Below are 55,809 nucleotides of genomic sequence, written 5' to 3' on the forward strand. Positions count from 1 at the left end.
AGACTGCTCGGCGTGATCGCGCCCTCGGGCCGGACCAGGCCGTCGCCGAACACGTCGTCGTTGATCTCGCAGTCCGCCGCGATGTTCATCCTCAGCCGTTCCGCCGGGCCGGTGAGGTGGTGCGCCCGCGCGTACCGGTCGGAGCGCCCGTGGTGGTCGCGCAGCAGGTGCGACACCTCGTGCACCCAGACACCGGCGAGTTCCTCCTCGGGGGTGCGGTCCACGAAGTTCGGCGACACGTAGCACCGCCAGTGCCGGTCGACGGCCATCGTGGGCACCCGCGCCGACGCGACGGGGTGCAGGGCGAACAGGGCCGTCGCCAGGTAGGGCCGGGCGCGGGCGGCGTGCAGACGGGCGGCGAGGAGTTTGTCGACGTCGAGGGCGGGGGCGGGCGGTGGCGTCGTGGGGCGGGTGTACCTGCTGCCGGTGCGCGGGGCGTGGATGTCCGTGGTGCCGCTGGCCGTGGTGCCACTGCTCGTGGTGTCACCGGCCGTGGGACCACTGTCCGTGGCGTGGGTGCGTGTGGTCATCGGCCCGCCCTTGCCGGGGTGACGGAGCGGGCCGCCACCCGGTCGGCCCGGCGGGACAGGGCGACCACTCCGGCGAGGCGTTCGATCGCCTCCGGTACGTCCCAGTCCTCGCGGCGCAGGGTGGCGAGGGTGGTGGCGGGGACGACCACGAGGTCGGGGGCGCCGGTCTCCACGGCCCGGACGAGCAGCGCCCACGCGGCGTCCCAGCGGGGCTTCTCCGGGCGTGCGCGTACCGCGGCCACCACCCCGTCGAGCACGGCCTGGCGCAGGTCTCCCCGTTCGGGCAGTTCGGCGCCCGTCGGGTCGGCGAGCAGCGTCTCGGGGTCGGGGAGGTCCATCCGGTCCAGGCTCGCCAGCAGCTCCAGGCCGGGGCCGTCGCCGACGGTGCCCCTGACCAGCAGGGAGAGTACGTCGCGGGCGGAGCCGGCCGCGGTGGCGAAGGCGATCAGGCGCAGGGTCATGTCCCAGCTGCGCGGTGAGGGCCAGGGCCCGCTCCGGCGTGTCTCGTTGTCGGGCAGCCGGTGCACCAGCGGAGGGCGGGCGGTGAGGAACCCGCACACCGCGCGGCGGGCGAAGTCCACGGCCTCGGGCAGCTTCTCCGGGTCGAGACGGGGCAGGGTCGCCCGGGGCCAGGTCCCGCCGAGGCCGCGGACGACGACCCCGTGGTCGTGGGTCCACTGAAGGTGCACGAACCGGTTGGCCAGGGGCGGGCTGAGTTCCCAGCCGTCCGCTGCCGAGGCGCGGGGGTTGGCGGCGGCCACGATCCGTACTCCGGAAGGGAGTTGAAGGGTTCCGATGCGCCGTTCCAGCACCAGGCGCAGCAGGGCGGCCTGCACGGCCGGAGGAGCGGTGGACAGCTCGTCCAGGAACAGCAGCCCGCGACCCGCCCGTACCAGGCGCACGGCCCAGTCCGGCGGAGCCATCGGCACTCCCTGTTCGGCCGGGTCGTCCCCGACGACGGGCAGCCCCGAGAAGTCGGACGGTTCGTGCACGCTGGCGATCACGGTGGTCAGCGGCAGGTCCAGTGCGGTGGCGAGCTGGGTGAGGGCCGCGGTCTTGCCGATCCCCGGCTCGCCCCACAGCAGGACGGGCAGGTCGGCGGCCACGGCCAGCGTGAGGGCCTCCAGTTGGGTGTCGGGGCGGGGCTCGGTGGTGGTGTCGCCCAGGAGGGCGAGCAGTTCACCGGCGACGTCGAGCCGGGAGGCGTGGGGCGGGTCGAAAGATGTCGTGGTGGCGTCGGAAACGGGAGGGGGAACGGGACGGAAAGCAGCAGGGCTGTATGTGGGCATAGGTCATCACCTGTGGGTGTGAGGAGCGAGCAGGGGCGGGGTGTGCGGGCGAGGTGGCAGGGCGCCGTGAGAAGCGGCCCCGGTGGTGTCACCGGTGCGTCACATGGCGAGGTGGGGGCGGGGGCGGTGGTCCTGAGGGCGACGGCTGCCGGGCGGGAGCCGGCCCGGCGCGGGCTCGGCGAGCCCCGCCCGGTACAGGCCGTAGGCGATCCGCCGCTCGGCGGCCGCCTCGAGTTCGTCCCGCAACGGGCCGTCACGCAGGCGCGCGCCGGGACCCAGCAGTCCCTCGACCACGGCCAGCGCGCCGGTGATGTCGCCGTGGTCCAGGCGTTCGCGTACGCCGGTGAGGCAGTCCGGGCGCCGGTGTGCCCGGTCGATGGCCTGGAGGCAGGGCAGCGGCGTACCGGTCAGCGCGGCCAGCAGTTCCTCCCGCCCGATCTCGGCCGGGTCGTGGTCCAGCGCGGCCAGCACCCCGTCGACCGGCCCGATCCGGTGCCGCTCTCCCCGGCATTCCACGAGACGCGGCTCGTCCGCCGGATCCGGTGCGCGCCGGGAACCGGTCGGCGCCGGTCCGGGCATCGGCTCCGGTACGGAACCCGGTGCGAGCGCCGAGGCGACCAGCGGGTGCAGCTGACCGGGGTCGAGCGCACCGGTGCGGAGCAACTCCAGGTCGGGGAGCACGTGGGTGGCCGCGTAGGGCAGGAGGGGCAGGGTGGAGGCGCTGCCGTCGGCGGGCGCGGAGGAGATCCGGAGGGCGGGCGGTCCCGGGGCGTCGTCCCCGCCGCCGGCCAGGTGCAGGAGCAGTCGGCGCCCGTCGCCGATCCGCGCGACGACCGTGCCGGTCGTGTGCCCCGCGTCGCGCAGGACGAGCGCGGCCTCGTCGCGCCACCGGTCGACGGCGCAGCGATGACCGGGCGGGAGCAGTTCCGGTGCATCCGGTGGTAGCGCCCGGCCGTTGGCGTCGGCCGGCCGGTCCGCCCCGGAGCGTGACCGCAGTTCGCCGCTCCGGCGGGCGTCCCACAGGTGGCGGTGCAGATCGAGGCGGAAGCGCGGGCTCGGGCGCGGGTGCGGATGGTGACGGGCGTCGGTCCGGAGCCGGCGGCCGTCCCACAGTTCCAGACCGAACCGCTGGCCACCGTCCGCCCAGGCGGGCGGAGTCCGGACCACGAGGTACACCGGACCGGTCCCGGTGGCGGTGTCGGCCCGGAGTCCGTCACCGCCACCACCGGTGCCCCTGCCGTACCGGGCCAGAGCGACGGTCAGGCCGGGACGCAACAGCCCGTCGGGGGCGATCCGCGGCAACTGCCAGCGCAGCAGGTCGGGTGCCAAGTGGCGGAGGTCGGACCGGACTTCGCCCGCGAGGGCCCGGCCATGGGTGCGGGCCAGGGACCGCAGGTCCAGGTCGACGTCGATGCCCGCGGCGGCACAGGCCCCCGCCCAGTCGCCGACGCGTCGGCGGGCGGTCGCGGTCTCGATCATGGAGGGCGGCACGGCGAACTTCCGCACGCGCAGCCAGAGAAGAAGACGGGTGTCCCCGTTCGCGGTCGGTGTGAGCATCAGCGCTCACCTTGCGCGGACGGAACCCCCGTTCTCGGAACGAAGTGAGTGATCATCACCAGGAGCATAACTCCCCCGCCCCCACGGGCCCAGTGATTATTCTCCGCCCCACCCGTCGGCGCCGCGAGTCCGGACTCCGTTCGTCGGCATCGGAGTTGGCCCATGGACGCGATCACGACACCTGACGGGCCCGAACGTTGACAGCCTGTTGAGTCGACCGTGGTGTGAAGGCAGGGACGACGCGGGCATCTTTCTGTCATGAACCTGCGGCCCGGTGGTCGGGCCGCAGTCCCGTGGAGGTGTGGGATGCACCGCAAGTTCGCCACCGCCCTGGCCACGTCGGCTCTCGCCGCCGTAGGTGTCCTGGGTACCGCCACAGCCGCCGAGGCCGCTCCCGCCGACAAGGCGCAGGTCCTCGCCGGCTGGACGCAGACCAGCGCGTCGAGCTACAACCAGTGGGTCGCCGCGCGCTCCAACCAGGCCGCCTGGTCCGCCTACGGCTTCGACTGGAGCACCGACTACTGCTCCACGTCCCCCGACAACCCGTTCGGCTTCCCCTTCGCGACGTCCTGCGCGCGCCACGACTTCGGTTACCGCAACTACAAGGCGGCCGGCTCCTTCGACGCCAACAAGGCACGCCTCGACAACGCCTTCCACGAAGACCTCAAGCGTGTCTGCGCCGGCTACACCGGGGCCACGAAGACCGCCTGCAACAGCACCGCGTGGACGTACTACCAGGCGGTCAGGGCCTTCGGCTGACCGTTCCCTCCCGGACCGGCCGGATGCCGCCGAGTGCCCCGAGGGCCCGGCGGCATCCGGCTTCCCCCGTTACCGCCGGCTGCGCACGAGCACGTACAGGAAGTACGGCGTGCCGATGACGGCCGTCATGAGGCCGGCGCCCAGTTGGGCCGGTGCGATCACGGTGCGGCCCAACAGGTCGGCGGCGCACACCAGTACGGCGCCGAGCAGCACCGCGACCGGGAGGACCCGGGTGTGCCGGCGCCCGACGAGGGCCCGGGCCGCGTGCGGGGCGACCAGGCCCACGAAGCCGATGGTGCCCGCGGCGGCCACCGCGGTGGCGGTGAGCAGCACGCTGACGGCGAGGAAGCCCAGCCGGCCGCGCGCCAGGCGGAGCCCGAGCAGCCGCGGGGTGTCCTCGTCGAGGGACACCAGATCGAGTTCCCGGTGCCGTACCGCCGCCACCGCGATGCCGACGACGAGGACGGCGGCCAGCGGCAGGACGTCGGGCATGGTCCGGCCGTAGGTGGAGCCCGACAGCCAGGTGAGGGCCTTCGTGGCGTTGAACGGGTCGGTGAGCACGATCAGCAGGCTGATCAGGGCTGTGGTCCCGGCCGCCACGCCGACGCCGACGAGCACCAGCCGGTTCTGCTGGAAGCCTCCGCGCGCCGCGAGCCCGAAGACGACGACCGCGGTGACGGCGGCCCCAGCGAACGCCGCTCCTGCGACGCCCCACGCCCCGGCGACGGGCACGGTCGTCACGAGGATCACCGCACCGAGCGCGCTGCCGCCCGAGACGCCCAGGACCGAGGGCTCCGCGAGCGGGTTGCGGGTGACGGCCTGCACCAGCGTGCCGGCGAGCGCCAGGGCCGCCCCCGCGAGGAGCGCGGCCAGGACGCGGGGAACGCGGGTGTCGAGGACGAAGGAGACGGTCCGTCCGGCCCGCCCCTGCGCCCAGTTGAGCACGTCGCCCAGCAGGAGCATGCTGTCGCCGACGAGGGTCGCGGCGATCGTCAGGCCGATCAGGGCGACGGCCAGCACGGCGAGCGTGGCCACGAAGACGGCGCGGCTGCGGATCCGCAGCTTGTCCGGCGCGGGCGAACCCGCGGTGTCGCGGAGCCGGGCCGCCATGACGACCAGGAACACCGCGCCGACGAGGCTGGTGACGACGCCGGTGGGCACCGCCACGGAGACGTCCGCACTCACGAACGTACGCAGCAGCACGTCCGCCCCGAGGACCAGCGCCGCGCCGACCAGTCCGGCGACGGGCACACCCGCCCGCAGCCGGTGCATGCCGCGGAACCGGCGTGCGAGGGGCCGGACCAGGGCGGGGGCGCACAGGCCGACGAACCCGATGGGGCCGGCGAGGGTGACGGCCGCCGCGGAGAGCAGCGTCGCCAGCACCACGGCGGTGACCCTGGTCGCCCGCACCGGGACGCCCAGTCCGCGCGCCGTGTCGTCGCCGAGGGCGAGGGCGTCGACGCGGCGGGCGACGAGCAGCAGGCCGGCCAGGCCGACGACCGCGACGGGCAGCATCTGGAGCACGCCGTCGAAGCCGTTCTGGGCAATGCTGCCCTGGTTCCACTGGTACAGACCCTCGGTCTGCTGCGGGAACAGCAGCAACAGGCCCTGGGTGACGGCCGTGAGGCCGAGGGCGAGGGCGGTGCCGGCGAGCACCAGTCGTACCGTTCCGGACCCGAGCCCGGACAGCCCCAGGACGACGGCCGCCGCCGCGAGTCCGCCGGCGAAGGCGACGCCGGAAGAGGCGAGCAGGGGCAGGGAGACCCCGGTGACGGCCACGAGGCCGAGGGCGAGGTAGGAGCCCGCGTTGACGGCGAGGGTGTCCGGGGAGGCCAGGACATTGCGGCTGACGGCCTGCAGGGCGAGGCCCGCCATGCCGAGTGCGGCGCCCACCAGCAGTCCGGCGGCCATCCGGGGCAGCCGTGAGGCGATGACGACGGACGCGTCGGCCGGGTCGGCGCGGCCGGTGAGTGCCTTGAGGACCTCGGCCGGGCCGACGGCCGCGGTGCCCTGGGTGATGTCGACGACTGCGAGGGCGGCGACCAGGAGCACGAAGGCCCCGGTCACCACGGCCGCGCCCGTCCGGGACGCGGCCGGGGCCGGCGCCGTCTCCGGACGGACGGGGCCGGGGGTGGCGGTGACGGCCATCGGGCTACTTCGTCAGCGCCTCGACGACGGCGTCGGCGTACGCCCCCATCGAGCCGGGACCGCCGAACATCCAGATGCCGTCGGACAGCCGGTGGACGTCGCCGGCCTTCACGAACGGCAGGGACTTCCACACGGAGTTCTTGGCGAGCTGGTTGCCGAAGGGGTCGCTGTTGGGGTCGTCGTCGCTGCCGATGTAGGCGAACCGGACGTCCTTGCCCAGGTCCGTCAGTCCCTCGACGTCGGTGGCGGCCAGGCCGTAGGCCTCGTCGCCCTTCATCTTCCAGGCGTTCTTCAGCCCGAGCCGCTCGTTGACCTCGCCGATGAGGGAGTCGGAGGTGTAGGGGCGGACGGAGACCTGGTTGGAGGTGACGTAGCCGTCGGCGAAGGCGATCTCGGCGCCGTCCAGGCCGGCGTCGGCGAGGGCCTTCTCCCCTTCGGCGAGCTTCGCGTCGAAGTCCTTCTTCAGCGTGGCCGCCTGCTCGGTGGTGCCGGTGGCCTCGGCGATGAGGTCGACGTTCTCGAGCATCTGCTCCATCTGGCCGGAGGCGTCGGCGGACGTGACCGTGAGGACGGGGGCGACCTTGCGCAGCTGCTTGACGGCATTGGGCTGCAGGTCGCTGGTGGCGACGATGAGGTCGGGCTTCAGCGAGGCGATGGTGTCCATGCTGGGCTCGCCGCGGGTGCCGATGTCCTTGGGCTCGTTGGTGAGCGGAACGGCGGTGTTCCAGGTCTTGTAGCCCTTGACGTCGGCGACGCCGGCGGGGTCGACACCGAGCGAGATCAGGGTCTCGACGACGTTCCACTCGGTGCCGACGACCTTCTTGGCGGGGCCGTCGAGTTCGACCTCGGTGCCGGAGGCGTCGGTGAGTGTGATGGTTTCGGCGGACTCCTTCGCCTCGGTGGCGGCGGGTTCGGTGGTTCCGCAGGCGGTGAGCAGGAGGGCCGCGGCGGCCACGGGGGTGGTGAGCAGAAGGCGTCTCATGAGGAGGTGCCGGGCCTTTCGGTGCGGGTGTGGTGACGGCCGATCGCGCGGGTGCGCAGCCGGCCGGTGAGCGAATCGGTGCCGACCTCGATCCGGATGCCGTAGACCTCGGTCAGGCGTTCCGGGGTCAGGACTTCTTCGGGCGTGCCCCCGGCGACGATGTGCCCTTCGGCGAGCAGCACGATCCGGTCGGCAACGGCCGCCGCCTGGTCGAGGTCGTGCAGGACGACGCCGACGGCGATGCCGTGGTCGTCCGCCAGATCGCGGACCAGGTCGAGGAGTTCGACCTGGTAGCGCAGGTCGAGGTAGGTGGTGGGTTCGTCGAGGAGGAGGACTCCGGTCTCCTGGGCCAGGCAGCCGGCCAGCCAGACGCGCTGGAGCTGTCCGCCGGAGAGGTGTTCGGCGCCGCGGTCGGCGAGTTCGGCGACGCCCGTCATGGTGAGGGCGCGGTCGACCGCGGCTCGCCCGCCGGGGTCGGCGCCGCCCCAGCGGCCCCGGTGGGGGTAGCGGCCGAACTCGACGACGTCGCGCACGCTCAGACCGCTGGGCGTGGGCCGTCCCTGCAGCAGCAGGGCCACACTGCGGGAGAACTCTCGAGGGCTGAGGGCCAGGCCGTCGGTGTCGGCGTCGATCGTGAGCGTGGCCCGGCGGGGCGACTGGAGCCGCGCGACGGTGCGCAACAGGGTCGACTTGCCACTGCCGTTGGGACCGACCAGTGCCGTCACTTCGCCCGGACGCAGGGTCAGCGCCGCGGCGTGGACGACGTCCACGCCGTCGTACGCCACGATCACATCGGTCGCCGCCAGTTCATGGCCACGCGGGCCGGAGAACGCCTCTTCACCAGATTTCACGTTGCAAGGTTAGCCTAACCTTAGTTCGTGTTATTCGGCGGTGACCTGCGGCAAGCCGGTTGCGGCCACCGGACCGCAGCGGAGTCCGCGGCCGCGCCCGTACTCGTGATCCGTCATGTCGTCATGTCGTCACGTCCGGAGTACCCCCGGCCCGCCGGGCTTAGCGTTCCGGAACCCCGAACACGGCCGCCCTGTAGGGCTGTTCATCCCTCGTACGTGTGAAAAGCAGCCACGGGCATCGCCCGGACGGGTGACGGCCGACCGGATGAGGACCGCCGCGCCGATACGGTTCCGCGGTGTCCACGACCTCCACCGCAGCGCAGCCATGGAACTCCGCCGACCTGGGTTCCGTCGTCGTGATGGCCTGGCGCGGGGAAACACCCGACGGCGGCATCCCCTTCCTCCTCGCCTGCTCCCTGGGGAACGGGGCGAGCGGCCCGGACGCCACCGCGGACGCCGTGCGGCACCTGCTGCGCGGTGCGGGCCTGTCTCCCGCGGGCCGCCTCGTCGACGCCTCCGAGGAGACCGGCCCGTCCGGTGTCGTCGTCGTGCCGGGCGCGGCGTCGCTCACTTTGCCGGGCTTCGACGCCCAGTTCGTCCCCCCCACCGAAGTGGGCCGACGCCGTCGGTGAACGCGGGCACGTGTACCTCGTCTTCACGACCCGGCCCTGGCCGTCCGGTGCCGAGCCCGGCGACCTCGCGACCCTGGACGCGTTCACCTCGGACCAGGACACCCTGCGGTCCGCCGCCCACGTCCTGCTGCCCGCCCGCACCCTGCCCACCGGCTGACCGCCGACGGCGGCGCCCCGGGCCGGATCAGAACAGGTGCTCCTGCTCGGCGGGCGTGCCGCCGCGCGAGGGCCGGCGCGGGCCGGGGCGTCGGGCCGGCGCCTCCTCGCCGAACAGGGGCACCGTGCCGTACTCGTCGGGTTCCGCCGGGACCACGACGGGTCCGGTGCCCACGTTCAGGCACAGGGGAGCGTCCCGGTCGAAATCTCCTGGCGTCATGTCCGCCCAGTCGTATTCCCGACGCTCGCTCACCGACGCTCCGCTCCCCCGTCCGGGCTTCCAGTCCCCTCATTGTTCCCGTACCCGGGCCGGGTGTCAGTTCTCGTCACGGACCTCGGGGGCATCTCCGGCGACGGCCGTCGAAAGCGGTGCGGACCGCACCCCCGGGAACCCGGCGCCGGAGAGCACCCGGACGGCGCCGGGCCGCACCGGGCCGCCGAGCGCGCCCAGGGCATGCGGCGGGGCGGTGCCGCTCCCGGCGGGTGAGGAGGCGTGATCCTGCATGCGGCCAGGCTATCGCTCGTGCACCGCTTCCCCGACGACACCTCCGCGGCCCCGCCGCACCCCCGCCGGCCCCCTCCTCGCGGGCCTCCTCCGACAGGGAGACGTACGTCACACCCCACGTCCTGTCACACCTCGGCGGGCCGTCCCGTCAGGAGTACGTAACCGCAATCGCGACCCAGGAGATCACCATGGATGCCCGTCTCGACTTCTTCGGCAACGCACTCGGCGCCAAGGTACTGAGGCACATCAACTCGGCGGGCAAGGCGGCGTCCGAGTCGGGTCTGCCGCACGCCACCCAGGAACTGGTGAAGATCCGTGCCAGCCAGATCAACGGCTGCGGCTTCTGCACCGACATGCACACCAAGGACGCCGCCCACGCCGGCGAGACCGCCCAGCGCCTCCACCTCGTCGCCGCCTGGCGCGAGGCCACCGTCTTCACCGAGGCCGAACGCGCCGCACTCGAACTCACCGAACAGGGCACCCGTATCGCCGACGCCGCCGGCGGCGTCACCGACGAGGCGTGGGCCGACGCAGCCAAGCACTACGACGAGGACCAGCTCGTCGCGCTCGTTTCCCTCATCGCAGTCATCAACACCTACAACCGCATCAACGTCATCAACCAGCAGCCCGCCGGCGACTACCGGCCCGGCCAGTTCGGCTGACGGGTGTCCGCCCGCTCCGGCCCGCCCGGGACCGGAGCGGGTGGCGCCCCTCCCGGCAGCGAGGACGGCTCCGGGCCGGGGCCGGCCCGGAGCCCCGGTGTCCCACACCCAGGGGGCGCGCCGCCTCGCGTGCGCGCCCCCTGGGGTGAGACATGGTGTGGGTGGCCACCCGGCCCGACGTGCCGGGACCTCAGCGGCTCAGGACTCCGCGCGCCGGGGCAGGCGCCAGCCGGGACGGACGAAGTGGCAGGTGTAGCCGTCCGGGTACCGCTGGAGGTAGTCCTGGTGCTCGGGCTCGGCCAGCCAGAACGGGCCGGCCGGTGCGACCTCGGTGACCACGGGCCCCGGCCACAGACCCGACGCGTCGACGTCGGCGATCGTCTCCTCGGCGACGCGCTTCTGCTCGTCGTCGAAGTAGAAGATGGCGGAGCGGTAGCTCAGCCCGATGTCGTTGCCCTGCCGGTTCTTCGTGCTCGGGTCGTGGATCTGGAAGAAGTACTCCAGGATCGTGCGGTAGTCGGTGACCGCCGGGTCGTAGGTGATCTCGATCGACTCGGCGTGGGTGCCGTGGTTGCGGTAGGTGGCGTGGGGGACGTCACCGCCGCTGTAGCCGACGCGTGTGCTCAGGACGCCCGGAAACGTGCGGATCAGCTCCTCCATGCCCCAGAAGCAACCGCCCGCCAGCAGCGCCTTCTCCTCGGTCCTCGTCATCTCGTCTCGCCCTTCTCCCGCGTCCTTCGACGGACCCGTCCGCCTCGCACTCATGATTCCGTACGGCCGCGGCCGTACGCGCACCGTTCACAACCATGCCGGGAGCCCTGTTGTTCCGTCCACGGCCGTCCGGCCAGGGCGGATCCGCCCTGGCCGGACGGCGGACGTGTGTACGATTTCGCGTATGACCGGCTCCCCCTCCTCGGCACAGCGGCTGCGCGCTCTCGCACGGCTGCGCCGGGTCCGCGACCGGATCGACCGGGAGTACGCGCAGCCGCTGGACGTCGAGGCGCTCGCCCGGGGCGCGCACATGTCGGCCGGGCATCTGAGCCGGGAGTTCCGGGCCGCGTACGGCGAGTCGCCGTACAGCTATCTGATGACGCGGCGCATCGAGCGGGCGATGACGTTGCTGCGCCGCGGCGACCTGAGTGTGACCGAGGTCTGCTTCGCGGTCGGCAGCTCATCACTGGGCACGTTCAGCACGCGCTTCACCGAGCTCGTCGGCATGCCGCCCAGCGCCTACCGGCGCCTGGCGGCCGACGCGACGGAGGGGATGCCGGCGTGTGTGGCGAAGCAGGTGACCAGACCGGTCAGGAATCAAGAAGCGCCCGGGGCGCGGACAGCTCTAGCGTGACATCCATGGACATCAGCATTCACGCGAGTTTCCTCCCGCACGACGACCCCGAGGCTTCCCTGGCCTTCTACCGCGACACCCTCGGCTTCGAGGTGCGCAAGGACGTCGGATACGGCGGCATGCGCTGGATCACCGTCGGTCCCGTCGGCCGGCCCGGCACGTCCATCGTGCTGACCCCGCCGGCCGCCGATCCCGGTGTCACCGACGACGAACGCCGCGTGATCACCGAGATGATGGCCAAGGGCACCTACGCGGGCCTGCTCCTGGCCACCGACGATCTCGACGGCACGTTCGCGAAACTGCAGGCAGCCGACAGCGCCGAGGTCGTCCAGGAACCGACCGAGCAACCGTACGGTGTGCGCGACTGCGCCTTCCGCGACCCTTCGGGCAACCTGATCCGCATTCAGGAACTGCGTTGAGCCGGACCCCGGCCGCGCTGCCGGCCGGGGGCTCCGGGAATCCCCCGGCCGACACCAGGACCACGGACCGTATACGAGAGGACGGCACCACCGGCATGACCACGAGGACGAGGACGCAGTCGCCCGCATCGCACGGCGCCGACAGGCACGAACTGATCAGTGTGCACGGCGCTCACGTGAACAACCTCAAGGACGTCAGCGTCGAGATCCCCAAGCGCCGGCTGACGGTGTTCACCGGCGTCTCCGGTTCGGGCAAGAGCTCGCTGGTGTTCGACACCATCGCGGCGGAGTCGCAGCGGCTGATCAACGAGACGTACAGCGCCTTCGTGCAGGGCTTCATGCCGACCCCGGCGCGGCCCGATGTCGACGTCCTCGAAGGGCTGACCACCGCGATCGTCGTCGACCAGCAGCGGATGGGTTCCGACCCGCGGTCCACCGTCGGCACCGTCACCGACGTCCACGCGATGCTGCGCATCCTCTTCAGCCGGCTCGGCACTCCGCACATCGGCCCGCCCGGCGCGTTCTCCTTCAACACCGCCTCGGTCCGGGCGAGCGGGGCGATCACCGTCGAGCGCGGCAGCAAGAAGACGGTGAAGGCGACCTACGAGCGCACCGGCGGGATGTGCACGCGCTGCGAGGGCCGGGGCGCCGTCTCCGACATCGACCTCAGCCAGCTCTACGACGACTCCAAGTCACTGTCCGAGGGCGCGTTCACCATCCCGGGCTGGAAGTCGGACAGCTTCTGGACCGTCCGGGTCTACGCCGAGTCGGGCTTGGTCGACCCGGACAAGCCGATCCGGGAGTTCACCGAGCAGGAGATGCGGGACTTCCTGTACCGGGAGCCGGTCAAGGTGAAGGTCGACGGCGTCAGTCTCACCTACGAGGGGCTGATCCCCAAGATCCAGAAGTCCTTCCTGTCGAAGGACAAGGAGTCGATGCAGCCGCACATCCGGGCCTTCGTGGAACGGGCTGTCACCTTCACCACCTGCCCCGAGTGCGACGGCACCCGGCTGAGCGAGGGGGCCCGGTCGTCGAAGATCAAGGGCATCAGCATCGCCGACGCCTGCGCGATGGAGATCCGGGACCTGGCCGAGTGGGTCCGCGGCCTCTCCGAGCCCTCGGTGGCGCCGCTGCTCACCTCGCTGGGCGGCACCCTCGACTCGTTCGTGGAGATCGGGCTCGGCTACCTCGCGCTGGAGCGGCCGTCGGGCACGCTGTCGGGCGGTGAGGCGCAGCGCGTCAAGATGATCCGCCATCTCGGCTCCCCACTCACCGACATCACGTACGTCTTCGACGAGCCCACCATCGGCCTGCACCCCCATGACATCCAGCGGATGAACGACCTGCTGCTGCGGCTGCGGGACAAGGGCAACACGGTGCTGGTCGTGGAGCACAAGCCGGAGACGATCGCGATCGCCGACCACGTCGTCGACCTCGGCCCCGGTGCCGGCACGGCGGGCGGCACCGTCTGCTTCGAGGGAACCGTCGAGGGGCTGCGGCGCGGCGACACCGTCACCGGCCGTCATTTCGATGACCGGGCGACGCTCAAGGAGTCGGTGCGCAAGTCCTCCGAGGCGCTGGAGATCCGCGGGGCGACGACGCACAACCTGCGCAACGTCGACGTCGACATCCCGCTCGGCGTGCTCACGGTCGTCACCGGTGTCGCCGGTTCCGGCAAGAGTTCGCTGGTGCACGGGTCGCTGGTCAAGCGGTCGGGGGCCGGTGGCGAGGGCGTGGTGTCGGTGGACCAGAGCCCGATCCGCGGCTCGCGGCGGAGCAACCCGGCGACGTACACCGGACTGCTGGACCCGATCCGCAAGGCGTTCGCCAAGGCCAACGGCGTCAAGCCGGCGCTGTTCAGCGCCAATTCCGAGGGTGCCTGCCCCACCTGCAACGGCGTCGGCGTCGTCTTCACCGATCTGGCGATGATGGCCGGGGTGGCCGGCACCTGCGAGGAGTGCGAGGGCAAGCGGTTCCAGGCGTCGGTGCTGGAGTACCGCTTCGGCGGCCGGGACATCAGCGAGGTGCTCGCGATGTCGGTGGCCGAGGCGGAGGAGTTCTTCGGCGCCGGTGAGGCGCGCACTCCGGCGGCGCACCGTGTCCTCGGCCGGCTCGCCGACGTGGGCCTCGGCTACCTCACTCTCGGCCAGCCCCTGAACACGCTGTCCGGCGGCGAGCGGCAGCGGCTCAAGCTGGCTGTGCACATGGCGGAGAAGGGCGGCGTCTACGTCCTCGACGAGCCGACCACCGGTCTGCACCTCGCCGACGTCGAGCAGCTGCTGGGTCTGCTCGACCGGCTGGTCGACTCCGGCAAGTCGGTGATCGTCGTCGAGCATCACCAGGCGGTCATGGCGCACGCCGACTGGATCATCGACCTCGGGCCGGGCGCCGGGCACGACGGCGGTCACATCGTCTTCGAGGGCACCCCCGCCGACCTGGTCGCCGCCCGCTCCACCCTCACCGCCGAGCACCTCGCGTCCTACGTCGGCGCCTGAGATCCCGCCCGGGGCGCAGGGCTCCTGTCCGGCGCCCCGGGCCGGGAAGCCGCCGTGCGCCGTCCGGTCGCCGGGGTTTCCGGGCACCCGCCGGGCCCTGACGCAGGGGCGTGAAGAACGGGGACCCGGAAGCGGGAACGCGGAAGCCGGGGTGTGTGATGCGGAGCCGTACGGCGCGACCGGCCGTCACCGGCCGCCGGTCTCCGTGAGGGAGATCAGGGCCGTGATGCGTTTGCCGGTCGGCTCGGGCTGCACGTCCACCCCGCGGGCGACGGCCAGCACGATCTCCAGGCCGTGCCGGCCCACGCGGTCCGGGTTCGCGGCCCCGGCCACGGGCAGCGCGGTGCTGCCGTCCCGGACCATCACCTCGAGGGCGTCTCCGGCGATGCGCAGGTCCAGCCGGACGGGACCGGGCGCGTACTTGCGGGCGTTGGTGACCAGCTCGCTCACCACGAGCTGGGTGACCTCCATCGCGCGGGCCGACACGGGCAGCGCGTCATCCGCCTGAGCCCGCGTCAGGAAAGCGGCGGCCAGCCGCCGGGCCTCTGCTATCCACGCGCCGTCACCGTCCAGGACATAGGACGCCCGCCGTGGTATGCCGGGCACCGGATCCCCTTCGCCGGCAGGAACTGCTTCCATCCAATCCGCCCTCACTCACCGATCACACTGCGCGCCTACCCGTGATCTCCGGCCGCATTCCCCGGCCCACGACGGCGCCCGGAGCGGGTGCCTGCCTTCCATGCCGGGAAACACGCCAGGTGCGACGAATTGTGTCAGGCGCCTCCGACAGAGCGGTGGGCGCCCGGCACCGGGGCGCCCACCGGTTCTGCCGCTTTCAGGGCGCGGGCCCCGGCGCGCAGACGGCGGCCCCTGCGGGTCAAGCCCCAGGGTTTGAGGATCGAGATCGCCGTCATGAAGACGTAGGCGGACAGGGACACGACCGGACCGAAGAGGACATCGCCCGCGTCGGGCAGGGGGCTCCCCCCGGCCACGGCGGTCACCGCCGCGTTCACTCCCGGCCGCAGCGCGAAGACCGTCGCCGTGGTCGTCGCCAGGGTCAGCCAGAACTTCGTGTACACCCACCGGTGCCTCGCCAGTCCCCACGGGGTGCCCAGGGACAGCACCAGTCCGCTGGTCAGGGTGAGCAGGGCGAGCGGAACCATGAGCCGGTCGGCGAAGAGCTTCATGGCACGGACGGACGCCTCCACGGCGGCCCCGGAATCGGTGGTGGCGGCGGTGACACCGAGCGCGAGCAGCCCGAGGGTGAGCCCGAGCCAGCTCGCGGAGGAGACGACATGGACGACGAGGAGGGCCCGGCGTGCGGGGCGGCTGAGTTTCACCTGCCCCACGGTGCCGGGCCCGGACGTCCGGGGCGTCCCACAGCGGGAGTAACCCCGGGTACTGGCCTCGGCGTACGGGGGAAGCCCCTCACCGGTCGCGCAGCCGGCCCACCTCCTCCAGCGCGCGCCTCGCCTCACCGGTCGCGCAGCCGGCCCACCTCCTCCAGCGCGCGCCTCGCCGCACCGGCCAGCCGGGGGCGGTCGCGAACGAAGCGGCGGGCGGCCCGCGCCGGTTCGCGACTCAGGCGGTACGCGGCCCCGCCCGGCCCCGGGCGTACCACGGCGCCTTCGTAGACGGGCAGTTCACGGGTCTTCAGCGAGTCCTTGTAGCGGGCCGGCCCGCTGCCCAGGTCGACCATGCGGATCCCGTCGGCCGCCGCGGCCTCCAGCATCCGCAGGTGCAGCACCAGCCCGGGTGAGTACTTGCCGTAGTCGCGGTCGTACGCCGGGAACCACCAGGAGAGGACCGTGGGCGAGCGCAGCCCGAAGTGGGCGGCCACGGGGCGGCCGGCGGCGTACAGCACGGAGAGCAGTCCACGGCATTCGGGGTCGTCGCCACTCGCGAGCCGCTCCACCAGAGCGGTGATCCACGGCTGCGCGAACCGGTCCCGGCGCCCGGTGCGCCGGTACTGCGCGGACTTCCAGCGCATCAGCGCCCGTAACGCGTCCGGGTCCCGCGCGTCGTACACGAACCGCACCTCTCCGACCTGACGGGCGAGTCTGCGTTCCTTGGCGAGGGTCTGCTTGAGGAAGCCCGGCGCGTTCGCCCGCAGAAGTCCGGTGTAGGACGCGAAGCCCTCGCCGATGTCGACGACCGGGCTGACGAGTCGCTCGGTGGCGTGCGGTACGAAGAGGTGCTGACCGGCCTCCAGGTTGTCGAACTCCCACGAGGAGAGCCCGCAGGCGGCCAGGAGCCGGCGTGGGTCGACCCGGATGCCCGGGTGCAGGACGGCCCCCTGGCTGTCCGACACCCCGAGCCCGATGGCCCGGCCCTGCCCCAGCAGCCCCTTCTCGTACGGGAAGAAGCCGACGGCGGTGCCGTCCTCGTGGAGTACGGCGACCCTGGCACCAGGCCTGTCGTGCCCGACGGCCGTGGCGAATGCCGGGTCGAGGAAAGGGTTCTCCGGCGCACCGGACTCGCCGCGCAGGTGTCTCCATGTCTTGTGCTCGCCGGGGCCGAGTTCGTCCGGCCGCAGAACGAGAAGGTTCTTTCGGGGCATGCGGGTCTCCTGTGTCGTCACGGGTGCCGGGACGCACGAGGGCCTGTCTGCTGCGGTGCCGTGCGGGGCGTGGGGCCGCCGGGCAGTGCTCGGGCCGCGTGGTGCAGGCCTCGGGCGGTACTGCCGTGGTTCAGCAGCGGAACGTCTGCAGGGCGCTGGCGTCGTGGGCCGGGAGCGCCGGCTCCGCGCCTTGTGGGATGCCTGACGGGTACGCGCGGCGGGCGGCCCGCTCCGGGGGAACCGCGTTCGCCTGGGCGTCCGTCGCCGTGTGCGGTGCCGCCCCGGCCGCTCCGGCGGTCCTCGGTGAGCGGGCGAGGCGGAGGTGCAGTGCGGAGTCCGGGATACCGGGAGAGGGCTTTCCCGCGCGCTGGGGGTCGGGGGCGTCCGGGGTGAGGGCCGGGGCGACTGCCGGGAGGGGCGCCGCGGGGACTGAGTGGTGACCCGACGCCGGGTGAACCGGGCTCGTGGGGTGTGCGGCCATGTGCCGGCCCACGAGGGGGTGGGTCGTCGCCCTGGGCGATTTCGCCATGGAGGGTGCGCACATGGGGCGTTCCGCCATGTGCCGGTCCGGCTGCGTGTGCCGTTCCGCCCCGAGAGCGGGCGAGCACAGGTGCAGGAGCAGAACCGACGTCAGCAGGAGCATCGCCGCCGCCCATCGAGGCCGCACCGGTCACCTCCCGACGTGCATCCCGGCGGGGGTGGGCGTACCGGGCCGGTACCGGGCGAGCCCCCCACAGAACGTACGCCCGGAACGCCTTCCAGTAGCGCCGAGCGCCTCCCGCGTCGTCAAGGCCTGGGCGTCGTCACTGGGCACGCATCGGAACGCGTCGACCCCGTTGCTCTGCCGCCGCACCACTGGTCACGCTCCCCCTGCCCCGGAGCAAGGGCCGTTCACCCCGCCGTCCGGCTTCGTCCCCGGCGCCAAGGTCCGGCCGACGCCGAGCGGGAGGCGGCCGGAAAGGCACGGTGGGCGGAACGGCCGACGGCGCGGCCGGCGCCCGTGCCCGCTGACCGCCCGGCGAGGCCGGGCCGGTACCCGGCACAACCGGACGAGCGAGCGAGCGAAGCAGCGGATTCCGTCATTGGCATGGACCTGATAGCCCGCGCCCGCTAGGCTCTGCCCGACTCACTTGAGAGCGCTCTCAGATTGCGTTTGTTCCACCCCCACCTCGTTGGAACGACGAAGGGCATCTTCCATGAGACGCATCGGACTCACGCATGCCTGCGTGGCCGCACTCCTCATGATCGGCAGCTGGACCGCGGCCGGCACTCCGCCCGCCTCGGCGAGCGACACCCCGGGTTCCGGCTCCCCCACCGCCTCCGCCGCATCGACACGCTCCGCGCCGGCCTCCGCCGCCCTGCTGCAGGCCATGCAGCGGGACTTCGGCCTCTCCCCCGCCGAGGCCGAGGAACGGCTCGCCGCCGAACAGCGGGCCACCGCGCTCGAGCCCAAGGCCCGCAAGACCGCCGGACCGGCGTACGGCGGCGCCTGGTTCGACGAGAAGAGCGAGAAGCTGACCGTCGCCGTCACCCCGGACGCCGACGCCGCCACCGTCCGCAGCCTCCGGTCCTCCGGCGCGGCCGTCCGTACCGTCGAGCACAGCGCTCGCCGGCTCGACGCGACCGTGTCACGCCTGGACCGCCTCGACGCGCCGTCGGGCGTGAGCAGTTGGTCCGTGGACCCGGCCGCCAACACGGTGGTCGTGAACGTCGTCAAGGGCGAGCCGGCCGACAACGATGTCCGGCGGTTCCTCTCCGAGGCCCGCGAGGCAGGACCGGTCACCGTGCGGACCGTGCGGGCGGCCGCCGAGACCTTCGCCGCCGGAACGGTGGGTGGCGACCCCTACTACACGGGCAACGTCCGTTGCTCCATCGGCTTCTCGGTCCACGGCGGCTTCGTGACCGCCGGTCACTGCGGCGGCGTGGGCGGCCAGGTGCGGGGCTGGGACGGCTCCTACATCGGCAACTTCCAGGGCTCCTCGTTCCCGGGCAACGACTACGCGTGGGTCAACGTGGGCAGCGGCTGGTGGACGGTTCCGGTCGTACTCGGCTGGGGAACGGTCTCCGACCAGTTGGTGCGCGGCTCCAACGAGGCCCCGGTCGGCGCCTCGATCTGCCGGTCGGGTTCCACGACCCGCTGGCACTGCGGCAGGCTCCTGGCCAAGAACGAGACCGTCAACTACAGCCAGGGCGCGGTGCATCAGATGACGAAGACGAGCGTCTGCGCCGAAGGCGGCGACTCGGGCGGTTCGTTCATCAGCGGTGACCAGGCGCAGGGCGTCACCTCCGGCGGCTGGGGCAACTGCTCCTCCGGGGGCGAGACCTGGTTCCAGCCGATCAACGAGATCCTGGGCCGCTACGGGCTGACCCTGCACACGGCATGACCGGCCCTCAACGCACGTAGCGCCAACGACACAAGCCCCGCCCCCGAACAGCCGTTCGGGGGCGGGGCTTGCGATGGAGCGCTGGGCAGGCCTTGCACCTGCATCTCCCCGCAGGAAGCGGGGCGTCTTTCCTTGGACCACCAACGCACGGGCTGACTCCGGGAGTTCCGGCGCCTTGACCTGGGTCAACCATAGCCGCATTCGCCTCGGTAGTCACATCGGACGGGTGAGCGGCGTGCGAGGTGGTCCGGTGTACGCGGCGGGGCCTCCGGTCAGTCCCTGATCAGCACGGCTTGGGGTACCGGTCCCGGCGCCTCTGTCTGCTCCGTCCGTTGCGGCGTGCCGGAACGGGCACCGGCGAAGTTGTCCTCGACCTCCGCCCTCTCCGCCGCGTTCGGGTAACGGTTGGTGCACGCGGTCCCCGCGCTGGAGCCGGACATCAGACTGGAGCAGGGGCCCGGCTTGCGGTCCGGCAGGCCCAGGATGTGACCGAGTTCGTGGGCCGAGATGCGGACCGTGTCGTACCCCTGGTTCACGGCCTGGCGCCCGATGTAGACGGTGCCGTTGCCCAGGCTGGTGGGCAGGGCGCGCGGCCAGCCGTTGTCCGCCAGGACCCGGATGTCGGCGCGCTGCCCGGACGAGGCCGGGCGGAGTTCCACGGCGTCGACGCTCTCGTTCCAGATCGCCGCACCCCGGTCGACGGCGGACCTGAACTCCGCGGAGCCGCTCGCGTCGTAGGTGAGCAGGCGGGCGGCCGAAGTCTGCTCGGGGGCGCCGGACGGGGCGGCCACGGCCTGGCCGCCCCACAGCAGGGGAGAGGAAAGCGCCAGAACCGCGGCCAGGCTTCCGGTCAGCGTACGGATGCGCATGATCGACCTCCTCGTGGGGGCAGGCTAGTCGTGCTCATGACACTCACCGCCTGCCTGCCCATCCGGCGGGGGCGGCAATCCGTCAATCGACCCGCGCCGGTCCCGTACGCCGGTCCGCTGCCCCCACCGAGCCCCCCGCCTGGTCGCACGGTTCAGAAGCGGCATCGCTGAATTCCATGAAAGGCATCGGTTGGACTTCCGGATCGCACGGGGGCACTGTGGGCAGGGTTCCAGAGTCCCTCGGACACCCCTGAACCGCACCCGGAGACCACTCGATGAACCACGTGATCAATCCCGAGCGCTACGACGGCACCATGCGCTACCGGCGCACCGGGCGTTCGGGGCTCGACCTCCCCCTGCTGTCCCTGGGCTACTGGCACAACTTCGGTGACGACCGGGCCTTCGGGACCCAGCGCGAGATCGCGCTGCGCGCCTTCGACCTCGGCATCACCCACCACGACCTCGCGAACAACTACGGACCGCCCTACGGCGCCGCGGAGGTCAACTTCGGCCGGCTGATGAAGCAGGACCTCGCCCCGTACCGGGACGAACTGGTGATCTCCACCAAGGCCGGCTGGGACATGTGGCCGGGTCCCTACGGTCAGGGCGGCGGATCGCGCAAGTACATGCTCGCCTCGCTGGACCAGTCGCTGAAGCGGATGGGCCTGGACTACGTTGACATCTTCTACTCCCACCGGCTCGACGCCACCACTCCCCTCGAGGAGACCATGGGCGCGCTCGACACCGCGGTCCGCCAGGGCAAGGCGCTCTACGTCGGCATCTCCTCCTACGACGCCGAGCGCACCCGTGAGGCGGTCGCCATCCTCCGGGACCTCGGGACTCCGCTGCTGATCCACCAGCCCTCGTACAGCATGCTGAACCGCTGGATCGAGACCGAGGGTCTGCTGGACGTGGCCCAGGAGGAGGGCTTCGGGATCATCGGGTTCACGGCGCTGGCGCAGGGGCTGCTGACCGGGCGCTACCTGGACGGTGTGCCGCAGGGGTCGCGGGCGACGCAGGACAAGTCGTTCGACACCGCGTGGCTGACGGACGACATGCTGCACCGGCTGCGCGCCCTCAACGACATCGCGGCCCGCCGTGGGCAGACGCTGGCGCAGATGGCGCTGGCCTGGGCCCTGCGGGACCGTCGGGTCACCTCGCTGGTCATCGGCGCGTCCCGCACCGAGCAACTGGAGCAGAACGTCGCCGCGCTGGACAACCTCGGCTTCAGCGGCGAGGAGCTGACCGAGATCGACAAGTACGCCACCGACGGCGGCGTCGACCTGTGGCGCGAGGCCCGCCTCGGCAACCTGGGCTGAGCAGAGCTGAGCAGAGCTGAGCAGAGGGGTGTGCACCGCGGCGGAAGGGGAACTGCGACGGGGTGGGCCGCGTTCCGCGGCCCCGGTGGCCCCAGCCCTCGGGACGGCCCGATGCAGACGTTCCTGCCCTACCCCGGCTTCCACGAGTCGGCGTCGGTACTCGACCGGCGCCGGCTCGGCAAGCAGCGGGTGGAGGCGCTCCAGGTCCTGCGCGGCCTCATCGTGCCCGGCTACGGGTGGCGCCGGCACCCGGCGGTTCGCATGTGGACCGGCTACGAGGAGGCGCTGGTGCGCTACGGCCTCGAGATCTGCCGGGTCTGGCGCGACCGGGGGCACCAGGACGGCTGCGCCGCCACGCTCGTCGCCGATCTGGCCACCGTCCGGCCTGGCGCACCGGTGCGCGGTCAGCGGGAACTGACCGAGGCGGGTGAACTGCCGCCCTGGCTCGGCGACGACACCCTGCACCGCAGCCACCGTTCGGCCCTGATGCGCAAGGACCCGGTCTTCTACGCGGAGTACTTCCCCGGGGAGCCGGACGACCTGCCGTACGTCTGGCCGGCCTCGGACCGTTCCCCCCGGTTCCTCCCCGGCTGAGGCCGCCGTTCCGCCACCCTCGCACCGCCCGTGACCTGCCCGGCTCCGCCCCGGGCGCACGGACATGCCCCGGCGGTCCCCTCCGCGGGGTCCGCCGGGGCGGGCCGGACGGTGCGGTGCGCCTACCGCCCGGACAGGTACTCCTCGACACCCGGAGCCGTGTGCGCGTCCTCGGCGTTCACGATGCTGCCGACCGCCTTCGCGTCGGGCTTCAGCACATACGTCTCGACGCTCGCCGGACGGTCGGCGTCGGAGAAGTTCTGCGCGGTGCCCAGGCCGGTGTCGGCGTTCTTCTGTGCGCGGTGCGCCTCGAGGACGTCCTCGCGGCTGAGACCGCCCGCCTCGCAGGCCGCCTTCAGGTCGGCGCCCATGAGCTGCGCCGCGTTGTAGCCGGACAGCACCCCGGAGTCGACGGGCGAGTCCGGGAACTTCTTCTTGTACGACGCCACCATGCGCTGGACGCCCGGCAGTTCGGAGCTGACCGCGGGCGCGGCGCTCACGACGTGCAGCATGGCCGCCAGGGCCGGCGCGGCGGGGGTCTCCATGAGCTGCGGTGCGTAACCCGGCGCGCTGCTGACCACGGGCACGCGCAGGCCGCGGGAGGCGGCGACGCCGACGAGGGAGGCGGTCTGGGCGGGGCCCGCGCTGATCAGGACTGCTTTGACGCCCTCCTTGCTCAGGGCGGACACCTGTGCGGACAGGTCGGTGTCCGTGGCCTGGATCTTCTGCCCGACCACCTTCAGGCCGGCCTGCTCGGCCGCCCACGTGGAGCCTTCCAGGGCGTTGCTGCCGTAGTCGCCCTCGAAGTAGACGTGGCCGATCGTGTCGCCCTTCTTCAGTCCCTTGGTGCGGGTGAGGAAGTCGACCGCGGCGATCATGTCGATGTCGTAGGTGGTGCCGAGAACCTGGATGGCCTCCTTGCCGAGCAGGGAGGCCGCCCAGGCCTGCGGGAAGGTGAGCATCTTGTCCCGCTCGATGTCGTCGAGCAGGGCGGCGACGACGGGCGAGCCGATGACCTGGGGCATGGCGACGACGTCCGGGGCGAGGTCGGCGTAGGCGGTGACGGCCTTCTGCACGTCGTACCCGTGGTCCTTGACGACGATCTCGATCCGGCGCTCGCAGATGCCGCCGTCGGCGTTGACCTCGTCGGCCCACATCTGCTGGGCCTGCACGATGCTCTTGCCGAGCGTGGCGTAGGGGCCGGTCAGGTCGGTGAGGGCGCCCAGCCTGATGCTTTCGGCGCCGATGCCGGGGCCGGTGCGGACGCCGTCGGCTGCGCCGGCGCTCTTGTCGCCTCCGCCGTCGCCGTCGGCCGCCTTGGAACTGCATCCGGTGGCCGCGAGCAGCAGGACGAGGGCTCCGGCGAGGGCGGCGCCGGTGGTACGGCGCCGGTGATGCGTGGTGTTCACGGGGTGTGCTCCTTGGATCGTGCGGTTGCGGCCGGTTGCGGTGGTGAGAGGGCCGGGTCCGTGGCGGAGGGCCGGGGGCGCCGGCGCCGTATGCGGTCGCGGGCCCGGCGGGCCAGTCCGTGCAGGCCGTCGGGCGCGTACAGCAGGACGAGGACGATCGCGGCGCCGTAGAGATAGCGGGCGGCCTCGGTGGGGCCGACGGAGCCGTCGGCCGAGCCGGGGGCGGCCACCAGCGGGAGCTGGTCGGCGTAGCGGGTCATGAGCAGCGGGAGCGCGGTGACGAAGACGGCGCCCGCGGTGGCTCCGGCGACGGAGCCGAGCCCGCCGATGACGATCATGGCGAGGTAGTCGACGGAGAGGACGAGGGAGAAGTAGTCCGGGACGACCCGGCGGAAGGAGAGGGCGAGGAGCACGCCCGCGAGCCCGGCGTACATGGACGACACCACGAAGGCCGCCGAGCGGTGGCGGGCGACGTCGACGCCCATCACGGCGGCCGCGGTCTCGCTGTCGCGCAGGGCGGCCAGGGCGCGGCCGGGGCGTCCGCGCAGCAGGCCGCGGGCGGTGAACCAGGTGAACGCGAACAGGGCCAGGCCCAGGAACCACAGCCGCTCCTCCGCACCGAACGGCACGCCGAGCACGGTCAGTTCGGGGTCGCCGGCCCCGAAGGTGAAGCCGCCGAGGGTGAGCGGTGGCACGGAGCGGCCGTTGAATCCGCCGGTGACGGAGTCGGCGGTCAGCAGCACATGGTGGCCGAGGAAGACCAGGGCGAGGGTGGCGATGCCCAGGTAGATGCCGCGCACCCGGGCGGCGACGGGACTGAACAGTCCGCCCGCCGCGCCGGCCAGCAGTACGGCGAGAAGGGCAGCGAGGGCGGGCGGCAGCCCCGGTCCGGGCTCACCCGCCAGCCAGGTGTAGCCGTAGGCGCCGGTGGCGAGGAAGAAGGCGTGGCCGAGGGAGAGTTGTCCGGCGGTGCCGGTCAGCAGGGCGAGGCCGACGGCGCCGATGGCGGCCGCCATGGAGAACAGGCCGATGCGCAGCCAGAAGGCGTCCAGGTAGAACGGCGGGAGGCACAGGACGACGGCGAGGCACACGATCCGTGCTCCTCGGCCGGTCAGGGCTCCGGGGATGCGGTCAGACACGGGCCGCTCCCTTCGCGCCGAACAGCCCCGTGGGCCGTACCAGGAGCACCAGCAGCATCACGGCGTACGGGGCGACGTCGCCGAAGCCCTCACCGAGGACGTGCAGCTCGGACTGGTAACCGACGACCAGCGCCTCGGTCAGGCCGATGAGCAGGCTGCCCGCGAGGGCCCCGGCCGGGGAGGCGAGCCCGCCGAGGATCGCCGCGGGGAACGCGTTGAGTGCGATCAGGCCGGTGCTGCGCTCCAGGCCCGGTGCCGGGAAGGCGGCGAGGAACACGGCGGCGAGGGCGGCGAGCGCGCCCGCCAGGCACCAGGCGCCGGCGCGTACCCGGCTGAGCCGTATGCCCATCAGGGAGGCGGCCTCGAGATCCTCCGCCGCCGCCCGCAGGGAAAGTCCCCAGGAGGTGAACCGGAAGAGCGCGAACACGCCGCCGATGACCACGGAGGACACCACGATGGCCGCGAGCCGGCTGTCGGCGACGGTCACCGGGCCGAGGTCGGTCACGGCGTCGCCCCACGGGTCGCCGAGGGACAGCAGGTCGCCGCCGATGCGCCGGGACAGGTCGGTCAGCAGGACGATGTCGATGCCGATGGTGACGATGGTCTGCACGTGGGCGGAGTGCGCGTCCTGTCCTCCGCGTTGCAGCAGGAACCGGTCGAGGGCGCCCGCGAGGGCGGCGGTGGTCAGGACCGCCAGCGCCAGCGCGCCGGCGAAGCCGAGATCGTCGTGGAGGACGGCGGTCAGGTAGCCGCCGAACAGGAGCAGGGAGCCGTGGGCGAAGTTGAGGACGCCGGACGCCTTGAAGATGACGACGAAGCCGAGGGCGACCAGTGCGTAGACCGCGCCGAGGGCGATGCCGCCGAGGACGTTGTCCAGGAATACGGTCATGCCGCGTCCTCCCCCTGAGTGTCGGTGCCGAGGTAGGCGCGCAGCACCTCGGGGTCGCGGCGGACCTCGTCGGGGGTGCCGTGGGCGATGGACCGGCCGAAGTCGAGCACGGTGACGTCGTCGGCGAGGCGCATGACCAGGCCCATGTCGTGCTCCACGAGGACGATGGACAGGCCGAGTTCGGTCCGCAGTTCGCCCACGACCACGGCCGTGCGGGCGCGTTCGGCGGCGTTCATGCCGGCCACCGGTTCGTCGAGCAGCAGCACACGTGGCTCCAGGCAGAGGGCGCGGGCGAGTTCCACGCGTTTGCGGTCGCCGTACGACAGGAGGGCGACAGGGCTGTCGAAGTGGGCGCCGAGGCCGGTCAGTTCGGCGATCTCGCGGGCTCGTGCGAGATGCCTGCGCTGTTCGCGGACGGCGCCCGGCAGGCGCAGCGCGGTGGCGGCGAAGCCGGCGCGGGTCAGGGCGTGGCGGCCGAGCATCAGGTTGTCGGCGACCGTTCCGTGGGTGGTGACGATGTTCTGGAAGGTGCGGGCCACGCCGAGCGCGGCGATGCGGTGCGGGGCGAGCCGGGTCAGTTCGGTGTCGCCGAGGGTCACCGTGCCCGCGGCCGGGCGGCACAGGCCGGACAGCACGTTGAAGCAGGTCGACTTGCCGGCGCCGTTGGGTCCGATGATCGCGTGCACCGTCCCGGGTTCGACGGTGAGGGAGACGGCGTCGAGGGCGGTGAGTCCGGCGAAGCGCACGGTGACGTCCCGTACGTCGAGCACGGGCGGCGCGGTGGTGGTGCGGTCGTTCACGCCGCCCCCTGGTCCTCGGCCGCCTCGCCCAGGTAGAGGCGGCGTACGGCGTCGGTGCGGGCGAGTTCGTCGGCGGGGCCGGACAGACGGGTCTCGCCGACCTCGAGGACGTGGGCGTGATCGGCGAGGGAGAGTGCCATGCCCGCGTTCTGCTCGACCAGGAGCACGGCGGTTCCCTGGGTGTTGATCTCGCGGATCACCTCGGCGATCCGGTGCACCATCCGGGGCGCGAGGCCGAGGGACGGCTCGTCGAGGAGCAGCAGCCGGGGGGCGGCCATCAGGGCGCGGCCGATGGCGAGCATCTGCTGCTCGCCCCCGGAGAGCAGGCCCGCGGCCTGGTGGGTGCGTTCGGCGAGCCGGGGGAAGAGCGTGAACACGCGCTCCCGTGCCTCGTGGACCTGGGCCCGGCCGCGACGGCTGAGTCCGAGTCCGCCGCTGCGCAGGTTCTCGTCGACCGTGAGTCCGGCGAACACCCGCCGCCCCTCCGGGACCTGGACGACTCCGGCGCGTACCGCCGTCACGGGGTCCTTGCCGTCGAGCACGGTGTCTCCGTAGCGGATGCGGCCTGCCGTGATGGCGCCGCGGTGCAGGCGCAGTGTGCCGGACACGGCCCGCAGCAGGGTCGTCTTGCCCGCGCCGTTGGCGCCGAGCAGGGTGACGACGCCGCCGTGCGGCACGGTGAGGGACACGGAGCGGAGGGCGGACAGGGCGCGCCCGTACGTCACGTCGATGTTCTCGACGTGCAGCGCGGGCGGGTCGTCCGGTGGTGCTTCGGGCATCACGGCTCCTCGGGGCCGTTACCGCACGGCGGCGACGGCTTCGACGGGAAGGGGAGCTCACGACAGCACGGGCGCGGGCGCGCCGAACAGACTTCCGGCCCCGCTCGCTGCGATGTCCCAACGGGGGCGGGCGGGGGTTGTGCGGGTGCCCAGGAGAACCCCCGGAGGGGCGTGCGACCGGATCCCGCGAGCAGCCGGTTCGGGCACGGCGGCCGGCCGCGCGCTCCTGGTGTTCGCCGCACGCCGCGGTCGAGACCTGCTGCCGGGGGGTGTGGTGGCCCGTCACGGTGCCGTCGCCGGGGCCGCGGCCGGAACACCGCGGCGGATCCGCACTCTCAAGGCACGCCCGACGCATCCGGCGCGCCGGGGCGGCGAGGGTCCGATTCCGGGTCCGGGGCCGGGTCCGATTCCGGGGCCGGGGCCGGGAGAGGGCCTTCGGGCACCGGGGGCCGGGGGCCGGGGGTCAGCCGCGTGTGCGGAGGTACGCGTCCAGTTCGGCGGCCCCGGTCAGCATCGCGCGCCCGCGGGCGGACAGCCGGGCGTGCCAGTCGTGGAGTGCGGCTTCCAGGGGCTCGAGGCCGCCTGCCGACCGTACCTGGGCGATGAGCGGGGCGATCTGCTCCAGCAGGTGGCCGCCGCGCCGGAGTTGGTGGGCCAGCCGGGCGTCGCGCTCGTCGGCCTCGTCGTAGACGCGGTAGCCGGTCAGCGGGTCGCGGCGCGGGCTCACCAGACCGGCGCGCTCCCACTTGCGCAGCGTCGCGGGACGGATTCCGAGCTCGCGTGCCAGCGGCCCGATGAACGTGCCGCCGGGCCCGGACGAGGGGCGGGGCTCCGTGCCGGGCGCCAGGTCGTCGAGGGCGTTCTCCACGGCCCGGAGTGTGCGCCGGTCGTCGAGCAGTCGGGCGTGGCTCTCGTCGACGATCCGCAACGCCTCGTCGACCGCGGCCCGGTTCACGGCCCGCATGATCGCCGTCGCCGTCGCATGGCCGTGGCCGGGCACCAGGGCGAGGAACGCGTCCAGGGCACGTGCGTGCAGCGGGGTGTAGGTGCGGTGGCCGTGGGGGGTGCGGTCGGCGGGCGGGAGGATGCCGGCCTGTTCGTAGTTCCTGACGGCCTGGGTGGACAGACCGTGGCGGCGTGCCAGGTCGATCGGCCGTAGCCGTTCATCGCTTTGAGGGTTTCGCCCCATGGAGCGGACCGTATCGCGGGAAAGTCTCCACCGAAAGTTCAACGATAGCGTTGAGGGTATGGCTACTCAGTTGAAGGACGCCGTGCGAGCCGTCGACGCCACGGCCGCCATGGACCTGCTCCCCGGCCGGCCACGACTGCTCGCCCTCGGGGAGCCCACCCACGGCGAGGACACTCTGCTGGACCTGCGCAACGAGTTGTTCCGGCAGCTCGTCGAAGAGGAGGGCTACCGGACGATCGCGGTCGAGAGCGACTGCCTGATGGGCCTGGTCGTGGACGACTACGTCGCCTCGGGCAGGGGCACCCTCGACGAGGTGATGGAGCGCGGATTCAGCCACGGGTGGGGCGCCTTCGCGGGCAACCGCGAACTCGTGCGCTGGATGCGGGAGTACAACACGGGCCGGCCCGCCTCCGAGCGGCTCCGCTTCGCCGGTGTCGACGGCCCGCTGGAGATCACCGGCGCCGCGAGCCCCCGGCAGGCCCTGACCGCACTCCACGCCTGCCTTGCGGCCGCTGTGGACACGGACCTGCTCCCCTGCACCGCGGAGACGCTCGACCGCCTCATCGGAGCGGACGGCCGTTGGACCGAACCCGCCGCGATGAGGGACCCCTCCCGGTCCGTGGGGCGCTCGGCCGAGGCCGGGGAGCTGCGGCTGCTCGCCGACGACCTGGTGGCGCTGCTCGACGCGCGGGGCCCTCAGCTGCTCGGGACGGCCTCGCGGGACGCCTGGGAGCGGGCCCGCCTGTACGGGCGTACCGCCACCGGCCTGCTGCGGTACCACCACGCGATGGCCGACCCGTCCCCGGTCCGGATGGCGCTGCTGATGGGTCTGCGGGACCTGATCATGGCCGACAACCTTCTCGCCGTCGCCGAGCGGGGCCCGGCGCTTGTCCATGCCCACAACGTCCATCTCCAGCGGAACCGGAGCGAGATGCGGGTGGGCGGCCTGCCGGTGGAGTGGTGGAGCGCGGGCGCGCTGGTCGACGCCCGCCTGGGCGCGGAGTACGCGTTCCTCGCCACGGCGATCGGCACGCTCCGGCACCGGGACGTGGGCACTCCGCCCGCGGACACCGTCGAGGGACTGCTGTACGCGCTCCCGCAGGACCGCTGTCTGGCCGGCGGTCCCCGGCTGGCCGGGCTGCTCGGCTCCGGCCCGCCCGCTCCCCGGGTGTCCCCCTGGTTCGGGTACATCCCCTTCGACCCGGCCCAGGTGGAGAAGGCCGACGGGATCGTGTTCGTCAAGGACGTCCCGGAGCGCTGACCGTACAGCCCTTGGCGCTCGGGTCAGCGCGGAAGGAGCCTGCGGGCGGTCAGGGCGAGGGTGACCTCGACGAGGTCGAAGGGGCGGGAGAGGGAACGTCCGGTCAACTGCTCGTAGCGGCGCAGTCGGTTGAGGACGGTGTTGCGGTGGCAGTACAGGCGTCTGCTCGCCCGCTGGGCGGATCCGTCGCAGGCCAGCCAGGTGGCCAGGGTGTCCAGCAGGACCTCCGCGTCGGCGGGCTCCAGCCGTGCCAGCGGGCCGAACAGCCGGTCGGCCAGGGCCGCGCCGAGGTCGGGGGACGACACCACCAGGGCCGCCGGCAGGTGTTCCGTCAGGCGGACCGTGCCACCGGTCTCCGGGCACAGGCTCAGCGCGGTGTCCGCCAGCCTGCGTGCCTCCCCCACCGCGGCGAGGCCTTCGACGGCGCTGCTGACACCCACCCGTACGCCCGGCGGCTGTTCATCCGCCACCACCGGCTCCGTGTCGTCGGAGACCCGGACGATGCCGTGGTCGGTGTCCACGCCCGTGTGCCAGTGCACGCGCACACCCGGAGCGAGCACCGCCTGTGCACCGGGACAGGCGGCGAATCCGCCGGCGACCGCGACGACCACGTACCGGCCGTGCTCCGGCAGGTCCAGCGCCAGCGCGGCCTCGGGCAGGTCGGCGATCCTGCTGGTCCCGTCGAGCAGCGCCGCGGCCAGCAGCCGCACCCTGTTCTCCCGCCGCCAGGCCAGTTGCCGCTCGGTCTGCCGGTAGGAGTCCGCCACGACGGTGCAGTGCTCGTCGACGAAGTTCCACACGTCGGACGCCACGTGCACCAGCAGCCGCACGTCCTCGGGAGCCGCCCGGGAGGTCTCCTCCACCAGGCTCTGCCACACCAGGGAGCCGCCCAGCCTGAAGGCGTGCAGCAGCGCGTCCAGCGGGAGCCCCTGCTCGGCGCGGGTGACGCCGATCTTCCAGGAACAGCGGCGTGCCGCGTCCCTGACACCGCGCGGATCCAGCAGCGAGGCGATGCTGTGCCGCAGTGAGCGGTGGACCTCCTGCCAGATCTCGGTGGCGTCGTTCTCGATCGCCGACCGGTAGGCGGGCTCCTGGTCCTGGAGCAGGGCGACCAGTTGGTCGGAGAGCCTGGGCAGGTCGTCCAGCAGTATCCGGGCGGCCCGGTGCAGTACGCTCAGCGCGTCGGCGTCGATCAACGACCGCACACGCGGTGCCCGCGCCCGTGGTGCGGGCACGGGCCCCGGGCGCGGCAGGCTCCGTGGCCGTACGGCGTGTGGCATCGCGCATCTCCCCCAGGCTCGGCTTCCCGGCGGCACCCGCGTGACGGTCCCGGTACCGGCTTCGGGCCGGTCGCGAGGTCCGTGGGCGGGCCGCCACCCGACTCGTCCTGCCCCGAAGGATGGCATACCGTCCGGTCGGTCCCTAGAGCTGTGCACCGGTCTTTTCCTCCCGTTCGACCAGTCGGACCAGTTCGACCCGGGAGCGGACGCCGAGCGTCGCGAAAACGTTCCGCAGGTGGTAGTCGACGGTACGGGTGCTGACGGACAGGCTCAGGGCCACCTCCCGGTTGGTGGCCCCCTCGGCGACACACCGCGCGATACGCAGTTGCTGCGGGGTCAGCAGGGACAGGTCCCGCGCTCCGTGCCGGCGAGCCGCGCCGGCCTCCGGCCCGCTCGGCGCCGCCCCGCCTGCGCGGAGTTCCGCGGCCGCCTGGCGCGCCCAGAGCTGCGCGCCGCAGCGTTCGAAGTCGACCAGCGCCTCCCCGAGCCGTGCGCGGGCCTCGCGCAGTCTGCGCCGGCGGCGCAGCCACTTTCCGTGCAGCAGTTCGGTACGGGCCCGTTCGAAGTCTCCGGACGTCTCGTCGTGCCGGTCCAGGGCACGCAGGTACAGCTCGTCGGCTGCCTCCGGTGCGGCCAGCAGAGCGCGGCAGCGCAGGAGTTGGGCGGGAGCCTGCGGGTCGGCGCCGCAGCCGGCCCACAGCGCGAAGTCCTCGACCACCGCACGGGCGTCCTCGGGCCGGCCGGCCCGTGCGGCGGCCTCCACGAAGCAGGGGACGGCGAGCATCCACACCGCGAAGTGCCCGCGCCGCGCGCCGGGACGGACCAGCGGGCCGAGCCGGTCGGCGGCCTCCTCGGGACGGCCCTCGCCCAGGTCGGCGCGGGCCGCCGCCCACTGGGCGAGCAGCGCCGCCTGGGCCAGGCCGTGCCGCCGGGCCGTGGTGAGCGCCGCGGTCGCGTGCTCGGTGACGCGCGCCCGGGCGCCCTCGATCGATGCCGCCAGCGCCAGTACCGCGTGATGGTGTGCGGCCGTGTTCCGCTGCCCGGCCCGGCGCGCGGCGCGCAGCCCCTCCTCGGCATGAGTCCGGGCCAACTGGTGCCTTCCGGCGCGCAGTTCGGCGTAGGCCAAGTACTCCAGGGCTCTCGGTTCGAGGGCGGCGGTGCCCAGGGTGCGTGCCGATGCCAGGGCCCGCGCCCCGGCCCGGCGGGCGGCGCCGACGTCGCCGAGCATGAGGGCGGCCGCGGCCGAACGCAGCAGCCGTTCGGGCTCGGTGGCGGGACGGCCCCAATCCACCACCCGGTTCAGCGGGGCGGCGGCGAGGTCGAACCGCCCCAGCAGCACGGCGCGCATGCCGTCCCGGTGGTCGCGGAGCAGGGCGGACGGGGTAACGGAGGGCTGCGCCGGGGTGGCCCCCCGGTGGACCGAGGGACCCTCGGGCGACTCCCGTTCCCCCGCCTCCTGCGGACCCGCCGGGTTCGCACCCGCGGCGCGGAGGTCGAACTCCCCCGCGACGGCGGCCTGGACGGAGGCACCATGAGTGTCGTGGGCGTCATGGGCGTCATGGGTGAGAGCGCGGAGGCAGCCCTGCCGGTCGCCGGCGGCCCAGGCCGCGTCCGCCGCACCGAGGACCGCCGTGTCGGCCTGGGCCGGTCCCGGTCCCGCCAGGAGGCCGGCGGCCAGCAGAAAGGACTCCCGGGCGTCGTCCACCGGACCGTCGGCCAGGAGCACTCTGCCCCGCAGGAGTTCGGCGCGGCCGCGTACCGGCGCCGGCACCGGCCGACTCCCTGCGGCGTCGAGCAGCCGCAGGGCCTCGGGCGGCTGCCCGGCGAGGAGGGCCTGTTCCGCGGCGGCCGTGTAACGCCGCGCCCGCAGCACGTCGTCCGGCGTCAGCTCGGCGGCACGCACCCGGGCCGTGCGGCGCAGGGCGGGCGGTGTGCCGGAGGCCGAGTCGGCGGCCGCGGCCTCCAGTTCGGCGGCCAGCACCGCGTCGGGTCCGGGAGCGGTCCACGAGTGGTGCAGCAGTGCGGGCACGCCGTGCGGTGCGGGGTGTGCCGCGGCCAGCGAGCGGTGCGCGGCACGGCGGCGTTCGGACGGGGCACCGGCGTACACCGCCCTGCCGACCAGCGGGCTGCGGAACCGGAGCCGGCCCCCGGGGACCGCGAGCAGCTCGGACGCCTGCGGTAGCTCGGACGGTTCGGGAGGTACGTCCTCGTCCCGACCGCCGAGGCCGTTCGTCGCCCGCCCTACGAGTGCGGCCTCGGCGTCCTGCTCCCCCGTGGCACGCATCGCCGCCGCGACGACGAGCAACAGGTCGGCCCGGTCCGGCCGTTGCCCGCTCAGACATCCGCCCGCGACGGCGGTCAGCGTCCCGGCGTCGGCCAGGGGGCGGGGCAGCGCGTGGTCGCCGTGAAGCTGGGCGGGCGAGAGCCGGTGGGCCAGGGCCAGCAGCAGCGCGGGGTTGCCCTGCGCCTCGGTCACCAGCTCCTCGCGGACGCCCGGGTCGACGGCACCGTCCGTCAGATCGTGCAGCAGTCCCGCCGCGTCCCCGGGCGTGAGCGGGGTGAGTTCCAGCACCGGCAGTGTCGCCCATTCCCTTTCCACGGGCCGGTGTCCGGGCACGGTGACGAGCAGGCCCACCCGGTGAACGCCGTCCGCCGTGTGCACCCGTGCGGCCACCCGGCCCAGCGCGGCGCGCGAGGCGGTGTCCCACAGGTGCACGTCGTCCACGCACACCAGCAGGGGTGAACGCGCGGACGCCGCCCGCAGGATGTCCAGGAGCACCTCCCCCGCCGTGCCGTCGCCGGGGACGCGCCCGGCGTGGCGGGCGGCGCGCCACAGGGTGCGCAGACCGCTGTGGGGCTGCGGGGAACAGGCCGGTTCGGCACGGACGTGCCACACCGGTCCGGCGCGGAAGGTGCGTGCCGCGAACTCCAGGAAGGCCGTACGGCCGCCACCGGGTTCGCCGGTCACGACATGGGCGCCGCCGTCGGTGCGCAGTCCGTCCAGCAGCGTGGCAAATGTCTGCCGTCGGGGTCCCGCGCGGTACCGGAGCGGAGCGGATCCACGGGTCGTCTGTCCGGTCATTTCCGCGACGTTACTTACGCGTAAGAAGCGGTGGAAGGTGTCCGTCCGGGTGCCGGAGGCAGCCCGTCCGCCGTTCCACCAGGGGCTTTTCACAATGTGTGCGGCGGGCGGCGTGTGTCGCCGCCCAAGCGGACGATCCTTCGGTGGTGCACGCGCACAACGCCGGTGGCGGCCCGCATCGTGCACGGGCCGCCACCGGAGCCTGCCGGTGTCCGACGGGATGTCAGGAAGTGTGTGGGCAGTTGCCCCGCGACTCCGCGATCGTGAGGCTCCGCTGCGGCAGCGGGCACAGGAACTGCTCGTAGCGGGTGTCGTTGTCGATGAACCGCTTCAGCCAGGAAATGCTGTACTTCGCGATCGTCGTGTTGCTGGAGTTGGGCGTGAAGTGGGTGGCGTTGTTCAGTTCCAGGTAGGCCCGGTCGAGGGAGGACGGCAGACCGGTGTAGAGGGGCTCGGCGTGGGTGGAGACCGGGGCGACCGTGTCGCCGTCGGCCCCGAAGATCAGGGTGGGGGTCCTGACCTCGGGCCACGTCTTGTCGAGGTTCCAGGGGGTCAGCGGGATCGCCGCTTGGAGCGAGGGACGGTCCTTCGCCGCTTCGAGGCTGCCGCCGCCGCCCATCGAGTGACCCATGACGCCGAGGCGGCTGCTGTCGATACGGCTGCGGACCGCGCTGCGTCCGGTGAGGTAGTCCAGCGCGGCGAGCAGCTGGTCGCCGCGGGAGTCGGGCTGGTCGAGGGTGGTGTTGGTGTCGATGGTGAACACGACGAAGCCCTGGGAGGCCAGGCGCGGGCCCAGCCAGGCGATGGAGGACTCGTAGGCGGTGAAGCCGGGTGAGATGGCGATCGCGCCGAACGTGCCGTCGGCGGTGCTGCTCGGGTAGTAGATGGTGCCCCCGCCGAAGCCGGTGACGGAGAGCGAGGAGACCGAGGTCTCGGAGACGGAGTACGGGCCGCGCAGCGCCTCGATGCTGGACTGGGACGGCGCCGGACCGCGCTCGTAGGGGTTGGCCGCGGCGTGGGCGCCGGGACCCGTGAGGGTGCTCAGGCCGACGACGGCGGCGACGGCCGCGGCCAGTCCGGCGAACCGTCCGGTCCGGCCGCGCCGGGTGCGGGAGGGGCGCGCGGTCGGGCCTGCGGTGCTGGTGTGGGGGTGCTGCTGCACGGCGGGGAGTCCTCTCTGTGGCGGCGGGCCGCCCGGTGGCCGGTGCACGGGTACGACGTGGGATGTGACCGTGCGCCGGCCGTGGGCGCCGCCGATGGGCTGGCGGTTGCCACTGTCGGAGAGGAAGGAGTCCGCGCGGACCGGCAATCTCACCGGTCTCGTCGCTCCGCCGGCCGACGGCGCACCGGCCCGTCGGCGGGGCGGCGGGGCAGCGGGCGGAGCGGTGGTCGGCGGCCGGAGCGGCGGGGCAGCGGTGGCCGGCACCGTATGCGCGAGAGGAGCCGGGGTGGAGAAGAGGAGCAGGTGCGGTCACCGTCGGAGTCGGCGCCGACGGTGACCGGCGTACGGAAACGCACCCGCCCCCCACATCACCCGCATGGCCCTCTCCGGACGTCGCATCGGCCCGCGCCGTGCTCGTATGGAAGCGGCCTGCCTACCCGGAGGGAGCTGGGAATGCACGAGATGTGGTGCGGTGCGGACACTTCGGGGGAGCCTGTGTGGCATGTTCTGACCACCGACAGAACGACCACGCTGTGCGGAGTGGAGAAGGAGGACGAACCCCGTCGGCGGGACGCGACGGACCGCCACTGCTTCCCCTGCATGGAGTCGTTCCAGGAGGTCGTGGAAGCCGGCTGACGACCCGGCACACCGTTGTGCCCCGGTACGACCGAACGCTCCGGCGCCGGGGCGTCCGGTCGTACCGGGGTCTGCGGCTCAGGCGCAGTGGCACCCGCCCCCACCGGTGTCCCCGTCCGCGCCGGAGGCCGTCGCACGGGTGTCCAGCCGGCAGAAGCAGGACGCCTCGATCGGTACGTCCGCCAATGCCGCCGCCGCCTTGAGCTGTTGGGCCACGAGCGTGGCCTCCGCCGTCCTGCCGGTACGCGTCAGGCACTCGTGGAAGCCGTGCAACGCCCAGACGTTCCCCGGGTGTTGCAGCGGCCGGGGCAGGGTGGAGTCGAGACCGAGGTCCGCGCGGTAGACCGCCTCCGCCTCGTCGACCCGCCCCTGTTCCAGCAGCAGGGCCCCGTACGCGTGCCGGGTGGGCTGCATCCAGCCCCAGGGCTCGTCGTAGGGAAGGTTGTCGTCCAGTTCGACGGACCGCTCCAGTGCGGCGAACGCCTCGTCGTAGGCGCCCTTGCGGTAGGCGAGTTCGCCGTCCAGCATCGCGGTCGCGATGGCGAGGATGTCCTGGCAGGTGTTGTTGAACAGCATCCGCGTCCCGGGCACCCGGCCCACCGCGGCGCGGAAGCTCTCCCGCTCGGCCTCGGCCCTCTCGACGTCGCCGGTCGCCGAGAGGGCGACGCCACGGGCGTAGTGGAGCATCGCGGTGGTCGCGCAGTACAACGCCGGGTCGGTGGGGAACGGCAGCGCCAGGATGTCGTCCCAGCGGCCGAAGCGGATCAGGACGTGGAAGCGCATCGCCAGGAAGCCCTCGAGCCAGTCGGCCATCGGCGGGCTCTGCACCCTGAGCAGTTCCTCGGGGACGGAGGCTTCGAGCTGCGCAGCGGCGTCCAGGGCGATCTTCGAGAGACCCGCGAACATGGCGCCGTAGATCCTGAAGTGGTGGTTGTGGGCACGGTAGAGGGTGTAGAAGTTCATGGCCCCGGCCCGGGCGAGGTACTTCTCGTCGGCGGCGATCGCGAGGGTGTTGTCGGACACGACCCGGCGGTAGTCGCCACACAGCACCTCGAGGTGCGAGGGCATGTGGTGCAGATGTCCGGCGTCGGGCACGGCGCCGCGCAGCCGGTCGGCGACCATGAGGGCCGCTTCCGGCGTGGGGGACATCTCCATCAGGTGGATGTACAGGTGCACGACGCCGGGGTGCCGGGCGCCGCTGTCACCGGCGAGCGCCCGGTCGAGTACGGCCTTGGCCTCCAGGGTGCGGGCACCCGCGGCGGGGCGGCCGGTCCTCAGGTCCCACAGCTGCCAGGGAGTGAGGTTCATCAGGGCGTCCGCGCAGAGCACGGCGACGTCCGGGTCGTCGGGGGCGCTCTCGTACACCGCGAGCATGCGGTCCGCGTAGGGCTCGTTCCACACCGAGCAGTCCTCGACGACCTGCCCCTGGGGGTAGCGGGCGCGCAGGGCGGTGATGAGGGCCCGCTCCACAGGGGTGGCTCCCGCGGCCTTCTCGTGCGCCGATTCGACCGCGGCATGGGTGCGTTCGACGCTGCGGACGAGGTCGTCGCCGTCGAAGGCCTCCCAGGGCTTGTTGTAGTTGGGGCCGAGGGCATAGGCGATGCCCCAGTAGGCCATGGCGCAGTCCGGGTCGGCCGCGGCAGCCTTCTCGAAACAGGCGACCGCTTCCTCGTGGTTGAACGCGTAGGCCCACAACAAACCGCGGTCGAACCAGAGTTGGGCCTCATCCACGGCGGTCGTCACGGGGCGGCGGTAGGTACCCAGGTCGTAGTAGTCGTCCATGACGTCCATGGCTCCTCCCGGGGAAGCGGCTGAGTCGGCCGACCGGCCTCACCCGTCACGCGCGTCGACGGGGACGAACCCGACGATACCGGCACACCTGCGCCGATGTGGGCGTTGACGCAATGCGTCCACCCGGCGACACCGGGTCATGACAACGATGGTCCGCCATTCCTTCGGGGCCTTGTTCGTCGATGGGCTGGTCCGACTCGCGCGGGGCTCCCTAGGATGTACTCCCTGTCCAGCCAGTCCAGTTGGCGCGGCACTCCGCAGGGGGAACGATGCACACCGGCAATCAGCTGTCCACCGAGATCGACGCAACCGTGCCGACAGCCGCGCGCATGTACGACTACTACCTGGGCGGCAAGGACAACTACGCGGCCGACCGTGCCGCCGTGGAAGAGCTCGACCGGGTGGTGCCCAGTACGCGCCGTCTGGCCCTGAACAACCGGCGCTTCCTCCAGCGGGTCGTCCGGGTCCTCACGCAGGAGTACGGGATCCGGCAGTACCTCGACCACGGCTCCGGTCTGCCCACCCAGGACAACGTCCACCAGGTCGCCCAGCGCATCGACCCGACCACCCACGTGGTGTACGTCGACAACGACCCGATGGTGCTGGTGCACGGGCGCGCACTGCTGGAGCAGGACGAGCGCACGGTGGTCATACAGGCCGACATGCGGGAGACCGAGGCGATCTTCGACCACGCCGAGACGGAGCGCCTGATCGACTTCTCGCAGCCGGCCTGCGTGCTGTTCAACAGCGTGTTCCACTGCATCCCGGACAACGACACCGACGGCCCGATCTCCGTGGCGCGCCGGGTCCGGGAACGGCTCGCGCCGGGCAGCTTCCTCGTGATGTGCCAGCTGGTCAGCGAGGACCCCGAGGTCCGCAGGTCCGTCACCGATTTCATGGACCGGGCGACCCAGGGGCACTGGGGCCGGGTGCGGCAGGAGAGCGACGTCGCCTCGTACTTCGAGGGCCTGGAGATCCTGGAGCCGGGCCTGGTGGAGGTCTCCACCTGGCGTCCGGACACCGAGGTGGCGCCCCGTCAGCTCACCCAGGAGTGGATCGAGTTCGGCGGCGTGGGCCGGATACCGCTGTAGGTTTTCGGCGGCACGCGTGCCGCCGAGGCGCGGCCGCGGACGCACCTCGCCCGTTCCCGTTGGTCCGGGAGCGGGCGAGGTGCGTCCGTACGGCGTTCCGGCCCCAGGCGCTACGACCCGGACTGCGGCTCCGGGTAGCGGTCCCGCATCGTGGCGCGCAGCAGATCCAGGGATTCACGGGGCCGCAGCGCCTCGTCGGCGAGGCGGTCCAGCGCGATCCGGTACTCCTCCGTCTCGTCGAGGTCCTCGAGGAAGTTGGCGCTCCTGATGTGTTCCAGGTAGACCACGTCGGGCAGATCGAGGCCGCCGAAGCGCAGATACGTCACCGGGATGGCGGGAGCCGACGCGTTCGTCACGCTCAACGGCACGATCTGCAGCGTGACGTTGGGGCGCTCGGCCATCCGCATGAGGTGGGCGAGCTGCTCGCGCATCACCTCGGCACTGCCCAGCACGCGCAGCAGAACCGACTCGTCGATGACCGCCCACAATTGCGGGGCGCCGTCCCGCGTCAGCAACTCGGCCCGCCGCATACGGAGTTCGATGCGTCGCTGCACCTCGCCCGCCGGTGCGTTGGGCAGGCCGCGCTCCACCACCGCACGGGTGTAGGCGGCGGTCTGCAGCAGGCCGGGGACGTACTGGATCTCGAAGGTACGGATGGTGGCGGCGGCCTCCTGCAGTCCGACCAGCCGGTCGAACCACTCGGGCATCAGCCGCTTGTCGTACCTCTGCCACCAGCCCGGCTCTCCGGCCCGCCGGAGCAGTTTGACCAGCACCGAGACCTCGTAGTCGTCGGTGCCGTACAGCTCGAGCAGGGCCCGGATGTCGCTCTCGGTGGGCGGGCGGCGGCCCTTGCCTGACTCGATGCGGGACAGCTTCGCCGCACTGAAGCCGACGGAGCGCGCCGCCTGGTCCTGGGCCAGCCCGGCGTCCTCGCGGAAGCCCGCCAACTGCACGCCGACCAGCATCTTCAGCAGGGTCGGAGCCGGCTCGGGCCGTTCCAGATAGGGCTCCAGACGGGAGATACGATGCGACGCGGCGGACATCCTGACTCCCAGCAGACCGGCACAAGGGCGGTTTACACTATCGCATCCCAGCGAGCCGCAGCGTAGGCACCCCACAGAAGCCTTGCAGAATTGGGTAGTTGAACTCCGCTTCGCCTCATCCGGCTGCGCCTCCCCGGTTGCGCATCTCCGGTTGCGCGTCGCCGCGACGGAGCGAGCCGGACTGCCGCATCGCGCCAACCTGTTCGCACCGCACGGGTGCATCAGACCAGGTGGTCGAATTCGCCGTCCTTCGCGCCGGCCAGGAATGCCGCCAGTTCCGCCGACGTGTAGACCAGCGCGGGCCCGTCGGGGTCGCGGGAGTTGCGCATCGCCACACCCCCGTCGTTCAGCGGTGCCACCTCGACACAGTTGCCCTCGGCGTTGCTGTACCGGCTCTTGACCCAGCAGGCGTCCAAGGAACTCGCCCGCACTCCGTTGCGCACTCCTGGCACCGCAGCCTCCTTGCTGTTCCTGTGTACTGCCGGGCGGTGCCCGGCCGTTCGCCGGGGCGGGCCGAGCCGGATCACATCCGATCCACCCCGGTCCGCCCCGAAAAAAACTTCACGCAATTTCTCGTGCAATTGCACACGAGCGCTCTCAGCGTGGATAATAGCCGGAGCGTCAACCCCCTTGTTGGCGCCCTGTCCTGACGTCGCATCGGGGGAGAGGGAGTGTCCTCACCTGTGCACCAAGTGATCCGGTCGACCGCCGGCGCCGCCGTACGGACGGGTGGCCGCCTCCCGGCCTCACCTGTCGGGACCCTCCTGCTCGGCGCGGTGCCGCAGCAGACCGGGAGACCGGGCGCGGGGGCTCTCCCGGCGCCGATGCCCCCGGCGGGCAGGACGGGCCCGGCCCGGCCGTCCACCTGACCCTCCCCCCACTCGACACGACCGCCGCGAAAGGCACCCACGCGATGCGCAGCGCTTCTACGGAACAGCCGAGCAGCGAGCGCCCTGTGCGCCACACGTCCCCGACCGGAATGGCCCGTACGACACCGCTCACGTCACTGTCCCGCGTGCCGTGGCGCGACATCCAGGACTCCACCGGATCCGCGGCGGCCATCCCCCTGCTGCTCAACGGCATCGCCTGGGGGGACGCCGAAACGGCCCGGTCGGCCCTGGAGGATCTGCGGAAACGGATCTGCCAGTACGGCTTCGTGGTGGAGCAGGCGACGGCCGCCACGGTCCCCTTCCTCTGGGAGCTGGCGCAACTGCCGCATGTGACCTGTCGCGCCGGGATCATCCAGCTGCTCAAGGCCATCGCCGACGCCCGGCAGTGGGAGAGCACCGCCGCCGCGTATCCCAAGCTGCTCAATCACCGCGAGAACCCGGTCGTCTGGGAGCGGGCCGCCCGGCAGGCGGTGCGCGCCCGGCGGGGCGACCTGAGCCGCCTGATGGACGACCAGGACACCAAGATCGCCCGTGCCACGACGGAGCTGGCCCGCGCGCTGGCCGAATGAGCCCCGTTCGAGCGCCGTGGGGGACGAGCGCCGAAGGGGCCCGTGGCACGGGGAGCGGGCCGCGCGACCGGTAACGCACCACCGGTCGCGCGGCCCGTAGGGCCGTTCCGGGCCGACCGCCCGTACCGGGAAGCGATCCGTTCCGGGCTACTTCACGAAGCGGTACTTCAGGTGGGTGGCGACGGGTGATTCGACCACCCTGACCATCTCGAGGGCCCGCCGCCCGGCGCTCCCCGTCCCGAAGGAGCCGCATCCCCGTCCCCGAGGAGCGCGGGCACCACGTGCAGCTGCAGCTCGTCGACGAGCCCCTCCCCGAGGTACCGCCGCACCGTGCTCGCCCCACCCGCGATGTCGACGTTCCCGTCCCCGGCGGCGGCCTTCGCCCGGTCGAGGGCGCTGCGGATGCCGTCGGTGACGAAGGTGAAGGTGGTGCCGCCCTCCCTGACCAGGGCCGGCCGGGGCCGGTGGGTGAGCACGAGGACCGGGGTGCGGAACGGCGGATCGTCCCCCCGGAACTCCTCGCCCAGCTCGTACATCGTCCGGCCCATGACCACCGCTCCGGTGGCATCGAACCACTCGCGCACGAGTGCGGAGTCGCGGTTCTCCTCGCCACCGGGGAGACCCTGGCGCTGCCGCCGGCTCGCCAGGTCGTGCATCCAGCCGAAGAGCACCTCGGCCCCGTCGCCTCCTGGGTTGCCGGGGGCGACACCGGCGCCGGCCACGTAGCCGTCGGGGGAGACGGCCATGTCCGCAGTCACGGTCACGATGGATCCTCCTGAAGTCGTGGGACGTACCGCCTTCGCCCTCACGTCGATCGGGACCCGGCGCTTTCGACATGTGCGGGCCGCCCCGGTGCGGCCCGCTCGTTTCCCGGCCTCGTCGTCCCCCGCCCGGCCGAAAGCACGCGGTTCCGGCCTGTAGGTAAGCTCGGCACATGGTCCGACTGATGGGTCGATCCCCGGCCCGGTCGCCCCAGCGGCCCAGCACCACGGCCTCCGTACGTCAACAGCGGCAGGGGGGCGGTGGTCCGCGGTGGCGCCCACCGGAGTGGCTCCGGTCCTTGCTGAGCGCACGCAGCGTCGCCGGACAGGTCTTCATCCTGCATGTCGTGATCGTGCTGCTGCTGGTCGTGTCCGCCGTGGTCGCGCTGGTGCTGCAAGTACGGCACGACAGCACGCTGGAGGCCCGCAGCCGTTCCCTCGCCGTGGCGGAGACCCTGGCCCACTCGCCGGGCATCGTCGAGGCACTCGAATCCCCCGACCCCACCCTCCTCCTCCAGCCGCGCACGGAGGCCATCCGTAAACAGGCCGAGGTCGACTTCGTCGTCGTCATGAACACCGAGGGCATCCGTTACACGCACCCCAGGACGGACCGGATCGGCAAGAAGTTCGTCGGCACCCTCCAGCCCGCGCTGGCCGGACGGCCGGTGACCGAGGAGATCACCGGCACCCTCGGCCCGCTGGTCCAGGCCGTCGTGCCGGTGAACAATCCCGACGGCGTCGTGGTGGGTCTCGTGTCGGCCGGCATCACGATCGAGAACGTCGGCGGTGTCGCCGAGGACCAGTTGCCGCTGGTCCTCGCCGCGGGGGCCGCCGCACTCGTGCTGGCCACCACCGGCGCGGCCCTGATCAGCAGGCGTCTGCTGCGGCAGACCCACGGCCTGGGCCCGCACGAGATGACCCGCATGTACGAGCACCACGACGCCGTGCTGCACTCGGTGCGGGAAGGCGTGGTCATCGTCGACGACGACGGCACCCTGCTCCTCGCCAACGACGAGGCGCACCGGCTGCTCGGCCTGCCCGAGGACGCGGAGGGCCGCGACGTGCTCGATCTCTCCCTCGACCCCGTCACCGCCGACCTCCTGTCCTCGGGGCGGGTCGCCACGGACGAGGTGCACCGGGTCGGCGACCGGCTGCTGGCGGTCAACCAGCGTTCCACCGACCGTGCCGGGGGCCCGCCCGGCAGCGTCGCCACGGTCCGCGACTCCACCGAACTGCGCGCCCTCTCCGGCCGGGCCGAGACCGCGCGGGAGCGGCTCGACATGCTCTACGACGCCGGTGTGGGCATCGGGACCAGCCTGGACGTGGCCCGCACGGCCGAGGAGCTGACGGAACTGGCCGTACCGCGGTTCGCGGACTTCGCCACGGTGGACCTGTTCGAGACGGTGCTGGCCGGCGGTGAGCCGGACGTGGCGGGGTCGGTGCGCCGCACGGCGTCGGCCGGTATCCACGAGGACGCCCCTCTGTACCCGGTGGGTACCCAGACCCGGTTCGTCGGCTCGTCCCCGCAGGGCCGCAGCCTGGCCTCCGGGCGCTCGTTCGTCGAGCCCCGGCTGAGCGAGGCTCCGGGGTGGCGGGCGCAGGACCTGGAACGCTCCGGGCAGATCGTGGAGTACGGCATCCACTCGCTGATCACCGTGCCGCTGCGGGCCGGTTCCCTGGTGCTGGGCGTGGTCAGCTTCTGGCGCGCCAAGAGGCCCGAGCCGTTCGACGAGGAGGAGCTGGCCCTGGCGGAGGAGCTGGTCGCGCGGGCCGCGGTGTCCATCGACAACGCCCGCCGGTACACGCGCGAGCACAGCATGGCGGTGACGCTCCAGCGCAGTCTGCTGCCGCGCAGCCTGCCCGAGCAGAGCGCCCTGGAGATCGCCTACCGCTATCTGCCCGCGCAGGCCGGGGTCGGCGGCGACTGGTTCGACGTCCTGCCGCTGTCCGGTGCGCGGGTCGCGCTCGTGGTCGGCGACGTCGTCGGACACGGGCTGCACGCGGCGGCCACCATGGGGCGGCTGCGCACCGCGGTGCACAACTTCTCGGCGCTCGACCTGCCGCCCGACGAGCTGCTGGGCCTGCTGGACGAGCTGGTCGGCCGCATCGACCAGGACGAGACGGAGGACGAGCACAGCGCCCCGGTGACCGGGGCGACCTGTCTGTACGCCGTCTACGACCCGGTCACCCGGCGCTGCACCGTCGCCCGGGCGGGCCATCCGCCGCCCGCGCTGATCCATCCGGACGGCACCGTGGAGTACGCGGACGTGCCCGCCGGCCCGCCCCTGGGACTGGGCGGGCTGCCGTTCGAGACGGCCGAGCTGGAGCTGGCGGAGGGCAGCCGGCTGGTCCTGTACACGGACGGGCTCGTCGAGGACCGGAACCACGACATCGACGTCGGTCTGGAACTGCTGCGCAAGGCCCTGGCCCAGGCCGGGGACTCCCCCGAGGACACCTGCCGGGCCGTGCTGGAGTCCCGGCGTCCGGCCAGGGCGCGGGACGACATCGCCCTGCTCGTGGCGCGTACGCAGGCGCTCACCGAGGACCGGATCGCGCGGTGGCCGGTGCCGTCCGACCCGGCGGCGGTCGCCGAGGTGCGCGCCACGATCGCGCGGAAGCTGTCCGACTGGGGCCTGGACGAACTGATCTTCACCACGGAGCTGATCCTGAGCGAGCTGGTCACCAACGCGATCCGCTACGGCGGTAGCCCCATCGAGGTACGGATGCTGCGCGACCGCAATCTGATCTGCGAGGTCCTCGACAGCAGCAGCACCTCGCCCCACCTTCGGTACGCGACCATGACCGACGAGGGCGGACGCGGCCTGTTCCTGGTGGCGCAGCTGGCGGAGCGGTGGGGCACCAGGTATCTGCCGACCGGTAAGATCATCTGGGCCGAGCAGCCCATCCCGTGATCCACGGGACTGCCCGGGGATCCGCTCATGAAGTCATAAGGCCCGCTTATGAGTCCATAGACCGGACCCGCGTACCAGGTTAGGTATGCCTTAGTTTAGGATCCCCGGAGAGACTCTTGTCATCGCTCGAAGGGAACCTGACCATGCCCCGCCCCCTGCGGGTAGCCGTCGTGGGATCCGGCCCCGCCGGGATCTACGCCGCCGACGCCCTGCTCAAGTCCGACGTTGCCGCCGACCCGGGTGTCTCGATCGACATCTTCGAGCGCATGCCGGCGCCGTTCGGCCTGATCCGTTACGGCGTCGCTCCCGACCACCCGCGGATCAAGGGCATCATCACGGCCCTGCACCAGGTGCTCGACAAGCCGCAGATCCGGCTGTTCGGCAACGTGGACTACGGCACCGACATCCACCTCGACGACCTGCGCGCGTTCTACGACGCCGTGATCTTCGCCACCGGCGCGACCGCCGACCGGGCGATGTCCTCCGTCCCGGGCATCGACCTCGACGGTTCCTACGGCGCCGCCGACTTCGTCTCCTGGTACGACGGCCACCCGGACGTGCCGCGCACCTGGCCCCTGGAGGCGGAGAAGGTCGCCGTGCTGGGGGTCGGCAACGTCGCCCTCGACGTCGCACGCATCCTCGCCAAGACGGCGGAGGAACTGCTGCCGACGGAGATCCCGCCGAACGTCCACGAGGGACTGCAGGCCAACAAGGCGCGTGAGATCCACGTCTTCGGCCGCCGCGGCCCGGCGCAGGCGAAGTTCAGCCCGATGGAGCTGCGGGAGCTGGACCACTCCCCCAGCATCGAGGTCGTCGTCGACCCCGAGGACATCGACTACGACGAGGGGTCCATCGCCACCCGGCGCGGCAACAAGCAGGCCGACATGGTCGCGAAGACGCTGGAGAAGTGGGCGATCCGCGATGCCGGCGACCGCCCGCACAAGCTGTTCCTGCACTTCTTCGAGTCGCCGTCGGAGATCCTCGGCGAGGACGGCAAGGTGACCGGCCTGCGCACCGAGCGCACCGAACTCGACGGCACCGGCAACGTCAAGGGCACCGGCCGGTTCAAGGACTGGGACGTCACCGCGGTCTACCGCGCGGTGGGCTACCTCTCCGACAAACTCCCCAAGCTGCCCTGGGACATCGACTCCGGCACCGTGCCCGACGAGGGCGGCCGGGTCCTCCAGGAGAACGGCGAGCACCTGACGTCCACGTACGTCACCGGCTGGATCCGGCGCGGCCCCATCGGCCTGATCGGCCACACCAAGGGCGACGCCAACGAGACGGTGGCGAACCTGCTGGACGACTTCGCGAACGGACGCCTGCAGACGCCCGCGACGCCCGAGCCCGAGGCCGTGGACGCGTTCCTCGCCGAGCACTCCGTCCGCTACACCACCTGGGACGGCTGGTACAAGCTGGACGCCGCGGAGAAGGCGCTGGGTGAGCCGCAGGGACGCGACCGCGTGAAGCTCGTCGAGCGCGAGGACATGCTGCGGGAGAGCGGCGCGTGAACTGACAGCGGTCGCGACGGCGTACCGCCGAGCGCCCGTCCGGTCCTCACGGATCGGGCGGGCGCTTCGTCGTGTCCGCAGGGCCCGTCGTACCTGCGGGGTCCGTCCGTACCCACAGGAGCCGTGAGGGCCGCCCGGTCCGGGACCCGGCCGGTGTGAGTGCACCCCGGGTTGTGTACTATCCGATCCTTCACCGAATAACCACATGATCCTCACGCAAGGGTCATGCAGGGGGGATGAGTTCATGCGCATACGCACCGCCGCCGTCGCCACCACCGCCGCCGTGGGGGCCCTGGCCGCACTGACGGCCGTTCCGGCGCACGCCGCGGAGTACAGCTCCGCGCTCAAGGTCCGCGGCGTCCAGTACGACGCTCCGGGGCCCGACTCCAACAAGTGCTCCACGGGCAACACCCGTCACGAGTACCTGACGATCAAGAACTACTCGTCGACGAAGACCGTGAACCTCAAGGGGTACGTCGTCAAGGACGCCGTCGGCAACCGGTTCGTCTTCAGGACCAACCACTACCTCGAGCCCCGCGACTACGTGAAGCTGCGCGGCGGCAACGGCACCGACTCCGACAAGAACAACGTCGCCTACCGCAACAACTGCAACTTCATCTGGAACAACGACAAGGACACGATCTACCTCGTCAAGCCCACGGGCAGCCGCGCCGACGTGCACGCGTACACCAAGCGCGGCTCCGACCCGGACGGCGACGGGTACATATCGTTCCACAAGTGACCGCTCCCTGCCGGACCGTCAGTCCGGCAGGGGCAGATGGCCCGTCTCCCCCGGCTGGAGGCGGGCCGTGAGGTCCGGGAGGCATACGTCGACGGGCCCGGGGCCCGACGCCGGTACGGCGATCTCCAGACGTCCGCTCTCCAGCCGCAGCCGGACGCCCCAGTGGCCGTGGTAGCGCAGGGTGAAACCGTAGGAGGACAGCTCCGGCAGGGGCACCGGGTCCAGTCGCAGCCCGCCGTCGCGCGTCTCCAGGCCGGGCAGTCCGCGCTGGACCAGGTCGAGCGTGCCCGCCATGGCCCCGAGGTGGATGCCCTCGCCGGTGGTGCCGCCCTGGATGTCGGCGATGTCCCCGCGCAGGGCCTCCTGACAGAACGTCCAGGCCTCGGCACGCCGGTCCCGGGCCAGCACCCAGCCGTGGACGAGGCCGCTGAGCGTGGACCCGTGGCTGGTGCGGTGCAGATAGTGGTCCACCGTCAGCCGCCAGGTCGCCTCGTCCAGCTCGTACCCCAGCCGGCGGAAGAGGCCCTGCAGTTCGGCCGGGGAGAACAGATACCCGAGCATCAGGACGTCCGCCTGCTTCGAGGCCCGGTAGCGGTTGACGGTGTCGCCCTCGCCCTCCAGGATCCGGTCCAGGCGCCGGATGTCCTCGTAGCGCCGCCGGTACTCCGGCCAGTCGAGCTCGGCGAGCTTTCCGTATCCCTCGAACTGGCTGATGACGCCGTCGTGGAACGGTACGTGCAGGGCTCGGGAGACCTCCTCCCACTTCTCGAGTTCGCTCCGGTCCAGGCCGGTGCGTTCGTCGAGTTCCCGCCGGCGGGGCTCGGGCAGGGTGCGCAGCACGTCGAGGGTGTGGGCGAGCACCCAGGCCGCGGTGACGTTGGTGTACGCGTTGTCGTCCAGCCCGGGCTCGGCGGCGTCGGGGTAGGCGTCGTGGTACTCGTCGGGACCCATCACGCCCTTGATGCGGTACCGGCCCAGGAGCGGATCGTAAGCGGCGGCGTCCGCCCAGAAGCGGGAGATCTGCAGCAGCAGTTCGGCACCCTTGGTGTGCAGGAACTCGGCGTCGCCGGTGGCCTCGCAGTACTGCCACACGTTGTACGCGATCGCCGATCCCACATGGTGCTGGAGTCGGGAGTGGTCGGGCAGCCAGTGGCCCGACCGCGGGTTGAGGTGGAGCTGTTGGGCCTCCTCCCGGCCGTCGCTGCCGCTCTGCCAGGGGAACATGGCCCCTCGGCGACCGGCGTCCCGGGCGGCGGTGCGGGCCCGCTCGAGGCGTCGGTGCCGGTAGTGCAGCAGGGCCCTGGAGACCTCGGGGAAGTGCAGGTTGAGGTAGGGCAGCACGAACAGTTCGTCCCAGAAGATGTGCCCGCGGTAGGCCTCGCCGTGCAGTCCGCGGGCCGGTACGCCGACATCCAGGTCGGCGGTGTGCGGGGAAAGGGTCTGCAGCACGTGGAAGAGGTGCAGGCGCAGAATGGCGCCGGCCTCACCGGGCACATCCAGTTCACCCCGGCGCCACAGCTGGCCCCAGGCCGTCCGGTGGGCTTCCAGCAGATCCGCGAAGCGGGCGACGCGCCCCACCCGGTCGACGGCGGCGTGCAGGGGGTCGCTGATGGCCGGGTCGCGCGAGGTGTACAGCGCGACGCTCTTGTCCACGGTCACCGTACGGCCCGCGGTCAGGTGCAGCCGGGTCAGCTGTACGGCCCGCCGGTTCTCCTTGCGGAAGGTGACGGGCGCCTCGGAGAACAACCGGGACGCGAGGGCGATCCGGATGTCGGAGGTACGGGTGCGGCAGTGCAGCCACACGGTGTCCGGCGCCGCGCTGCCACTGTGCACATGGGTCAGATGCCGGCCGTCCAGGTCCCGGTAGCGGGCCACCCCCGCGTTGGTGACGCCGCCGTCGAGGGCCGCCTCGACCTCGAGTGCGCCGGAGTACCCCTCGGCCGTGAACTCGGTGCGCAGCGCGGCCAGATGGGGGTGGGCCATGTGCACCAGGCGTTCCTGACGCACCCTCAGCACCCGGCCCTCCCCCAGGTCGTACCGGGTCAGCCGCTCCAGCAGTCCCGAGGAGATCCGGAGGGTCTCACGGTGGTCGAGCACGGTCGCCGTCTCGGGGGTGAGCCATGGCTCTCCGGGCAGCCGGAACCGCAGGGGCAGCCAGTTGGGCAGATTGACGAGGTCCTCGTTCTCGACACGCCTCCCGGCCACCTCGGAGACGAGCCGGTCGTAGCAGCCGGCCGCGTACGTCCCCGGGTAGTGCACGTCGTCGGCGGCGCATTCCGGCAGCGCCCCCCGGGTGGCGAAGAAGCCGTTGCCGAGCGTGCACAGCGACTCCCGGAGGCGCACCTCGGCGGGATCGTATCCCTCGTACTCCCAGATCCAGCCGGTCACGTCGGCGCTCCTTCCCCGGGAGGCCCAGCGGAGGGCTCCGGCGGTCCCGCACGGGGTACCCCGTACGGGACAGGAACACACACCGGGCGGACGTACCTGTAACTCCGGGTCACCGGGGCGAAGCGCGGGTGCGGGAGTACTAGCCCTCCCGCACGGGCACCCGCCACACCAGGGTGGTGCCACGGTCCGGGGCGCTGTCGATCTCCAGGCCGCCGCCCAGTTGCGCGGCGCGCTCGGCCATGTTGCGCAGTCCGCTGCGGCGGCCGCCCTCCGGGATGCCCACGCCGTTGTCGGCGACGGTCAGCCGTACCTCGCGGCCGTCGGTCTCGAGGGCCACCTCGACCCGGTCGGCGCGCGCGTGCCGGGCGATGTTGGTCAGGGCCTCGGACAGGACGGCCACCAGATGGTCGGCGGTCTCCTTCGGCACATGGGTGTCGACCAGGCCCTCCATCCGCACACTGGGCGCGAAGCCCAGCACGGGGGCCGTCTCGCCGACCACCCGCACGGCGCGGGCCCGCAGTCCGGTCCCGGAGGCGGCGTCGTGGGCGCGCAGGCCGAAAATGGTCGATCTGATGATCTTGATGGTCTCGTCCAGGTCGTCCACCGCACGGGAGACCCGCTCCGCGGCCTCCTTGTGCTCGATGAAGCGGCCGGCGCTCTGCAGCGTCATCCCGGTGGCGAACAGCCGTTGGATCGCCAGGTCGTGCAGGTCCCGGGCGATCCGGTCACGGTCCTCGAGCACCGCGATCTGTTCGGCGTCGCGTCGGCGCTCCGCCAGTTCCATGGCCACGGCGGCCTGCGCGGCGAAGCCCTGCAGCGGCTCGATCTCCTTCTCGGAGAATTCGCCGCGGCCCGCGGCGCGCACCAGCAGGACGATGCCCCGTACGCCGTCCTCCGACCCTACGGGCACGGCCACCGCCGGGCCGAGGCCGGCGAAGCGCCGTGGTTCGGACGAGACCCGCTCGTCGCAGGAGACGTCCGGGCTGGTGACGGGGGCGGCGCTGGTGAACGCCCGGCCCAGCAGGCTGTCGTCGACGGGGACGACGAGCCCGCGGTGGGCCTCCGCCTCCTGCCCCAGAGCGAGTTCCACGGTCAGCGACGCGGTGCCCTCCATCGGCACCGCCACCTCGGCGAGTGCCGCGCCGGTGATCTCCATGGCCCGTTCGGCGATCAGCAGCAGGGCCTCACCGCCGCCGCTGCCGGACATCAGGGCGTGGGTGATCTCCGTGTTCGCCTGCAGCCACCGCTCCCGCAGCCGGGACTCCTCGTACAGCCGGGCGTTGTCGATGGCGACGCCGGCGGCGACGGCCAAGGTCGACAGGACCGACTCGTCCTCCTCGTCGAACTGCGCCCCGGCACGCTTCTCGGTGAGGTACAGGTTGCCGAAGATCTGGTCGCGGACCCGGATGGGGACGCCGAGGAAGCTGTTCATCGGCGGATGGTGGGCCGGGAAACCGAAGGACGCGGGGTGCCCGGACAGCTTCGCCAGCCGCAGCGGATGGGGGTGCCGGATCAGCTCCCCGAGGATGCCGTGGCCCTCGGGGTAGTGGCCGATGCGGGCGATCTCCTCCTCGCTGACGCCGACCGTGTGGAAGGCCGACAGCCGCTTGCCGTCGGGGCCGATCACCCCGAGGGCGGCGTACTCGGCGTCCACCAGCACCGCCGCGGCGTCGACGATGCTGTGCAGAACCTGTTTCAGGTCCAGCTCGCGGCCCACCTCGAGGACGGCCTCCAGCAGGCTGTGCACCCGGTCGCGCGTACCGCGGGCCGCGTCGATCCGCGCCTGGAGCTCCTCCAGCAGGTCGTCCAGCCGCATCTGCGGCAGCAGCGGACGGGGGTCCCCATCCCGCTCGGAGCTCTCCACCCGTGGTCCTCCCGTTCGCTCGCCCCACCGGCAGCGTGTCCCGGCAGGTCCACGTTAACGGGCGCGGCCCGGTCGTTTCCCACCGGTCGGCGAACCCGGCGTCAGCGGCCCGTGCGCCGCAGCCGGTCCTGCGCCTGGGTGGCGATCACGGCGGCCTGGATACGCCGTTCCACGCCGAGCTTGGCCAGCAGCCGGGAGATGTGGTTCTTCACCGTCTTCTCCGCCAGATACAGCCGCTGGCCGATCTGCCGGTTGGTCAGTCCCTCGCCGATCAGGGCGAGGATCTCCCGCTCGCGTTCGGTCAGTCCGGGCAGGGCGTCCTGCTCCTCCTCCGGCTCCTGTTCCTGCCGCAGCCGGGCCATCAGTCGGGTGGTGGCGCTCGGGTCGAGCAGGGACTGTCCGGAGGCGACCGTCCGCACGGCCGTGACCAGGTCCGAGCCCTGGATCTGCTTCAACACGTAGCCGGAGGCGCCCGCCATGATCGAATCCAGCAGGGCCTCCTCGTCGTCGAACGAGGTGAGCATCAGGCAGGCCAGATCCGGCAGCGTCGAACGCAGTTCGCGGCACACGGTCACCCCGTCGCCGTCAGGCAGCCGGACGTCGAGGACCGCCACGTCGGGGCGGAGCGCGGGAACGCGGACCAGGGCCTGCTCGACGGTGGCGGCCTCGCCGACGACGGTGATGTCCGGTTCGTCGTTCAGCAGGTCGTGCACTCCGCGGCGGACCACCTCGTGGTCGTCCAGCAGGAAGACCCGGACGGGCCGGTCGGGTGCCGGCCGCTCGCTGTCCGCCATCACATGCTCCTTGTTCTCGTGTGCCGGGCCGTACGCCATGTCCCGGTGCTCCCGGACGCCGGCCGCCGGGAGGTCCCCCACCAGGATCCTTCTCGATCCAGGGCCGAACGGCCAGGGCCGAACGGCCAGGGCCGATCGGCCCTGATTCCTGTCGGGCCGCCTGTTCTCCGCCGGGGTCCCGCGCCCTTCCGGCCGGCCGGTCGACTCCCCCGACGCTCCGGACGGGCTCCGGAGCTCCTCGGGAGCGGGCAGGGCCGGTCGGTCCGGGTGCCGGGGACCATCGGCATCTGGAGCACGCCGGACGGCCGGGCCATCGTCGGAGACGGGAGCGGCGCCGATCCCCCGCGGTGCCGCTCCCGTCCACGGTACCGACGGGTGCGAACCACTGGACCGCCGGGCCGTCCCGCCGTTGCCGGCCCGGCGCCCGTACGCGGGTTTCCTACCGGCGGGTAGTGCCATGCGGCACCGGTGGCCCGCGCGGTAGGGCCGGGCGGCCCTACCGGCGGGCTCGTCACCGCGGGTTGACTGGCCGGTATGCCCGAAAACCACGGCAGGCACGCGGTGGAGCCGACCGAGCGACGGATCGCCGGAACGACGCTCGTCGCCCCGCGGGGCGAACTCGACCTGCTCACCGCGCCGGCCCTGTCCCAACGCCTGGACGTCCTGACCTCCGGCGCCTTCCCCGACCTGGTGCTCGATCTGCGCGCCGTGGCGTTCATCGACTGCTCGGGCCTGCGCGCGCTGTGCCGTGCGCGCCGGCGGGCCCTGTCCCGGGGCGGGCGGCTGCGGCTGATCACGCGCAGCCCCGGCCTGCTGCGGGTCCTCCACCACGCCCGGCTCACCGGCGTGTTCGAACTCCTCCCCCGCCTGCCGGCGGAGCTCGACGGGGCCGCCGCCCGTCCCGTGGCGGGCGAAGGCCCCCGCCCCTGAACAACGCCCCACGAGTCCCGGGGCCGAGCCGACCGGCCCCGTTCCCGGGGCGCCGCCCGGGACCGAAGGTCCTCTCCTGCCGGGCCAATGGGCCCGCAGCACCCCACGAGCGGTGGTTACCTCCGGAAACACACTCGTCGGATTGCTATACAGAAGGTGCCGCCGGTCCGGAACGGCGGCCCAAAACCCGCACCCCGCCATGTCGTTGGGAGACCTCATGCTGTCCGAAGAATCCGCCGCAGTGGTCCGGGCCACCCTTCCCGCCGTGGCCGGAGCTCTCGACGAGATCACCGCGCGTTTCTACGGTGCGATGTTCCGCGACCGCCCCGAACTCCTGGACGGCATGTTCAACCGGGGCAATCAGGCCAGCGGGGTCCAGCGCCGGGCGCTGGCCGGTTCCATCGCCGGTTTCGCGCGGGCGCTGCTCGCCGACCCCGACACCCGGCCGGACGCCCTGCTGGCGCGGATCGCGCACAAGCACATCGCGGTCGGGGTCACCGACGACCAGTACACGATCGTGCACAAGTACCTGTTCGGTGCGATAGCGGAGGTCCTCGGCGACGCCGTCACCTCCGAAGTGGCCGCGGCCTGGGACGAGGTGTACTGGCTGATGGCAGGCGCCCTCATCGGACAGGAGGCTCGCCTCTACCAGGAGGCGGGGGTCGCGCCGGGCGACATCTGGCAGCGGTGGACGGTCGTCGAACGGCGCGAGGAGACCGCCGACGTCGTGTCGTTCGTGCTGCGCCCGGCCGACGGCGAGCCGGCACCGCGCGCACGGGCCGGACAGTACGTGAGCGTACGGCTGCGGATGCCCGACGGGGTGCACCAACTGCGCCAGTACAGCCTGTCCTCGGACCCCGGCGGCGACCTCCGGCGCATCACCGTCAAGCGGGTCACCGGGGTCTCGGGGACACCGGACGGGGAGGTCTCCGACCTGCTCCACGCGCACACCCGCGCCGGTGACGAACTCGCCCTGTCCGTGCCGGCCGGCGACGTGGCCCTCGACGAGACGGACGCCCCGCTGGTGCTGGTCTCGGCCGGGATCGGCTGCACGCCCATGGTGGGCATGCTCGCCCGGCTCGCGGCGACCGGCTCGACGCGCCGGGTCCTGGTGCTGCACGCCGACACCTCTCCCGAGGAGCACGCCCTGCGCACCGAGGTACGGGCCCTGGTGGAGCGACTGCCGGACGCCCGTGCGGTCTTCTGGTACGAGCGGCCGGGCTCCGCGGAGCCCGAGGCGCGCAGCGGCCTGATGGACCTCACCGGGATCGACGTCCCGGCGGACGCGTCAGTGTATCTGTGCGGCCCGCTGCCGTTCATGCGTACGGCGCGCGGCCGGCTCCTGGGCGCGGGCGTCCCCGCCCGGCGGATCGGCTACGAGGTCTTCGGTCCCGATCTGTGGCTCCCCGAAGCAGCCTGACCGCGTCGTACGACGGGTGGGGCCCTTCCCGTACCGCGCGCGAAGGGCCCCATCCGTCGCGGCCCGGACCGGTCCGCGACGGTGCTGCCTCAGACCTCCAGATCGTTCTCGATCCGGCGCAGCTGGTGGCGGGCCATCGCCAGGTTGGAGCGGCCGCTGTCCAGCACCAGGTACAGGAACAGCCCGTTGCCGCCGCGTCCCTTGATCGGGCGGATCAGGTGGTACTGGGTGCCCAGGGTGATGAGAATGTCGTCGATCTCTTCCTTCAGCCCCAGGAGTTCCATGGTGCGCAGTTTCGAGCGCACGACGTCGGTGTTGCCCGCGGCGGCGATCTCCAGGTTGAAGTCCTTGCCGCCGCCGATCGTGCCGAGCGCCATGCCGCTGGTGTAGTCGACGAGCGCGGCGGCCGTGGCGCCGTCGATGGAGCTGAGGCAGTCCTTGAGGGAGGTCTCGGTGTTGGCCATGAGAGGTGTCCTTTCGGTCGTAATGGTTGTTCCGGTCGGCCGCCAGGTCGTGTCACGGGGGCCGGCCGAGGGGAAAAGCCGGGATTCAGCCGCCGGGCTGGGGCCGGGGCTGGTGTGCCGGCCGCTGCGGGGTGCGCACCGGGAGGGTGCCGATCCGGCGGTCGGTGTCCGGGGACGAGGGGGCGTGCGCGTCGAGCGCCGCGCGTTCCGCGTGCCTGCCCCCGCCCGGGCCGACACCGGTGTCGATCAGATCCGCGATCCGTGCACCGCTGCGCCGGCCCTCCAGATGCAGCCGGCCCACATTGACCCGGTCGTCGGCGAGCAGGGTGAGCACCGCGGTGCTTCCGGCCGCGTAGGTCGCCACGTATCCCCGGGTGCCGCGCACCAGCAGTTCGCGGAATTCGCCGCGGGCGGCGGCATCCGTCATCCGGTACGCAACCCCGAGCGCGGCGGCGGTCAGCGCGGCCAGGCCCTCCGGCTCGGTGTCGGGCACGTCGTGGGCGAGGACGAGTCCGTCGACGGTGGCCGCGAGCGACCCCGCCAGCCGGGGGATCCGGGTACGGAGCCGACGCAGTTCGTCCAGCACGTCGGTCTCGACGGCCATGAGCAGTCTCCTTTCGGCACGCTGTCGACGCGCGCGGATCACAGGGCCTCCAAGGCGTCCAGGAGCCGTCGCAGCAGTGCCGTGTCGGGCTCGTCCCACGCATCTCCGGATGCGCCGGTGCCCGGACGGACGGAGGCGACGGGCGGAGGCGGTGCGGGGGTGATCAGTCCGTCGGCTGCCAGGCGGCGCAGCTCGACGAGGGTGTGGAAGGTGCGGCACGCGAGGGCCGAGGCGATCTGCGCCGCGGTGCTGGCGCCGTCGACCCGGGCGAGGGTCCGGCCGCGGCGGGGTGGCAGGTCCGCCGGGTCGGCACCGGGCAAGCGGGTGAGCGGGGCGGTGTCGACGGCGGGGTC

At 72.6% G+C, this 55,809-nt stretch carries 52 protein-coding genes (2 of these 52 cut by a window edge); 19 read left to right on the forward strand and 33 right to left on the reverse strand.

Annotation, left to right across the window (positions count from 1 at the left end):
- The 3 genes from OHB56_RS03470 to OHB56_RS03480 all read right to left on the reverse strand — a co-directional run.
- On the reverse strand, window positions 1-530 hold the start of the coding sequence (locus OHB56_RS03470) for a DUF2201 family putative metallopeptidase (RefSeq protein ID WP_326756590.1). 859 nt of this gene lie to the left of the window's left edge; 530 of the gene's 1,389 nt are visible here — the first part of the coding sequence; the start codon lies at window positions 528-530; its stop codon lies off the left edge, out of view.
- On the reverse strand, window positions 527-1,819 hold the full coding sequence (locus tag OHB56_RS03475) for a MoxR family ATPase (RefSeq protein ID WP_326756589.1): 1,293 nt from the start codon (window positions 1,817-1,819) through the stop codon (window positions 527-529). The genes OHB56_RS03470 and OHB56_RS03475 overlap by 4 nt, the downstream gene beginning before the upstream one ends.
- A gap of 99 nt (window positions 1,820-1,918) precedes the next feature.
- Window positions 1,919-3,376, reverse strand: a complete 1,458-nt coding sequence (locus OHB56_RS03480; RefSeq protein WP_406351559.1) for a hypothetical protein — start codon at window positions 3,374-3,376, stop codon at window positions 1,919-1,921.
- 306 nt (window positions 3,377-3,682) lie between these two features.
- Between OHB56_RS03480 and OHB56_RS03485 the strand changes: the two genes are divergently transcribed.
- The gene (locus OHB56_RS03485) at window positions 3,683-4,135 is read left to right on the forward strand and encodes a phospholipase (RefSeq protein WP_326756587.1); all 453 of its coding nucleotides are present in this window, start codon (window positions 3,683-3,685) and stop codon (window positions 4,133-4,135) included.
- Window positions 4,136-4,204: 69 nt separating this feature from the next.
- Here the strand turns inward: OHB56_RS03485 and OHB56_RS03490 are convergent, their stop codons facing one another.
- The 3 genes from OHB56_RS03490 to OHB56_RS03500 are packed head-to-tail and all read right to left on the reverse strand — an operon-like array spanning window position 4,205 to window position 8,116.
- On the reverse strand, window positions 4,205-6,283 hold the full coding sequence (locus OHB56_RS03490) for an iron ABC transporter permease (protein ID WP_406351560.1): 2,079 nt from the start codon (window positions 6,281-6,283) through the stop codon (window positions 4,205-4,207).
- Window positions 6,284-6,287: 4 nt separating this feature from the next.
- Entirely contained in the window at window positions 6,288-7,265 is a 978-nt protein-coding gene (locus tag OHB56_RS03495; protein ID WP_406351562.1) for an ABC transporter substrate-binding protein, read from the reverse strand.
- Complete coding sequence (locus OHB56_RS03500; RefSeq protein ID WP_406351563.1) at window positions 7,262-8,116, reverse strand: ABC transporter ATP-binding protein; 855 nt, start codon at window positions 8,114-8,116, stop codon at window positions 7,262-7,264. The genes OHB56_RS03495 and OHB56_RS03500 overlap by 4 nt, the downstream gene beginning before the upstream one ends.
- Before the next feature lie 296 nt (window positions 8,117-8,412).
- Between OHB56_RS03500 and OHB56_RS03505 the strand changes: the two genes are divergently transcribed.
- Together OHB56_RS03505 and OHB56_RS03510 are read left to right on the forward strand one after the other, a co-directional pair.
- Complete coding sequence (locus OHB56_RS03505) at window positions 8,413-8,748, forward strand: DUF5949 family protein (protein WP_406351564.1); 336 nt, start codon at window positions 8,413-8,415, stop codon at window positions 8,746-8,748.
- A gap of 10 nt (window positions 8,749-8,758) precedes the next feature.
- A complete protein-coding gene (locus OHB56_RS03510) occupies window positions 8,759-8,905 on the forward strand; it encodes a DUF5949 family protein (protein ID WP_406351565.1) in 147 nt (48 codons plus the stop codon).
- A 27-nt stretch (window positions 8,906-8,932) separates the two neighbouring features.
- On the opposite strand, the gene OHB56_RS03515 is transcribed toward OHB56_RS03510, so the two are convergent.
- Window positions 8,933-9,157, reverse strand: a complete 225-nt coding sequence (locus OHB56_RS03515) for a hypothetical protein (protein ID WP_326756582.1) — start codon at window positions 9,155-9,157, stop codon at window positions 8,933-8,935.
- Window positions 9,158-9,220: 63 nt separating this feature from the next.
- A complete protein-coding gene (locus OHB56_RS03520) occupies window positions 9,221-9,409 on the reverse strand; it encodes a hypothetical protein (protein ID WP_406351567.1) in 189 nt (62 codons plus the stop codon).
- 188 nt (window positions 9,410-9,597) lie between these two features.
- Here OHB56_RS03520 and OHB56_RS03525 point away from each other — a divergent pair, with 188 nt between their 5' ends.
- Window positions 9,598-10,071 (forward strand): carboxymuconolactone decarboxylase family protein, encoded by a 474-nt coding sequence (locus OHB56_RS03525; protein ID WP_326756580.1) that lies wholly within the window; start codon window positions 9,598-9,600, stop codon window positions 10,069-10,071.
- A gap of 198 nt (window positions 10,072-10,269) precedes the next feature.
- Here OHB56_RS03525 and msrA read toward each other — a convergent pair whose 3' ends face one another.
- Window positions 10,270-10,782, reverse strand: coding sequence for a peptide-methionine (S)-S-oxide reductase MsrA (gene msrA / locus OHB56_RS03530; RefSeq protein WP_055630581.1), 513 nt, complete (start codon window positions 10,780-10,782; stop codon window positions 10,270-10,272).
- Window positions 10,783-10,966: 184 nt separating this feature from the next.
- Between msrA and OHB56_RS03535 the strand changes: the two genes are divergently transcribed.
- The 3 genes from OHB56_RS03535 to OHB56_RS03545 all read left to right on the forward strand — a co-directional run bounded on the left by OHB56_RS03535 (window position 10,967) and on the right by OHB56_RS03545 (window position 14,330).
- Window positions 10,967-11,416 (forward strand): helix-turn-helix transcriptional regulator, encoded by a 450-nt coding sequence (locus OHB56_RS03535; RefSeq protein WP_326756579.1) that lies wholly within the window; start codon window positions 10,967-10,969, stop codon window positions 11,414-11,416.
- Window positions 11,417-11,421: 5 nt separating this feature from the next.
- A complete protein-coding gene (locus tag OHB56_RS03540; RefSeq protein WP_326756578.1) occupies window positions 11,422-11,835 on the forward strand; it encodes a VOC family protein in 414 nt (137 codons plus the stop codon).
- Window positions 11,836-11,930: 95 nt separating this feature from the next.
- A complete protein-coding gene (locus tag OHB56_RS03545) occupies window positions 11,931-14,330 on the forward strand; it encodes an ATP-binding cassette domain-containing protein (protein ID WP_406351570.1) in 2,400 nt (799 codons plus the stop codon).
- Window positions 14,331-14,516: 186 nt separating this feature from the next.
- Here the strand turns inward: OHB56_RS03545 and OHB56_RS03550 are convergent, their stop codons facing one another.
- The 4 genes from OHB56_RS03550 to OHB56_RS03565 all read right to left on the reverse strand — a co-directional run bounded on the left by OHB56_RS03550 (window position 14,517) and on the right by OHB56_RS03565 (window position 17,557).
- Window positions 14,517-14,969 (reverse strand): ATP-binding protein, encoded by a 453-nt coding sequence (locus OHB56_RS03550; protein ID WP_406351572.1) that lies wholly within the window; start codon window positions 14,967-14,969, stop codon window positions 14,517-14,519.
- Between the two features lie 134 nt (window positions 14,970-15,103).
- Window positions 15,104-15,670 carry a DUF2269 domain-containing protein gene (locus tag OHB56_RS03555; protein ID WP_406351573.1) on the reverse strand — a complete coding sequence of 189 codons (567 nt, stop codon included), beginning with the start codon at window positions 15,668-15,670 and terminating at the stop codon, window positions 15,104-15,106.
- Between the two features lie 134 nt (window positions 15,671-15,804).
- Window positions 15,805-16,890 carry a GNAT family N-acetyltransferase gene (locus OHB56_RS03560; RefSeq protein ID WP_326756574.1) on the reverse strand — a complete coding sequence of 362 codons (1,086 nt, stop codon included), beginning with the start codon at window positions 16,888-16,890 and terminating at the stop codon, window positions 15,805-15,807.
- 130 nt (window positions 16,891-17,020) lie between these two features.
- Entirely contained in the window at window positions 17,021-17,557 is a 537-nt protein-coding gene (locus OHB56_RS03565) for a hypothetical protein (RefSeq protein WP_406351575.1), read from the reverse strand.
- A 529-nt stretch (window positions 17,558-18,086) separates the two neighbouring features.
- On the opposite strand from OHB56_RS03565, the gene OHB56_RS03570 reads away from it, so the two are divergent.
- Window positions 18,087-19,274 carry an alpha-lytic protease prodomain-containing protein gene (locus OHB56_RS03570; protein ID WP_388434987.1) on the forward strand — a complete coding sequence of 396 codons (1,188 nt, stop codon included), beginning with the start codon at window positions 18,087-18,089 and terminating at the stop codon, window positions 19,272-19,274.
- Between the two features lie 272 nt (window positions 19,275-19,546).
- Here OHB56_RS03570 and OHB56_RS03575 read toward each other — a convergent pair whose 3' ends face one another.
- Window positions 19,547-20,143, reverse strand: a complete 597-nt coding sequence (locus OHB56_RS03575; RefSeq protein WP_326756572.1) for a snapalysin family zinc-dependent metalloprotease — start codon at window positions 20,141-20,143, stop codon at window positions 19,547-19,549.
- A gap of 275 nt (window positions 20,144-20,418) precedes the next feature.
- Here OHB56_RS03575 and mgrA point away from each other — a divergent pair, with 275 nt between their 5' ends.
- Both mgrA and OHB56_RS03585 read left to right on the forward strand, forming a co-directional pair.
- Window positions 20,419-21,462 (forward strand): L-glyceraldehyde 3-phosphate reductase, encoded by a 1,044-nt coding sequence (gene mgrA, locus OHB56_RS03580; protein ID WP_326756571.1) that lies wholly within the window; start codon window positions 20,419-20,421, stop codon window positions 21,460-21,462.
- A 111-nt stretch (window positions 21,463-21,573) separates the two neighbouring features.
- Window positions 21,574-22,056, forward strand: a complete 483-nt coding sequence (locus OHB56_RS03585; protein WP_055597760.1) for an MSMEG_6728 family protein — start codon at window positions 21,574-21,576, stop codon at window positions 22,054-22,056.
- Between the two features lie 122 nt (window positions 22,057-22,178).
- Here the strand turns inward: OHB56_RS03585 and OHB56_RS03590 are convergent, their stop codons facing one another.
- From OHB56_RS03590 to OHB56_RS03615, 6 genes are all read right to left on the reverse strand, one after another.
- On the reverse strand, window positions 22,179-23,465 hold the full coding sequence (locus OHB56_RS03590; protein WP_326756570.1) for an ABC transporter substrate-binding protein: 1,287 nt from the start codon (window positions 23,463-23,465) through the stop codon (window positions 22,179-22,181).
- The gene (locus OHB56_RS03595; RefSeq protein WP_326756569.1) at window positions 23,462-24,604 is read right to left on the reverse strand and encodes a branched-chain amino acid ABC transporter permease; all 1,143 of its coding nucleotides are present in this window, start codon (window positions 24,602-24,604) and stop codon (window positions 23,462-23,464) included. Before OHB56_RS03595 ends, OHB56_RS03590 begins: the two co-directional genes overlap by 4 nt.
- On the reverse strand, window positions 24,597-25,493 hold the full coding sequence (locus OHB56_RS03600; protein ID WP_326756568.1) for a branched-chain amino acid ABC transporter permease: 897 nt from the start codon (window positions 25,491-25,493) through the stop codon (window positions 24,597-24,599). Before OHB56_RS03600 ends, OHB56_RS03595 begins: the two co-directional genes overlap by 8 nt.
- Entirely contained in the window at window positions 25,490-26,293 is an 804-nt protein-coding gene (locus OHB56_RS03605) for an ABC transporter ATP-binding protein (protein WP_406351578.1), read from the reverse strand. The genes OHB56_RS03600 and OHB56_RS03605 overlap by 4 nt, the downstream gene beginning before the upstream one ends.
- Window positions 26,290-27,072, reverse strand: coding sequence for an ABC transporter ATP-binding protein (locus tag OHB56_RS03610; protein ID WP_326756566.1), 783 nt, complete (start codon window positions 27,070-27,072; stop codon window positions 26,290-26,292). Before OHB56_RS03610 ends, OHB56_RS03605 begins: the two co-directional genes overlap by 4 nt.
- Before the next feature lie 463 nt (window positions 27,073-27,535).
- On the reverse strand, window positions 27,536-28,261 hold the full coding sequence (locus OHB56_RS03615) for a TioE family transcriptional regulator (RefSeq protein WP_326756565.1): 726 nt from the start codon (window positions 28,259-28,261) through the stop codon (window positions 27,536-27,538).
- A 58-nt stretch (window positions 28,262-28,319) separates the two neighbouring features.
- Between OHB56_RS03615 and OHB56_RS03620 the strand changes: the two genes are divergently transcribed.
- Entirely contained in the window at window positions 28,320-29,522 is a 1,203-nt protein-coding gene (locus tag OHB56_RS03620) for an erythromycin esterase family protein (RefSeq protein ID WP_326756564.1), read from the forward strand.
- 23 nt (window positions 29,523-29,545) lie between these two features.
- On the opposite strand, the gene OHB56_RS03625 is transcribed toward OHB56_RS03620, so the two are convergent.
- From OHB56_RS03625 to OHB56_RS03635, 3 genes are all read right to left on the reverse strand, one after another.
- Window positions 29,546-30,802, reverse strand: a complete 1,257-nt coding sequence (locus OHB56_RS03625) for a helix-turn-helix domain-containing protein (RefSeq protein ID WP_326756563.1) — start codon at window positions 30,800-30,802, stop codon at window positions 29,546-29,548.
- Window positions 30,803-30,944: 142 nt separating this feature from the next.
- Window positions 30,945-33,884 (reverse strand): LuxR C-terminal-related transcriptional regulator, encoded by a 2,940-nt coding sequence (locus tag OHB56_RS03630; protein ID WP_406351581.1) that lies wholly within the window; start codon window positions 33,882-33,884, stop codon window positions 30,945-30,947.
- 223 nt (window positions 33,885-34,107) lie between these two features.
- The gene (locus tag OHB56_RS03635) at window positions 34,108-35,046 is read right to left on the reverse strand and encodes an alpha/beta hydrolase (RefSeq protein ID WP_326756561.1); all 939 of its coding nucleotides are present in this window, start codon (window positions 35,044-35,046) and stop codon (window positions 34,108-34,110) included.
- A 495-nt stretch (window positions 35,047-35,541) separates the two neighbouring features.
- Here OHB56_RS03635 and OHB56_RS03640 point away from each other — a divergent pair, with 495 nt between their 5' ends.
- Window positions 35,542-35,682 (forward strand): hypothetical protein, encoded by a 141-nt coding sequence (locus OHB56_RS03640; RefSeq protein ID WP_234373164.1) that lies wholly within the window; start codon window positions 35,542-35,544, stop codon window positions 35,680-35,682.
- Window positions 35,683-35,760: 78 nt separating this feature from the next.
- On the opposite strand, the gene OHB56_RS03645 is transcribed toward OHB56_RS03640, so the two are convergent.
- A complete protein-coding gene (locus OHB56_RS03645; RefSeq protein WP_406358916.1) occupies window positions 35,761-37,464 on the reverse strand; it encodes a tetratricopeptide repeat protein in 1,704 nt (567 codons plus the stop codon).
- 278 nt (window positions 37,465-37,742) lie between these two features.
- Between OHB56_RS03645 and OHB56_RS03650 the strand changes: the two genes are divergently transcribed.
- Window positions 37,743-38,564, forward strand: coding sequence for an SAM-dependent methyltransferase (locus tag OHB56_RS03650; protein ID WP_326756560.1), 822 nt, complete (start codon window positions 37,743-37,745; stop codon window positions 38,562-38,564).
- Between the two features lie 110 nt (window positions 38,565-38,674).
- Here OHB56_RS03650 and OHB56_RS03655 read toward each other — a convergent pair whose 3' ends face one another.
- Both OHB56_RS03655 and OHB56_RS03660 read right to left on the reverse strand, forming a co-directional pair.
- The gene (locus OHB56_RS03655; RefSeq protein WP_406351584.1) at window positions 38,675-39,607 is read right to left on the reverse strand and encodes a helix-turn-helix domain-containing protein; all 933 of its coding nucleotides are present in this window, start codon (window positions 39,605-39,607) and stop codon (window positions 38,675-38,677) included.
- 221 nt (window positions 39,608-39,828) lie between these two features.
- Complete coding sequence (locus OHB56_RS03660) at window positions 39,829-40,059, reverse strand: DUF397 domain-containing protein (protein WP_406351586.1); 231 nt, start codon at window positions 40,057-40,059, stop codon at window positions 39,829-39,831.
- Window positions 40,060-40,520: 461 nt separating this feature from the next.
- Between OHB56_RS03660 and OHB56_RS03665 the strand changes: the two genes are divergently transcribed.
- Complete coding sequence (locus OHB56_RS03665) at window positions 40,521-41,066, forward strand: hypothetical protein (RefSeq protein ID WP_326756558.1); 546 nt, start codon at window positions 40,521-40,523, stop codon at window positions 41,064-41,066.
- 167 nt (window positions 41,067-41,233) lie between these two features.
- Here OHB56_RS03665 and OHB56_RS03670 read toward each other — a convergent pair whose 3' ends face one another.
- Window positions 41,234-41,830 (reverse strand): dihydrofolate reductase family protein, encoded by a 597-nt coding sequence (locus OHB56_RS03670; protein ID WP_326756557.1) that lies wholly within the window; start codon window positions 41,828-41,830, stop codon window positions 41,234-41,236.
- 182 nt (window positions 41,831-42,012) lie between these two features.
- Here OHB56_RS03670 and OHB56_RS03675 point away from each other — a divergent pair, with 182 nt between their 5' ends.
- The 3 genes from OHB56_RS03675 to OHB56_RS03685 all read left to right on the forward strand — a co-directional run bounded on the left by OHB56_RS03675 (window position 42,013) and on the right by OHB56_RS03685 (window position 46,992).
- Window positions 42,013-44,739: a SpoIIE family protein phosphatase gene (locus OHB56_RS03675; RefSeq protein ID WP_406351589.1), complete on the forward strand. Its 2,727-nt coding sequence runs from the start codon at window positions 42,013-42,015 to the stop codon at window positions 44,737-44,739.
- 143 nt (window positions 44,740-44,882) lie between these two features.
- Window positions 44,883-46,250: an FAD-dependent oxidoreductase gene (locus OHB56_RS03680; protein ID WP_406351590.1), complete on the forward strand. Its 1,368-nt coding sequence runs from the start codon at window positions 44,883-44,885 to the stop codon at window positions 46,248-46,250.
- Window positions 46,251-46,494: 244 nt separating this feature from the next.
- On the forward strand, window positions 46,495-46,992 hold the full coding sequence (locus OHB56_RS03685; protein ID WP_326756554.1) for a lamin tail domain-containing protein: 498 nt from the start codon (window positions 46,495-46,497) through the stop codon (window positions 46,990-46,992).
- Window positions 46,993-47,010: 18 nt separating this feature from the next.
- Here OHB56_RS03685 and OHB56_RS03690 read toward each other — a convergent pair whose 3' ends face one another.
- The 3 genes from OHB56_RS03690 to OHB56_RS03700 form a co-directional block, all read right to left on the reverse strand.
- A complete protein-coding gene (locus OHB56_RS03690) occupies window positions 47,011-49,380 on the reverse strand; it encodes a glycosyl hydrolase family 65 protein (protein WP_326756553.1) in 2,370 nt (789 codons plus the stop codon).
- Between the two features lie 139 nt (window positions 49,381-49,519).
- On the reverse strand, window positions 49,520-51,196 hold the full coding sequence (locus OHB56_RS03695; protein ID WP_406358917.1) for a GAF domain-containing protein: 1,677 nt from the start codon (window positions 51,194-51,196) through the stop codon (window positions 49,520-49,522).
- A gap of 149 nt (window positions 51,197-51,345) precedes the next feature.
- Complete coding sequence (locus OHB56_RS03700; protein WP_326757270.1) at window positions 51,346-52,038, reverse strand: response regulator transcription factor; 693 nt, start codon at window positions 52,036-52,038, stop codon at window positions 51,346-51,348.
- A 534-nt stretch (window positions 52,039-52,572) separates the two neighbouring features.
- On the opposite strand from OHB56_RS03700, the gene OHB56_RS03705 reads away from it, so the two are divergent.
- On the forward strand, window positions 52,573-52,968 hold the full coding sequence (locus OHB56_RS03705; protein ID WP_326756552.1) for an STAS domain-containing protein: 396 nt from the start codon (window positions 52,573-52,575) through the stop codon (window positions 52,966-52,968).
- 217 nt (window positions 52,969-53,185) lie between these two features.
- Entirely contained in the window at window positions 53,186-54,388 is a 1,203-nt protein-coding gene (locus OHB56_RS03710) for a globin domain-containing protein (RefSeq protein ID WP_326756551.1), read from the forward strand.
- 89 nt (window positions 54,389-54,477) lie between these two features.
- Here the strand turns inward: OHB56_RS03710 and OHB56_RS03715 are convergent, their stop codons facing one another.
- The 3 genes from OHB56_RS03715 to OHB56_RS03725 all read right to left on the reverse strand — a co-directional run.
- Complete coding sequence (locus OHB56_RS03715) at window positions 54,478-54,852, reverse strand: hypothetical protein (protein WP_326756550.1); 375 nt, start codon at window positions 54,850-54,852, stop codon at window positions 54,478-54,480.
- Between the two features lie 85 nt (window positions 54,853-54,937).
- Window positions 54,938-55,456 (reverse strand): roadblock/LC7 domain-containing protein, encoded by a 519-nt coding sequence (locus tag OHB56_RS03720; protein ID WP_326756549.1) that lies wholly within the window; start codon window positions 55,454-55,456, stop codon window positions 54,938-54,940.
- 38 nt (window positions 55,457-55,494) lie between these two features.
- Window positions 55,495-55,809 carry the 3' end of a hypothetical protein gene (locus OHB56_RS03725; RefSeq protein ID WP_406351593.1) on the reverse strand. The gene runs 465 nt beyond the window's last position, so the window shows 315 of its 780 coding nt (coding positions 466-780); its start codon lies beyond the right edge, outside the window — the gene reads right to left on this strand; the stop codon is at window positions 55,495-55,497.

This window comes from Streptomyces sp. NBC_01635 (genome assembly GCF_045209715.1).
GTDB lineage: Bacteria > Actinomycetota > Actinomycetes > Streptomycetales > Streptomycetaceae > Streptomyces > Streptomyces hirsutus.

Excerpts from the sequence above, each read along its gene's own strand:
- OHB56_RS03475 (WP_326756589.1), bottom strand. The coding sequence starts at position 1,819 with ATGCCCACATACAGCCCTGCTGCTTTCCGTCCCGTTCCCCCTCCCGTT.
- OHB56_RS03480 (WP_406351559.1), bottom strand. The coding sequence starts at position 3,376 with ATGCTCACACCGACCGCGAACGGGGACACCCGTCTTCTTCTCTGGCTG.
- OHB56_RS03485 (WP_326756587.1), top strand. The coding sequence starts at position 3,683 with ATGCACCGCAAGTTCGCCACCGCCCTGGCCACGTCGGCTCTCGCCGCC.
- OHB56_RS03490 (WP_406351560.1), bottom strand. The coding sequence starts at position 6,283 with ATGGCCGTCACCGCCACCCCCGGCCCCGTCCGTCCGGAGACGGCGCCG.
- OHB56_RS03495 (WP_406351562.1), bottom strand. The coding sequence starts at position 7,265 with ATGAGACGCCTTCTGCTCACCACCCCCGTGGCCGCCGCGGCCCTCCTG.
- OHB56_RS03520 (WP_406351567.1), bottom strand. The coding sequence starts at position 9,409 with ATGCAGGATCACGCCTCCTCACCCGCCGGGAGCGGCACCGCCCCGCCG.
- OHB56_RS03525 (WP_326756580.1), top strand. The coding sequence starts at position 9,598 with ATGGATGCCCGTCTCGACTTCTTCGGCAACGCACTCGGCGCCAAGGTA.
- msrA (WP_055630581.1), bottom strand. The coding sequence starts at position 10,782 with ATGACGAGGACCGAGGAGAAGGCGCTGCTGGCGGGCGGTTGCTTCTGG.
- OHB56_RS03535 (WP_326756579.1), top strand. The coding sequence starts at position 10,967 with ATGACCGGCTCCCCCTCCTCGGCACAGCGGCTGCGCGCTCTCGCACGG.
- OHB56_RS03540 (WP_326756578.1), top strand. The coding sequence starts at position 11,422 with ATGGACATCAGCATTCACGCGAGTTTCCTCCCGCACGACGACCCCGAG.
- OHB56_RS03545 (WP_406351570.1), top strand. The coding sequence starts at position 11,931 with ATGACCACGAGGACGAGGACGCAGTCGCCCGCATCGCACGGCGCCGAC.
- OHB56_RS03550 (WP_406351572.1), bottom strand. The coding sequence starts at position 14,969 with ATGGAAGCAGTTCCTGCCGGCGAAGGGGATCCGGTGCCCGGCATACCA.
- OHB56_RS03560 (WP_326756574.1), bottom strand. The coding sequence starts at position 16,890 with ATGCCCCGAAAGAACCTTCTCGTTCTGCGGCCGGACGAACTCGGCCCC.
- OHB56_RS03570 (WP_388434987.1), top strand. The coding sequence starts at position 18,087 with ATGAGACGCATCGGACTCACGCATGCCTGCGTGGCCGCACTCCTCATG.
- OHB56_RS03575 (WP_326756572.1), bottom strand. The coding sequence starts at position 20,143 with ATGCGCATCCGTACGCTGACCGGAAGCCTGGCCGCGGTTCTGGCGCTT.
- mgrA (WP_326756571.1), top strand. The coding sequence starts at position 20,419 with ATGAACCACGTGATCAATCCCGAGCGCTACGACGGCACCATGCGCTAC.
- OHB56_RS03585 (WP_055597760.1), top strand. The coding sequence starts at position 21,574 with ATGCAGACGTTCCTGCCCTACCCCGGCTTCCACGAGTCGGCGTCGGTA.
- OHB56_RS03600 (WP_326756568.1), bottom strand. The coding sequence starts at position 25,493 with ATGACCGTATTCCTGGACAACGTCCTCGGCGGCATCGCCCTCGGCGCG.
- OHB56_RS03610 (WP_326756566.1), bottom strand. The coding sequence starts at position 27,072 with ATGCCCGAAGCACCACCGGACGACCCGCCCGCGCTGCACGTCGAGAAC.
- OHB56_RS03615 (WP_326756565.1), bottom strand. The coding sequence starts at position 28,261 with ATGGGGCGAAACCCTCAAAGCGATGAACGGCTACGGCCGATCGACCTG.
- OHB56_RS03620 (WP_326756564.1), top strand. The coding sequence starts at position 28,320 with ATGGCTACTCAGTTGAAGGACGCCGTGCGAGCCGTCGACGCCACGGCC.
- OHB56_RS03625 (WP_326756563.1), bottom strand. The coding sequence starts at position 30,802 with ATGCCACACGCCGTACGGCCACGGAGCCTGCCGCGCCCGGGGCCCGTG.
- OHB56_RS03630 (WP_406351581.1), bottom strand. The coding sequence starts at position 33,884 with ATGACCGGACAGACGACCCGTGGATCCGCTCCGCTCCGGTACCGCGCG.
- OHB56_RS03645 (WP_406358916.1), bottom strand. The coding sequence starts at position 37,464 with ATGGACGACTACTACGACCTGGGTACCTACCGCCGCCCCGTGACGACC.
- OHB56_RS03650 (WP_326756560.1), top strand. The coding sequence starts at position 37,743 with ATGCACACCGGCAATCAGCTGTCCACCGAGATCGACGCAACCGTGCCG.
- OHB56_RS03655 (WP_406351584.1), bottom strand. The coding sequence starts at position 39,607 with ATGTCCGCCGCGTCGCATCGTATCTCCCGTCTGGAGCCCTATCTGGAA.
- OHB56_RS03665 (WP_326756558.1), top strand. The coding sequence starts at position 40,521 with ATGCGCAGCGCTTCTACGGAACAGCCGAGCAGCGAGCGCCCTGTGCGC.
- OHB56_RS03675 (WP_406351589.1), top strand. The coding sequence starts at position 42,013 with ATGGGTCGATCCCCGGCCCGGTCGCCCCAGCGGCCCAGCACCACGGCC.
- OHB56_RS03680 (WP_406351590.1), top strand. The coding sequence starts at position 44,883 with ATGCCCCGCCCCCTGCGGGTAGCCGTCGTGGGATCCGGCCCCGCCGGG.
- OHB56_RS03685 (WP_326756554.1), top strand. The coding sequence starts at position 46,495 with ATGCGCATACGCACCGCCGCCGTCGCCACCACCGCCGCCGTGGGGGCC.
- OHB56_RS03695 (WP_406358917.1), bottom strand. The coding sequence starts at position 51,196 with ATGCGGCTGGACGACCTGCTGGAGGAGCTCCAGGCGCGGATCGACGCG.
- OHB56_RS03700 (WP_326757270.1), bottom strand. The coding sequence starts at position 52,038 with ATGGCGGACAGCGAGCGGCCGGCACCCGACCGGCCCGTCCGGGTCTTC.
- OHB56_RS03705 (WP_326756552.1), top strand. The coding sequence starts at position 52,573 with ATGCCCGAAAACCACGGCAGGCACGCGGTGGAGCCGACCGAGCGACGG.
- OHB56_RS03710 (WP_326756551.1), top strand. The coding sequence starts at position 53,186 with ATGCTGTCCGAAGAATCCGCCGCAGTGGTCCGGGCCACCCTTCCCGCC.
- OHB56_RS03715 (WP_326756550.1), bottom strand. The coding sequence starts at position 54,852 with ATGGCCAACACCGAGACCTCCCTCAAGGACTGCCTCAGCTCCATCGAC.
- OHB56_RS03720 (WP_326756549.1), bottom strand. The coding sequence starts at position 55,456 with ATGGCCGTCGAGACCGACGTGCTGGACGAACTGCGTCGGCTCCGTACC.